This window comes from Chitinilyticum aquatile DSM 21506 (genome assembly GCF_000430805.1).
In the GTDB taxonomy this organism is placed as follows: domain Bacteria; phylum Pseudomonadota; class Gammaproteobacteria; order Burkholderiales; family Chitinibacteraceae; genus Chitinilyticum; species Chitinilyticum aquatile.
In genome coordinates this window covers 121,844-177,928 of sequence record NZ_KE387261.1, presented here as the reverse complement: position 1 = coordinate 177,928, position 56,085 = coordinate 121,844, and the positions used below count along the sequence as shown (strand labels likewise).

The window sequence follows — 56,085 nt, the reverse complement described above, 5'->3', positions numbered from 1 at the left end:
ACCAAACTGCTGGAAAAGGTAAGGCAGGAATTTTCCGAGCAGCACCGCACCAGCCTGCAGCAGCCGCTCGACGAGCGCCATGGCACCGGCCTCCTGCTGGCCATGCGCGAATGGGAGCCCTCGGCGTTCAGCGCACTGCGCCGCCGCGACGCGTAAAACCAGCTCCCATTCCGGCAGAGCCGACAGCGCGCACGGCACAAAAGGCCGCCACAGCGTACAATCGCCTTTTGCGTACACTACTGCGCCGGAATTTTCATGCAGCATGAACACCTGATCCAGGTTAACGACCTGAATGCTCCGCATCTGGAGCAACTGACCCGCAACCAGCTCTGGCAAGGCCTGGTGCTGCGCGCCTGCGAGCCGCAGCGCTTCATGGAGCAGCTCGATGAGGTCATCATCATCGAGCGCAGCGAACACGCCCTGAAGCGTGAAATGCACTTCGGCGCACTGGTCGTCGTCGACCACATCACGCTGAAGCACGAGCACGCCGTGCTCTATCACACCCAGCCCGGCGAACAGCATGGCGGCGGCACGCTGCGCATGCAGATCGAGGAGCCCGAGGCGGGCGCGCTATTCGTGCGCTTCAGCTACGATACACCGCACGAGGTCGCTCCCGATGAAACGCATCTGCTGGGCTACCTGCGCCAGGCCTGGCAGGACAGTGACCTTGCCACCGTCATGCTGATCCGCCAGCTCGCCACTGAAGGCCTGCTGGGCTGATGATACCCGGCCAGGCACCCGTTACCGCCCGGCCCTCCTGCATTCTTTCCTTTTCCGGACCTGCCCCATGACCACATCCCTAGGCGAACACCTCGCCGCAGCATTTGCTGCACGCACTGCGCTGCTGTCACAGCTGCACGCGGAGCACACCACCGCCTACCGCCTCTTTCACGGCAGCGTCGAGGGCGAACCCGGCCTCACCGTTGACCGCTATGGCGATCTGCTGCTGGTGCAGAGCTTTCATGCACCGCTCGATGCCGAACAGCTGACGACCATTCGTACCTTCTATGCCAAGCCCTATCCCGGCCTCGCCCTGATCTACAACGACCGCAGCGCCAGCAATTCACGCATCGGCAACCCGCTTGCTGCCGACGACGAAGCTGCCGCCCAGACACTGCACATCGCCGAAGAGCTGGGCGTGCGCTACCAGATCCAGGCGCGGCACAGCGGGCAGGACCCGTGGCTCTTTCTCGATCTGCGCGCCGCACGTCGCCGCGTGATGCAGGAATGCGCCGGCAAGTCGGTGCTCAACCTCTTTGCCTATACCTGCGGAGTCGGCATTGCCGCCGCCAAGGCCGGTGCCCGCTTTGTCGTGAACGTCGATTTTGCCGAATCAAGCCTCGCGGTCGGCAAGGACAACGCCAAGCTGAACGACCTGCCGATCCGTCCGCGCTTCATCCAGAGCGACGCGTTTGCCGCGCTGCGCCAGTACGCCGGCATCGGCCAGCCGAAAATGGTGCGCGGCAAGCGCATGCCGTCCTTCCCGCAACTGGAAAAGACCGAATTCGATCTGGTGTTCCTCGATCCGCCTCGCTACGCGAAAAGCCCCTTCGGCGTTGTCGACCTCGTCAACGACTACCAGGCCCTGTTCAAGCCGGCGCTGCTGTGCACGGCGCCAGGCGGCATGCTGATCTGCTGCAACAATGTCGCCGAAGTGGACGCGGAGGCCTGGCTGGCAGCGCTGGAGCGCGCCGCCGGCAAGGCGGGCCGCCCCATCGTATCGCACGAATGGATCACGCCGGAGGGCGACTTCCCCAGCCCGGACGGCAAGCACCCGCTGAAAATCGTTCTTCTGCACGTATAAACGCTTCGTATAGGGTATTGCTCCACAGCCCAATACTTTAAATGGCTGCATGGCAATACCCTTGCAAAATAAGGGACAGGTCGCTCGTTGGGCTCAGCTTTCCCGCGACAGCAGCAAGGCCAGCTCGTCCACCACTTCGGCCCATTCCGAGTCCTCCGCCAGCGCCTCGCGCAGAAAATCTGCCTGTGACGCACGCCAAAATGCTGCATCAGGCAGCGCGACACCCGGCGGCAATACATGCGAGGCAATGAAGGCCCGGATGGCTGCGGGTGTGGTTGGCAGGCCAAGCTGGGCAAACAGGGTGGGCAGATCGGCATGCAGCGTTTCCATGGCTCGCTCCGGTTTGACTGGTCTTTCGGTTCTGTTGGCGCTTTGTTTACGCTGCCCGTTTGTGCTGTTTTTGGCCTGAAACAAGGCGCGAAGCCCGTCGCATAGTCGTTCTATGCAAGGGCTTTGCAACGCCGTGTCAGGCCAAAAGCAGCCAAACCGGCTTTCTGACATGAACATCCGGCTGGGCGCTTTTTGCGCCGACTCCGCGTTGTTGCTTCGCTGACATAACCGGTTATGCTGCGCTCGCCACGCCTTGATTCGGCGCAAAAATCGCTCCAGCGGGCAGCGCAAACAAAACATCAACAGAACCTAAGCCTAGCCAGCCGCCTGGCGCATGAATATGCAGCCTGGCAAGTGGCTGACGAATGGCCCATCCTGCGACGAATTCAATGCGCCGGATGGCCGAAGTGGCTGATCACGCCCCCTGCTGCGCTTTTCTCCTGCTGCCTGCGTCCGCGGATACCTTCCCAGATTTTCTCGTGAAAATGGTAGGCCACGGTGTTGACCATGGGCTCGACTAGCGCCAGCAGGCTGGCAATGCCGAAGCTGCCGGTCAGAACATACGCCACCGCGAAGGCGACGGTGAAATGGGTAATGGCGAAGGTGATGGTCTTGAACATGGCTGGCTCCTGCCCGGTGATTGAGTGAATGATATGAATTCTCATTAAATCAATCTAATCAATTGCCACAAACCAAGCCATAGATAAAAACTAATCCGTGCAGTCACAGGCTTCGGCGCATTGCCATGCTTTCGCCTTGTTCCCAGCGGGCCCGCAGCCACACTGGCTCAGACTTCGGAGGACCGTATCACCAGTCCACCGCCCGGCAACCCGCCTCAATCACAGACTCGAATGGCGCCAGCCGTGCCTGTATGGCCTCATCTTTATGGTAGCGCGGCCAGGCGCCGGTCCGTGCCGCTGCAGTAAATATCGATGTTCTGCTGCGCATAAGCGCTGCGGGAACGTTGCTTGGCACGGTTTCCCTCGATGGGTTCTACGAGAAAATGCTCGCAGGCTTCGCGCTCGCTGATAAGGCGGCCACCTGGGCCGGCAGCGGTTTTGCCGGTTTGCTGGTGGCGGCCACGGCCTGCGTCCCCAGGCAGAACAGGCGCCATACCAGGCCATACTTCATGGCCCCATAAATTGAAGGGTATATAGCTATGACCTTTCAAATAAAAAGTCATCAAACCAATACCCATTAATGTATCAGGCTTTCAGCATATCCAGCGCCAGCGCCTCGGCTACCTTGATGCCGTCCACGCCGGCCGACAAAATCCCGCCCGCATACCCAGCCCCCTCGCCAGCCGGATACAGGCCGCGCACATTCAGGCTCTGGCAATCTTCACCGCGCGTAATGCGCAGCGGTGACGAGGTGCGCGTTTCCACGCCGGTGAGCACGGCGTCGTGCATGTCATAACCGCGGATTTTTTTCGCCATGGCGGGAATCGCCTCGCGCATGGCGGCAATGGCGAAATCGGGCAAGGCAGTGCTCAGGTCAGTCCAGGTCACGCCCGGCTTGTAGGACGGCTCAACCGCGCCAACCGCCGTCGACGGCCGGCCGGCCAGAAAATCGCCCACCAGCTGCGCCGGGGCATTGTAGTTGCTGCCCCCCAGCACATAGGCGTGGCTCTCCAGCGCGCGCTGGAATTCGATGCCCGCCATGGCGCCACCCGGGTAATCGCTCGGATCGATGCTGACGACCAGCCCAGAATTGGCGTTGCGCTCATTGCGCGAATACTGGCTCATGCCGTTGGTCACGACGCGACCCTCCTCACTGGTCGCGGCCACGACGGTTCCGCCCGGGCACATGCAAAAGCTGTACACCGCGCGGCCATTGCTGGCGTGATGCACCAGCTTGTAATCCGCCGCGCCGAGGATTTCATTGCCGGCATATTTGCCCCAGCGGGCTTTATCAATCAGTGACTGCGGGTGTTCGATGCGGAACCCGACCGAGAACGGCTTGGCTTCCATGAATACGCCGCGCTGATGCAGCATTTCGAAAGTATCGCGCGCGCTGTGCCCCAGGCCCAGCACCACATGATCGCTGCGGATTTCTTCGCCGTTGGCGAGCACCACGCCACGCAGCTGCTTGACCTCGCCCTTGTCTTCCAGAATCAGGTCCGTCACGCGCGACTCGAAGCGGATTTCACCGCCCAGCGCAATGATCTCGGCACGCATTTTCTCGACCATGCCGACCAGCTTGAACGTACCGATGTGCGGCTTGGCCAGCCACAGGATTTCTTCCGGGGCACCGGCCTTCACGAACTCTTCCAGCACCTTGCGGCCCAGATGGCGCGGGTCCTTGATCTGGCTATAGAGCTTGCCGTCCGAGAAGGTGCCGGCACCGCCTTCGCCGAACTGCACGTTCGATTCGGGATTCAGCACATTCTTGCGCCACAGCCCCCAGGTATCCTGCGTACGCTTGCGGACTTCCCGGCCACGTTCGAGCACGATGGGCTTGAAGCCCATCTGCGCCAGAATCAGCGCGGCAAAAATGCCACAGGGACCGAAGCCCACCACCACGGGGCGGTGCGGCAGATTTGCCGGTGCCTGGCCGACAAAGTGATAACTCATGTCCGGCGTGGCACTGATGTGCGGGTCGGCCTTGAAGCGGGCCAGAATTCTGGCCTCGCCGGCGACCTCGGCATCGATGATGTAGGTCAGCGCCATCACGCCACGCCGCGCGTCGAAACTACGCTTGTGAACCGTAAAGCCGGCAAGTTCGCCAGCCTTGATGCCAAGGCGCTCGAGAATGGCGGCGTGCAGTTCTTCGGGGGAATGTTCAAGCGGCAGCTTGAGTTCGGCAATACGTATCATGGCGGGTTCCAAGTGGTTGCTGGCTAGTCAACAGGGAGTGAAACAAAAGCAAAACCCGCCACAAGCGGCGGGTCAGTTTTCTGCGCAGAATTGAAACGAGCGAGACTTGCGAAGACAAGGAAAAAATCGGCGAAAAACCGGAGTTTACCGAGGGTAAATGAGGATTTTGAGCCGATTTTTGACGCAGTATTCGCGAGCCGCAGCCGTTTTACCTGCTTAGTGGTGGTGGCCGTGCGCACCGTGCACATGGCCGTGCGCGATTTCTTCGTCATTGGCAGCACGCACTTCGGTCACCTTGGCGACAAAGCGAATGGTCATGCCGGCGAACGGATGGTTGGCGTCAACCACCACCTTGTTGCCATCGATTTCGGTGACACGGAAAACGAGCAGATCGCCGCTTACCGGATCATCGGCCTCGAACATCATGCCGACTTCGACATCCTGCGGGAAAACATCCTTTTCTTCTTCGCGGATCAGGTCCGGGTCGAATTCGCCAAAGGCATCATCCGGCTGCATGGTCACTTCCACGCTGTCGCCCACGGTCTTGCCGTGCAGGGCTTCTTCCACCAGCGGCAGAATGTTGTCGTAGCCGCCATGCAGATATGCAATCGGCTCCTCGGTCTGGTCGATGAGGTTGTTTTCCGCGTCGTACATCTGGTAGTTGAGAGTCACGACGGAGTTTTTGGCGATCTGCATTGAGCTATCCTAATTGTTTGACGTAATCAAAGACTTCGGCTGCATGCCCTTTGGCCTGCACATGATACAGGGCATGACGGATTACACCACCCTTGTCGATGACGAAGGTGGAGCGTTCGATACCATATCTTACCACGCCATGCGATTCCCACTCGGTCAGCACATGATAAAGCCGGCTGACTTCGCCCTCGGTATCAGCCAGCAGGTCGAAATCCAGCCCCTCTTCCTCGCGGAAGGCCTCGTGCGCCAGGCAATCATCGAGGCTCACCCCCAGAATCACGGCATCGAGGCCGGCAAAGGCGGCCACGCGGTCATTGAATTCCACCGCTTCGGTAATTCCGCCCGGGGTGTGATCCTTGTTGAAAAAATACAGTACGACAGTGGAAACATCACGAAACGAAGACAGGCGCAGCAGCTCCATCTTCGCGTCGGGCAGTTCGAAATCGGGGGCCAGGTCACCGGCTTGCAGCATGGCTTCTCCAGTCGGGGCATAATGCCTGTTGTTATGACTCAGTTATAGAGTACGAAATGGGTTTGCAATTACTGGGGGGTCTGACCCCCGATGAATTCCTCAGCGAATACTGGCAGAAAAAACCGCTGCTGATCCGCCAGGCAGTCACCGACTTTCCCGGCATAATCGACCTTGCCGGCCTCAGCCGGCTGGCACAGCGCGATGACGTGGAAAGCCGGCTGGTCGAATTCCGCAACGGTCGCTGGAAGCTGGAGCACGGCCCGTTCAACAAGGCGCGTTTCAACCGCCTGCCGGAATCGGACTGGACGCTTCTGGTCAGCAACATGAACCACCTCGACCCGGCAATGGACGAACTGCTGCAGCAGTTCAACTTCCTGCCCTACACGCGACTGGATGACCTGATGATCTCGTGGGCACCACCGGGCGGCTCGGTCGGCCCGCACTACGACAGCTACGATGTGTTTTTGTTGCAGGTCGGCGGACAAAAACAGTGGCAGATCTCCAGCGACGACGAGGGAAACTTCATCGAGGACGCACCGATCCGCGTGCTGCGCGATTTCCACCCCGAGCAGGAATGGGTGCTGGAACATGGCGACATGCTCTACCTGCCGCCCAAATATGCGCACCACGGCATAGCCCTGACATCCGGCATGACCTGGTCCATCGGCTTCCGCGCCCCCAGGACGCAGGAAATCGCCGGCAAATTCCTCGAATTCCTGCAGGATGAAATCTGCCTTGAAGGCATGTACAGCGACCCGGGGCGCCGGGCAACGAGCGAACCCGGCCGCATTGATGATGACTTCGTCGCCAGCATCAGCGCGATGCTGCAGAAAGTACAATGGGACGAGAGCACGGTGCGCCGCTTTATCGGCCGCTACTTCACCGAGCCGAAACCGCACGTTTTTTTCCGTCCGCCTGCGCACGAACTTGAATTCGACGAATTTGTCGATGCCATCACCGCACGTGGCGTGATGCTCGACAGCAAAAGCCAGCTATTGTTCGAGGGCAAGAATTTCTATCTGAACGGTGAAGAGTTGCCGGCAGAAGAAGATTGCATCGCGGTGCTCAGGGCGCTTGCCCACCAGCGCCGCTTGCCGCCGGGTGAATTCTGCGACACGTTGCAGGAGCTTCTCTATGAACAGTACCAGCTCGGATACTTATACCCTGTATCCTGATGAGAGCCACGAACCCCAAAGGTTCGATGACTATACATCCTATAGAATTGCGTTTACCGCCACACTGTCCCTTGCCTCGCACAGCCTGCTGCTGTGCGAGCGCAATTTCAGCGAAAGCCCGCTGGGCAGTGTGGCCGTCGAGCAATTGCTGACGGCTTTTCTTACCAGGCCGGGCAAACCACAGCTGCAACTGCTGTGTTTCGAGGGCGATTACCTTGCCAGCCAGTGTCCGCGCTTCCTGCGTCTGTATCAGAGCTTCGGGCACTGCATGGCGCTGTTCCTGGTCAATGAGGATGCGCGTACACAATGGGACAAGGGCTTCATTGTCGCAGATAGGCAACACTATCTGCAGCGCCACCACTTTGACTGGCCACGCGGCGAAACAGGAACAAATCCGCAGACAATCATGGGCTTAGAGCAGGCATTCCAGCAACTTCGGGCTATTTCCGGCCCCAGTCTCGGCTGGCAAAGGCTGGAAATCTGAGCACCGGGAACAGGGCACCGGCATACCCGTCCAGTGTATACACGACGTTACACACCCGCCCCTGCATCGTACAGGCAAGTCTTGTAGTATTCGCTTCATCGGTCGTCCAGTGATGCCGTTAAGTTTTACGGGCAAATGACCACGGTCGATTGCTCAAGCAAAACACTCTGTGTATTCACATCTCTCAAAGGTAGATTAAAAATGAAGAAGTCCCTGCTCGTTGCTGCTCTGATCGCCCTGGGCCTGGTTGCTTGCTCCAAGCAAGAAGCTGCTCCGGAAGCTTCCGCTGTTGTTGAAGCCTCCGCTCCGGTTGCTTCCGCTGTTGAAGCTGCTCCGGTTGCTTCCGAAGCTGCTGCTGTTGCTTCCGACGCTTCCGCTGCTTCCGCTGCTCAGTAATTCGAGCACGGCAGTACAAAAAGCCGACCGCGAGGTCGGCTTTTTGCATTTCCGCGCCTCACTACAGGATTCCGCATGCCACGCCTGCAATGCCTGCTTCCCCGCTGGCTGATCCAGCCCGACACCCGCACCCTGCTCGAACACCACGCCCTTGTCATCGAAGGCGAGCGCATCCACGCCATCGTGCCGGCAGGCGAAGCTCGCCGGCAATGGCCGGATGCCGACGAAATCCACCTGCCCGACCATGCACTGCTCCCCGGATTGATCAACCTGCACTGCCACGCCGCCATGACCTTGTTGCGTGGTTACGCGGACGATCTGGCGCTGATGGACTGGCTGCAGAATCACATCTGGCCGGCGGAAAGCCGGCATGTCAGCGATGAATTTGTGTTCGACGGTACGCAACTCGCCATAACAGAACTGATTGCCGGCGGCGTGACCTGCACCAATGACATGTATTTCCATCATGATGCAGTGGCCCGTGCAGCACTGGATGCCAACTACCGCATGGTCGTTGGCTGCTCGATCCTCGAATTCCCCACCCCCTACGCCAGCAATGCCGATAGTTATCTGCGCCGCGCACTCGCCTGCCGCGACCAGTTCGCCGGCGAAAATCTGGTGTCATTCACCCTGGCGCCGCACGCCCCCTACACCGTGAGCGACGACACATTCCGTCGCGTCATCACGCTGGCCGACGAACTCGGCATGGGCATTCACTGCCACATCCATGAAACCCGGGATGAAATCGAGGGCAGCCTGAAAGAACACGGCGTACGCCCGCTGGAGCGGCTTTCGCGGCTTGGACTGCTCGGCAGCCAACTGGTCGCCGCGCACATGGTGCACGTGACTGATACAGAGATGGCACTGCTGGCGAAACAGGGCGTCCATGTCGCGCACAATCCGGCCTCCAACCTGAAGCTCGCCTCCGGTCTCGCGCCGGTGGCCGCGATGCAGCGCGCAGGCATCAATGTCGGCATCGGCACCGATGGCGCCGCCAGCAACAACAAGCTCGACCTGTTTGCCGACCTGCGCATGGCGGCACTGATTGCCAAGGTGGCGGACGCCAACCCGACCGCGCTGCCCGCCTGGGAAGCACTGCAGATGGCAACCTGCAATGGAGCGGCCGCGCTGGGAATGGGCGATCGGATCGGCAGCCTGCGCACTGGACTTCAGGCCGATGTGATCGCCGTCAACCTCACTGCAAGCGGCACGCAGCCGTGTTACGATCCGGTATCCCAGCTGGTGTACGCGGCAGACCGCAGCCAGGTCAGCGACGTCTGGATTGCCGGGCGCCACGTCTATGCCGATCACCAGCACACCGGGACCTTCGCCGGGCGCGCGATGCAGGCTGCGCAGCGCTGGCAGGCCCGCATTGCATCAAACAGGACTGCATGATGACCGAGCGTCAGATCAACGTCGACTCCGCCGAGATCGCGAAATTCTCCGCACTGGCCCACAAATGGTGGGACAAGACCAGTGAATTCAAACCGCTGCACGAAATCAACCCCTTGCGCCTTGACTACATCGACGAATTTGCCGGCATTCACGGCAAATCGTTTCTCGACGTGGGTTGTGGCGGCGGCATTCTATCGGAAGGGCTCGCCGAACGCGGCGCGACCGTCACCGGCATCGATCTGGCGGAAAAATCGCTGAAAGTGGCCAAGATGCACCAGATGGAATCCGGTCTGGCGGTCGAATACCGCTGCATCCCGGTGGAAGAGCTGGCCGAGAGCGCGCCGGAAAGTTTTGATGTGGTCACCTGCATGGAAATGCTGGAGCATGTTCCCGAGCCAGCCAGCGTCATTGCAGCCTGCATGCGGCTGGCCAAGCCGGGCGGCTGGGTGTTTTTCTCGACGCTCAACCGCAATGCCAAGGCCTACCTGCTGGCGGTGATCGGCGCCGAATACGTGCTCAACATGCTGCCGCGTGGCACGCATGACTACGCCAAGTTCATCAAACCGTCCGAGCTTGGCCGCATGGCCCGCCTGTCCGGCCTGGATACGGTCGATGTGCGCGGCATGCACTACAACCCGCTCACGCAGATTTATTCGCTGGGTGGCGACACCGATGTCAATTACCTGATGGCCTGCCGGAAGCCGCTATGATCAAAGCCGTTCTGTTCGACCTCGATGGCACACTGGCCGACACCGCTCCCGATCTGGGCGCGGCACTGAACCGTTTGCTGGCCGAGGAAGGACGCGAGCCGCAGGACATGGCAGCCATCCGTCCGGTAGCCAGCCACGGCGCCCGCGGCCTGCTGGAGCTGGGTTTCGGCATCGCCCCCGGGCATGAGCAGTTCGCCCATCTGCGCGAACGGCTGCTGCAGCATTACGAAAATGGCCTGTGCGATGAAACGCGGCTCTTTGACGGCGTGAACGAACTGATTGCCGCCCTGACCGAGCGCGGCCTGAAATGGGGCATCGTCACCAACAAGCCGATGCGCTATACCGACCCGCTGATCCAGATACTCCCCCTTCCCATTGCTCCACAGACCTGTGTTTCCGGGGATACGGTGGGCATACCCAAGCCCGACCCGAAGCCGATGCTGCACGCGGCCGCCGAACTGGGCATTGATCCCGCGCACTGCCTGTATGTGGGCGATGCCGAACGCGACATCGAAGCAGGCCGCCGCGTCGGCATGACGACGGTTCTCGCCAGTTATGGCTACATCAGCGCCACCGACCGCCCCGAAGAATGGGGGGCCGACCTGGCGATCAATCACCCGCTGGAACTGCTCGCCCACCTGCCAGGCTGATCGCACAACCTGTCCAGCCAGCAAAAGCCGGGTTCGCCCGGCTTTTTTGCGTCTGCAATCAACAACCCGGCAAACGGCAGGCAAAAAAAACCCGGCTGGACTTCGTCGGTGAGACGAGGCTGAGCCGGGCACAGGAGGATGAGGAGTCGATAACACAACGGCTTGCGCCGCGGGAAAACCAGTAGCTCGCGCTACCTGACAGCACGTGGCTTGCGCCACATAAAACTAAACAGCAAAACAGGTACTACAGAATTCGGTTTCCGGAGCGCTGCTCCGGCAGCGGCTTACAGGACGCGGGTCAACTGCCAGCCGTAGGCTTTAACTACCATTTGTTGAGCAAATTCAGCATTCTTTACAAGTTTCATCAGTGTACGCATTTTCATTTCTCCTTCTCCGTTCCCTTCTGGGGTCTGGAGTACTTCGTTCAGTGGTGTCGGTTTGTCGACAGAACGAACTTTATCAAAACTACCAAAACAGTGCAAGCGTTTTTGTAGGCAAACTACATATATAACAAGGTAACGTAATGTATTTTACTACACATCAAATGTAATTAATCTTTATTTTCATATACTTGCAATGTAGTCATTTTGAAATATTGAAACAGCATCGTCGTAGCATAACTACGGTTTTGTGCACTATGTCGCAATCATGGTGCATTACCGTGCACCGGAAACGCACACGGAGCACGCCATGAAAAACGCCGCCTCCGGTTCGCACCGGGGCGGCGTGTCAATCGGCTGGCAGCGGATTGTGCAATCAGTCGCTCACGTCGCCATCCACATAGAACCAGCGCCCGTCCTCGCAGACAAAACGGCTGTATTCTTCCAGCCGGTATGCCCGCCCACCCACCTTGTAGCGGGCAACAAAGGCCACCACGCCATGCCCGCCCTCAGAGTGGGCAAGGTTGACCTTGAGACCCAGCCACTTCACCCGCGGCTCATCAGCCAGACCCATCGATTCAGGCCGGGTTGATGCATGCCAGGTGGCCAGCAGATAGGGCTCCAGACCCAGCACATAGGCGCTGTAACGCGAGCGCATCAGGCGCTCGGGATCGGGTGCGGCGAGCCCCTCATGATAGCGGCCGCAACACTGGGCAAGGGATACGCCGGAGCCGCAGGGGCAGGAGTCAGGTGTCGTCATCGTGCGATTCGTCATCGGGAAAATTCATTGCGGCATGGCGGCCGAAGCTTGGTTAAACTGCGCGGGTCAGTCAGAACCCCGATTATAGACAGGAACCCGCATGACACACGCTGCCCCCGCCCGACTCCGCGCCGCCATTTTCGACATGGACGGGCTGATGCTGGACACCGAACGCATCGCCCTTGTGGCCTGGGAACACGCTTCGGCAGAGCTGGCAATCACCCTGCAGCAGGAGGCGATTCTGGGCATGGTCGGCATGCACTCCAGCAAGGTGGCCGATCATCTGGCGCAGTACCTGCCCGATACCGGCCTGATTGCGGAGCTGATTGCCTGCACGCACCGCCATTATCTGGCGCTGACCGAGGCACCGATCCCGCACAAGGCCGGCATCATCGCGATGCTGGAGTGGCTGGCTGAACAGCGCTTTCCCTGCGCCGTCGCCACCTCGACCCGCCGGCCGATTGCCGAACATCATCTGCAGGCTGCCGGCTTGTGGCCCTATTTCGAGGCTACCGTCTGCGGCAATGAAGTCACCCATCCCAAGCCGGCACCGGAAATCTACCTGAAGGCCGCTGCCGCACTTGGCGTTGCACCGCAGGAATGCCTCGCCTTCGAGGATTCCAATTTCGGCGCACAGGCCGCGCACGCAGCCGGGTGCCGCGTCATCATGATTCCGGATCTGCGCGAACCCGATGCAAGGACACTGGCTCTTGGCATTCCCGTGGTGCGGTCGCTGGACGAAGCACGGGCGCTGGCAAGGAACTGGCTGAGCGCAGCTGAATTACCCAGCAAGGTATAACTCCAAAGCCATTTCATATTAATGGCTAAGAGCATATACCCACCAATACCAATGTGACACTGACGGTCTACACTGTAATGGTCCGGCAACGGTAAGCCATCATGACCACAGACCTGCTGCAATGCCAGCTCTATGCGCTGCTGGCCAGCATCTCCCGCCAGCATCACCGCCTGCTGGGCACACACGACAGCGACAGCCTGCACGATCTGCGCATCGCACTGCGCAGCCTGCGCGCGCTGCTGCCGCTGCAGGGCAAGAAACCGCGCTGGACTGCATTGCGCGAGCGCTGGCACCGCGCGGCGGCCAGTACCAATCACCCGCGTGACCTTGATGTGCAGTGTGAATTGCTGGCTCGCCTGCTGCCCGGCCATCCGCTCGTCGCCCGCCTTGGCGAAGCCGCCATGCAGGCGCAGGCGCAACTGCAGGCCGATCTGGCAAGCCCCGAGTGGGAAGACTTGCTGCAGGACAGCAATCGGCTGTTTGCGCGCAGCGGCGCCATCTCGCAGGCGCAGTTGCTTGCCCGGCAGAAGAAGCTGCGGCGCCGGCTGGGCATCCACCTGGCAGCCATCCGCCCGGACAGCCCGGCTGCGCAATGGCATGCGCTCCGTCTCGATATCAAGCGCCTGCGCTACCTGCTCGATGCCGGCAGTACGGCGCTCCCCGATGACGATCTGGCACTGCTGCAGCCCCTCAAACGCGCGCAATCGCGTCTGGGTGACCTGCATGACCTGGACAACCTGCTGCTGCTCGGCCACTACACCGAAGCCGATGCACAACAGATCGAAGCAGCCCGCAAGCAGGCTCTGCTCGAAGTGATTTCCGTTCTGCCTGAACTTGCCCATGCCTTGGGCCTGCGCCTCCAACCTGTCCAACTGTCCGCATAGCTTTCGTTTCACGGCAAGAGCATGGTATCGGGCGGGCAGAACATCTGCCCACCAGCGCAAGACAACGCCATTCGTGAAATCGCCATTACAGAACAACAAACATATCCAATTGTTTTTATTGATTTTTCATAACCGAACACTTCCATTCGTGAATGCACTCCCGTCTCGCCCTAGGCAGACTTCCACCGCACTGCAATAGTGTCTCCCGCACCTGAAAAAGAGCCGGACCGGGCCAGCAGCACCGCCCTTGCACGGACAAAGCGCACAGGTGCATACAACAAAACCAGGAAGATGGAGACCCGACCGTGAACTATTACAACCTCAGCGCCGCACTGGGCGGTATGGCGATTGCCGCCAGCAGTTTTGCCGCCGCCCCAGCCTGGCAGGAAGGCGCAACTTATAACGCCGGAACACAGGTCAGCTACAACGGCCACACTTACCAGGCCCTCACAACGCACACCGCCTACGTTGGCGCAAACTGGAACCCGGCTTCCACGCCCACACTCTGGAAGGATCTGGGCACAGGCAGCAACCCGACCGCAACTCCGACTCCGACCGCGACTCCCACTGCCATACCAACCGCCACTCCAACACCAACGGCCACTCCAACGCCAACCAGCACGCCGACGGCCACGGCAACACCAACACCGACCGCCACCCCCACCATCACTCCGACACCTGTCGGCAGTGCTCCCGCCTGGGATGCCGCCAAACAGTACAACGGCGGGCAGCGCGTGAGCTTCAATGGCAAAATTTACGTAGCCAAGTGGTGGACCCAGGGCGATGACCCGAGCAAATCCGGGGCGTGGGGTGTATGGAAACTGATTGGCGATGCCGGGAATGCAACGCCGACACCGACGGTGACGCCAACCACCACACCGACTCCGACCGCTACGCCTACGGCAACACCGACTCCTACAGTCACACCGACGGCAACACCGACCCCGACACTAACCCCGACGGTGACGCCCACACCGGGCCCCGTCGTCGGCTATGTCAGCACCAGCAACTGGAAAAACGGCGCCAAGGCCGCCTATTCGCTGGTCCATGACGACCTTTGTGCCTACATCACCGACGGCCAGATCAACTATGCGATGCCGGAGCTGAAAGCCCGAGGTCTCGTTGCCGCCTTCGGCATCATTTCGAGCAAATGCGCCGAATACCACTGGACGGCAGCAAAGCAGATGATTGCCAACGGCAATGAAATCTACAGCCACACCCGCAATCACTACGATGCCAACACGGCAAACTGGGATAGCGCGGCTGAAATCAAGGGCGCCAGCGACGATATCGCCGCCAGGCTCGATGGTTATCGCGTCACGTATTTTGCCTGGCCTTCCGACATCGCCCCCGATGCACCGCTGGCCTATCTGCGCAGCGCCGCCGGTTATCTGGGCGGCCGGGCACCAAACCGCGTCAACGCCAGTGGCGGCATCGAATATGGCAACGCCGCCGGTGTGAACATGGCCGACTTTGCCGACCCCTATCAGATCAAATGGGATCTGTTCACCAACACCGGCATCTGGTCGCTCTACCCGCAGGGTAGTGAAATTCTCAACCTGCATGTGGATGCCGCCATCAGCAGTGGCGGCTGGGCTACCCGCACGGCGCACGGCGTTGCCGACAGCAGCTGGGAATCGATTCCGCTGGCGCGTTACACCGCACATCTGGACTACGTGAAAGCCAAGGTTGATGACGGGTTGCTCTGGATGGCCGGCCCGAGTGAAGTCATCCGTTACCGCTTTGCCCGCCAGTATTGCAAGCCGGTACTCGGCAGCGATCTGAAATCGGTGACCTTCGACACCAGCGCCCCGGAATGCGCCAAGTACGCCACCCCGATCACACTGCAGCTCAACCCGATCAATGCTGCAGCACCACTGGCCGCACGTCAGGCCGGCAAGGATCTGGTGGTCGTGAAGCGTGACAACCAGTATTTCGTGACCGCCGATCCGTTTGCCGGAGCCATCGAGCTGCGCTAAGCACACGCAATAGAAACAAACTTCAGCTTGAACGCTTTGCCCCGCCTGCTGGCGGGGCTTTTTCTGAGCGGCAGATGCAGCCACCAGCCGGCGCCTTCCGGAGAACGGCCTTGATACGCTCACGCTCCCGTACCAGAGCACACAAGCAGGCTATCAAGAACCTCAAGCGCCATATCATAATCGAAGTTCTCGACGGCCTCGGCCAGCTTTTTCAAGCCTGATGCAGAGAAATGCCCGGAATAGTCCGAGAGCAGCAGGTCCATGACGTCAGCCACCGCCGTATCGCTTGCCTCCAGCAAGGGTCTGAGTGCCAGCAGCTTTTCATGCAATGCCGCATCATCGGCGAGCGGGTTGGCCTGCAAAGCCTTCTCGCCGGACTCCAGTGCGGCAAGACCAGCCATGACAGGCTCGAGCTCGGCCAGCACCTTCTCCAGCGCGGCTCCGACCATCGCGGAGTCCCCTCCGTTCGCGCAGACCTGCTCAAGTCTGGCGGCGGCGGCCTGCAGGGCTCTGGCACCGATATTGCCGGCAGTGCCCTTGAGGGTGTGAGCCGCCCGGGCAGGAGCACTCGGGTCAGCCTCGGCGCTGGCGGCAGCAAACAGCTGGGCAAAGGCACCCTGGGTATCGCGGAACTTGAGCAGCAGACGGGAATATAGGTGGGTATTGTTCATGGTCGTCTCCAGCCCGGCGGCAACATCGATTCCGGGCAAATCCGGCAGCACTGTTTGGGGTGTCGCAAGCGAGGCTGCTCGGGCAGCAGCGGGAGCCACATCCGCTGCAGCGCCATGGGCAGGACGGACCCAGCGGACGATGGTGGCAAACATGCTGTCCACATTCAGTGGCTTGGCGATGTGATCCTGCATGCCGGCGTCGAGCACCTTTTCGCGGTCACCAGCCATGGCATTGGCCGTCATGGCGATGATGGGAAGGCCGGCAAACTGCGGCTGGGCCCGCAGTGCCCGGGTCGCCTCGTAACCGTCCATCACCGGCATCTGGCAATCCATCAGTACGCCATCGAAATGCGGGTCACGGGCAAGCACATCCAGCGCTTCCTGGCCATTAGCGGCAGTCACCACCGTGGCTCCCACCTGGGTCAGCAACTCGGCCGCCAGTTCCTGGTTGAGTTCATTATCCTCCACCAGCAACAATCGGGTTCCCTTCAGTCGTGCGGTCACTTCAGCCAGGCTGGACTGTTTCTCATGCTGCCGTGTTTCCAGAAGGACGCCCTTGCCCAGTGCCTCCCCGATGCTTTCCAGCAAAGTCGAAGGCGTCACCGGTTTTGCCAGCACCGACTTGATGACCACGCCGCGTTGCAGCGCACTGGCCTGTGCCTCTTCCCGGCCGAATGCCGTCACCATGATCACTTCCGGCCTGCTTTTCAGTGCGCTGGATTGCAGGCGCAGCATGGTTTCTATGCCATCCATCACCGGCATTTTCCAGTCCAGCAACACCAGCTGATACGGCGTTGCCGCCTGATCGGCCTCGACGATCCGCTGCAGGCCTGCCTGCCCATCCGCAGCCGCATCGGCCTCGATGCCGAAAGAGCGAGCCATGGCCACCAGAATTTCTCGTGCGGTGGCATTGTCATCAATGACGAGTACACGGCAGCCCTGCAGTTCGTCGGCACGGTACATGCGCCTGGGCATCGGCTCGGCCTGCAGGCCGAAACGGGCAAGAAAATGAAATGTCGAGCCCTGGCCTGGCTCGCTTTCCACCCAGATGCGGCCATGCATCATGCTGACCAGATTCTTGGAAATGGCCAGCCCGAGCCCTGTGCCACCATATTTCCGCGTGGTTGATGCATCGGCCTGGCTGAAGCTCTGGAACATCCTGCCACACTGCTCGGCGGTCATGCCGATGCCGGAATCCTTCACCCAGAAATGCAGCTCGACCGCATCTGCGGTCAGAGCCATCTTTTCGACACCGACGACAATTTCACCCTGGTCGGTGAACTTGACCGCATTGTTGCCGAGATTGACCAGCACCTGCCCCAGCCGCAGGGGATCGCCAACCAGTGCAGTCGGCACATCCGGCGCGGCGTTGAACAGCAGTTCAAGCCCCTTGTCTTCGGCTTTCAATCCGACCAGATTTGCCAGATTGTCCATCACGTCTTCGAGCCGGAAATCGATGTTTTCCATCGCCATCTTGCCGGCTTCGATTTTGGAGAAATCTAGAATGTCATTGATGATGCCCAGCAGATTCTGCCCGGAGCGGTAGACTTTCTCGATGTAGTTGCGCTGCTTCTTGTCCAGATCGGTCTGCAGCGCCAGGTGCGACATGCCGATGATTGCGTTCATTGGCGTGCGGATTTCATGGCTCATATTGGCGAGGAACTCGCTCTTCGCGCGTGTCGCATCTTCGGCGACCTCTTTCGCCTTCAGTACCGCAATTTCTGCCTCCCTGATTTCGGTCACATCCTGGGTTACACCATACATATAACGCGGCGCACCATTCTCGTCGCGCTCGATATTGCCGATTGCCCGAATCCAGGCAATGCGCCCGTCAACAGGTCGCTTGTAGCAATAGGTGGCATCGTAGCGGGGAATCTTGCCCGCGACGGCATCGGCATAGATCGCTCCAGTCGCCTCGGCCACAGCCGGGTCTGCGGCGGCAATCCGGCTATACCATTCATCCGTCAGGTGATAGCGGAAATCCGGTTTCGGGTATTCACCAAAAATCGCGGCGGCACGCTCGGAGCTGATGTAGTAATCGGGGTCGCTGTAATCGATCAGCCAGTAACCCGATCTGGTCAGATCCAGCGCCGAATCGCTCATCATATTGGCATGCGCGATCGCCTTTTCGGCGTTCTTGCGCTCGGTAATGTCCATGAGCCAGCCAAGTGCTCCGTCCTGCCCGTCGTAGCTCATGGGCAGATAGCTGACCAGCATGTCGCGGACATGCCGGTCACGATCGTACATCTGCATTTCACGGTTACTGACCATTTCCCCAGCACTGATTGCATCGGCAATGGCCAGGCGCTCTTCCTGATTCACATACAGATCGACCGGCGTATCTCCGATGCGGGCATTGAACATCTCGACGAATTTCGGATTGGCAAAGTGGATATGGCCCTCGCTCGAAAAGGCAATGCCCAGTGGCGCCGAATCGAGGATGTACTGCAAGCGGGCACGTTCCTCCAGAATGGCCTTTTCAGCCGCCCGACGTTCGGTGATGTCCCGGAAAACCACCACGGTACCCACCAGTTCACCGTTCTTGCGAATTGCCGTTGTTGCATACTCGACCGGCAGTGCGCCGCCACTCCTGCACCAGAGCACCTCGTCATCCACGGTACGGGCCAGCCCGTCACAGGCCGAGCGGTACATCGGGCATTTTTCCTGCGGGAAAGGGCGGCCATCAGGATAGGTGTGATGCAGCAGCGCATGCATCTCCCGGCCAACCAGCTCTTCTTCCGCGTACCCCAGCATCTGCGATACAGCAGGATTGACAAAGGCAATCTTTCCGTCCGTATCCAGCCCGACAATGCCATCTCCGACCGCACCGAGCAGTAGACGGCTGCGTTCTTCGAGCGAGGCCAGATGGTCTTCGGCCGCCTTGCGCTCGCTGATGTCGCGCACGGAAGCACAAACACAGACCCCCCTGCCATCGAGGGCCGGCAGCCGTGACAGGCCAACCTCGACCGGAAACTCGCTGCCATCCTTGCGCGCGCCCCTGAGTTCGCGCCCCAGCGCCATCATCTGCCTCGGCTCACCAGTCTGCGTATAGTTGTCACTCAGCGACCGGTGCCTGCCCCGGGCCGCTTCCGGCACCAGCATTTCGATCATGCAGCCGGTCAGCTCGGCATTCCCATAACCGAACATGAGTTCGATCTGCGGATTGGCCAGAATGATCTTCCCATGCTCATCCGTCACGATCATGCCATCCGGAGCCGATTCGATGATGCTGTGATACCAGGTTTCGGTCGCCTGCAGTGCAGCCTGTTGCGCTTCCAGTTCTTCGGTCTGTTCTTCCAGCTGCGCAGCCTGCCGCTGCGTTTCTTCCAGCAGGGTGCGGGTTTTCATGTTGCGCTCGAGGATTTCAATGCTCATCGCCAGAATCGGCATCAGGCCATCCAGCAAGGCCTGCTCGCGCACACCGAATGCATCGAAGGTAGCAAGCTCGATCACCGCCTGCAGGCGCCCCTTGTGCTGCACCGGCAGGACAGCGATGGCACGCGGTGGCGCTTCACCCAGCGCCGAGCCGATGCGGATGTAGTCTGCCGGCGGCTGGCTCAGGATGATCGGCGTGCGCTCCATCGCACATTGTCCGACCAGCCCTTGCCCCAGCCTGAAATACTGGGCCAGTGTCTTGCGCTCGCGGTAGGCATAGCTGCTGAGCAGGCGCAGCTGGCGCTCGTCTTCCTCATAAATGTAAAAAACGCCATGCCCGAGCCGGATCAGCGGCGCGATGCCTGACAGTACTTTCTGGGCAAGCTCGCTGAAGGACGCAGCTCCTTGCAGCTCGGCAGATATCTCGGCCAGATGCGTCTTGACCCAGCGCTGCTCCTCCATTTTCCGAGCTTCGCCACGCAACACATCAATGGCACGGGCAAGGTGACCGACTTCATTCGGATAATCCGTATGCGGCACCGACTCAGCCAGCTGACCGGCAGCCATCTTATCGACCGCCGCGCGGATACGCTCGGTTGGCCGCCGGATTGACAGCAACAATGGTGTACCGAACAGGACACTGAGTAAGATCACCCCCAGCAAGGAGGCGAGAGTAATCTGCAAACTCTCCCGCACTTTCTGGTTCACTGCATCTGCAGCAGTTTGTGCACCCGCCCCCTTAATCCTAACCATGGCGTCCAGAGCATCAGCAGTCCTACGCACCGGCTTGCCAAACTCCGGGGATGCCAGGTAAGCCGCAGCAGCAGCACGATCCCGCTCCGTAAGCTGCATGAGCTGCTCGATATTGTGCCGGTATTCAGCGTAACTGCTTTCGAATTGCGCAAGTCGCGCCCGTGCTTCGGCCCGAAAAATGCGCTGGCGAAAATCATCGACGGCCAATTGCAGACTGCGATCAGCTTCAAGCACTTGCTGCCGGGCATTGCCTTCCCTGCCCGGCTCACCTGGCCGGACCATCTGGTCGACAGCACGCCCCATGCGGACATAGCTGATCTGCGCCTCCTTGATGCTGATGATGCCGCGCAGGTCCTTTTCGTAAATCTGCTGGAATTCGGCATTCAACGTCTGCTGGATGTAGAGGCTGTACATGCCTAATCCCAGTACAAACAGCAGCAGCACAGCAAAGCCTGTAAATAATCGCGACGATAGCGCACGGCGCTCAAGCATGGCGGAGAGTGAAGGAAACATCATGATTCTGACTCCCGTTGTGCGGGGGATGATGCCGAGGCAAGCTGCAGGTTCAGGGCAAGGACAGCAGCAAGTTGCCGGAAATGCTCCTGGAACTGTGCATCCGGTACATGCAGCAAGGCCACTTCAAGCACGCCAAGCAGACTGTCATTACGCATGAGCGGTGTGATCAGCAACGCTGCCGCAGGATTCTCCCCAAGGCCGGAGCGGATCAGCACAAAGGCGTCTTGACTATCCAGCAGCATCTCGCGCCGCTCTCTGGCGCACTGCCCAAGCAAGCCTTCGCCGAGAGCCAGACGGGATTCCGGCAGCGGATCACAGGCAAAGCTGCCGGCAAGCCGCAGAAATTGCTCGCCGCACTCCTGCACCTGCAGATAGATCACTCCTTGCAGCACGCCCAGCTGCTGATGGACTTCCCTGAAAAAGGTGGCCACCAGCCCGGATATATTGCCGGCTTTCTGCAGATTCATGGTAAGGGCAGCAAGCTGTGCCTTGCGCTCTGTCGCCAGCTCCTGCTCTTTTGCATAGACACGAAGTTTTTCGGCCGCCTGAATGCGGGCATGCTGGCTTTGCAGCAGCTTCAGAAGCAGTATTCCGGCCAGCAGAATCAGCGCCCCCGCCAGAATCGCCACACCCAGCCGGTCGCGCAGGGGAATGGTCCGTCCCATGTCGTCCATCAGAAGCAGGTGCCAGTCACCCTGCGGATCATTCCAGGGCACTGCCGCAAGCGCGACGGCGTAGCGCCGGCCATCGATCACCTGCATGCCGGGTGTCACGGCGAGCGGCAATACCACAGGCTGCTGGTGTTCGAACTGCTTGCCGAACTGTTTCAGCTCGCGGATGGCCTGCAGGCGTTCAGGGCTTATTTCGCCGGCCAGACGGGCTATCCATTCCTGGCGGGTACTGGCAAAAACCACCCCTTGGGGCGAGAGCAGCAGGGCCACATCCGCCCTGTCACGCAGATCATTGTCGAGCTTGACCATACCAACGCGTGCGACCATGGCACCAATGGGTTCGCTACCATTGCTGCTGTCGAAATAGACGGGCGCGGCAAAATACAGCGCGCGATCACCCCGCGCGATGCTGACTGCCGCATAGACATTAGCCATTCCCTGCATGGCCATCTGAAAATAGGGACGGAAACGCACATCAAGCCCTGTCGATGGCCTTCCGCTGTTATCCCAGGACGAGGCGATCAGCCCGCTTTCGCTCACCAGGAAAACACCGTCGGCATCCAGTGCTCGCCCCACACTCTCGAACAGCGCAGTCAGCTCCGGAGAGCCCAGGCCCAGCCCCGCGCGGGCTTCCTGCTTGATGGCGTGATCGGTGAGGCCCATCATCGCCACTGCCCCAATCAGATTGCTGTTGAGCGTTTGCGCCATCAGCTCAATGCCACCACGCTGCGCCGCGGTTTCGAGCTGCTGCAACTGGCGCTGCTCGCGCAGATCACGCACCAGCTGCTCGGCGAGCAGCCCTCCCAGTACCGCCAGCAGAAGGCAGAATAGCCATGCCAGATGGCTGTGTACTGCGGCAAACGCGGCAATCCGTTTCATCATTGGCTCTACCCCGGAACACAGCACCAGCCGGCAACTGCGAGCGCAGGCCGGCTGCGGTCAATGCCCGGAAAAGGTTTCAAGCTGCCGGGCTTTTTCGGCCATATCGGCATCGCTGTCGCCAAAGCGGATGGCAATCTGCCGGAATTCATCCGCAATTTCGACAAACGCATCGACCATATCCGGATCGAAGTGCGTACCCCGGCCTTCAACGATGATGGCAACGGCATTTTCGTGCGGCATGCCGCTCTTGTAGACGCGCCGGCTGATCAGTGCGTCGTAGACATCCGCTACCGCCATCAGTCGCGCCGAAACCGGAATCGCATCGCCCTGCAAGCCCTCCGGATACCCGCTGCCGTCCCATTTTTCCTGGTGGTAATAGGCAATTTCCTTGGCATGCCGCAGGAAAGGCACATTCATGCCCAGCTGGCTTTCCGCATGCTCGATGGCCGAACGCCCCAGCTCGGTATGGTGTTTCATGATGGCGAATTCCTCGTCATCGAAATGCCCGGGTTTGAGCAGGATGCGGTCGGGAATGCCTACCTTGCCGATATCGTGCAGCGGCGCCGACTTGAACAGCATGTCGATCGTGTAATCGTCCAGATACGCCCTGAAGCGCGGATGATCCTGCAGTTTTTTCGCCAGCGCTCTCACATAATGCTGCGTGCGACGGATATGACCGCCAGTATCGCTGTCCCGCGTTTCCGCCAGCGAGGCCATCGCCAGAATCGTCACATCCTGGATGGCCGCCAGCTCGCGCGTGCGCTTGGCAACTTCGTTTTCCAGATACACGTTCTGGTCTTTCAGAAAATCGGCCGCAGCCTTGATGCGCAGATGCGTGGCTACGCGCGCCAGCACCACGGGCGGATTGACCGGCTTGGTGATGAAGTCCCCCGCTCCCATCGCCAGCCCCTTGGTTTCTTCCTCGGTCGCCGTCATGGCCGTCAGGAAGATGACCGGAATATCGCGGGTGGCCGGGTCGGCCTTGAGTTCCTGGCAAACGTCGTAGCCAGACAGGCCCGGCATCATGATGTCGAGCAGGATCAGGTCTGGCGGCGGATCTGAGCGGGCGATTTTCAGCGCCTTCTCGCCATTGTTCGCCGCCTTGACGCGATACAGGTCCTTCAGCAGCCCCGTCATCAGCGAGAGATTGTCCGGCGTGTCGTCCACCACCAGAATGGTGGGGCGCTCGCCTGCTGCGTGAGTCTCCATCGCCATCGTCCCGTTTGCGCAGATGGCTTAACTATAGGCAGCGTTCACCGTTGCATTACAGCGCGAATCAGGATGCACTGACCTGCGGCACACAACGGGGCCTCGGCCATGACAGCACTGCGGGCGAGGTCGCCAGTTGCCAGCATGACTGCCCACTGCTTGGGCATTTGAATACCCAGTAATGTATTGCCTTGCAGCCATTGAATTCAAATGGCTATATTCACATACCAGGCAACAATCGAAATACGAAACGCAGGTAATGGTCAGGAATACCTGTCCCGCCAAACCGGCCGGAATCAGTCCGGCTCAATGCATGGTTTTCTCCGCTTCCTGCGGGTATGGCTCGCCAGCCTTGCCGGCCGTAGCGTCCTCGGTCAGCACCGGCCTGCCGCGCATCACCCAGCCAAGATGGCCAAGCAGCAGAAGCAGCACAAGCGCCAGAAGCACGATCATGAATGCCAGCCCGATGCCGGACCAGGACAGCAGCCGGATCGTCTGCGGCCAGCCCTCACGCACAATCGCGGCACCTGCGCACAGCAGTAAGCCAACCCCCGGCGCAGCGGGCAGAAAACGGGATTGCTCCGTTCCCAGCGTCAGCAGGCACAGCAGGCCGCCCACTACGAGCAACAGCGCGAGGGTGCTCATATTCCAGGCAGGCAAGAACGCCAGCGCCCCCGCCACCAGCAGCAAGGCCAGCCAGAACAGGAATTGCAGCAAGGTACGCCAGGTTTCGTCAGGCGTGACGGCCTGCCAGCCTTCTCCGCGCAAAGCCGCCGCGCATTGCCGTGCCCACAGCGGCAGCAGCAGCCAGAACGGGCTCAGCAGCACAATCGCCGTACCGCCCTGCACTGGCCCCGGAACCAGCCCCAGCCAGTCCGGCGCCGGAATCGCGCCGCTCAGGCGATCCCAGAGGTAAAAACATGACAAGCCACTGCCCGCCAGCAGACACCAGCTGATCGTCTGCAGCCCCTCTTTCCGCCAGTAATACCCGGCCAGCGCCAGCAGCCAGAACCCGGCCAGTACCGCCAGGCCGGCAGGCCAGGCCAACAGAACACCCGCTGAAAAGAGGAAAAAACCGGCAAGCGCCGCCAGCAGGGCGCCGGCCAGCACCAGCAAACCCTGCAGAAAACCCTTCATCACCACCACTCGTGGAAATGATGCACCGGCCCGATGCCGTGGCCTACCTGCAGGCGTTCGGCATTGGCAATCGCCTGCAAGAGCCACGCCTTGGCATGCGCCACTGCTCCCACCCAGTCCGCGCACTGCGGACGCAGCGCAGCCAGCGCAGCCGACAGGGTGCAACCGGTACCGTGCGTATGCCGCGTCGGAATGCGCCGCGCCGGGAAACACACCGGCTCTTCGCCCGCCACCAGCAGCCAGTCCGGGCAATCGTCACCGGGTAGATGGCCGCCCTTCATCAGCACGGCTTTCGCCCCCAAATCCAGCAAGGCCTCGCCCTGGCGCAGCATGTCGTTTTCCGTCTGCGCCTCAGCACAATCGAGCAGGGCTGCCGCTTCCGGCAAATTCGGCGTGATCAGGCTCGCAAGTGGTAAAAGTTGTGCACGGATTCCCGCCACCGCGTCCGGCAGCAACAGCGCATGCCCGCCCTTGGCGATCATCACCGTATCGACCACCACGAAACGCGGCTGCCAGCGCTGCAGGCTTTCGGCCACGGCGGCGACAATCTCGGCATTCGCCAGCATGCCCAGCTTCACGCTGTCGACACGGATGTCACTGAACACCGCATCCAGCTGCGCATGGACGAATTCCGGCGGCACCGGATGCACGGCCGACACCCCGCGCGTATTCTGCGCCGTCAGCGCCGTAATCACGCTCATGCCGTAAGCGCCGAGCGCGGAAAAGGTTTTCAGATCAGCCTGAATGCCGGCGCCACCGCCGGAATCGGAGCCGGCGATGGTCAGAGCGTGGGGGATGAGGCGGTCGGGGGCGTTCATGGGTTGGGGGTCCTGTATTGTTTCAGCGCCTAAAGCCTGATGGATTCAGGGCAGTGTTTACGCCTCAGCGGTCTCGTTTAGATTTTGAAATTTTCAGGCCACAAAAAATAAGGGCCAAATTTCGGACTCATTCTGAATTCCCCACCCGCATCTTTGCCTTGTTGAGTCAGGTAATTTCTACCATCTTTGCATTCCAAATAACCAGCAGCGATGAGTGATTCGATAAAGTCAGCAGTTTTAACACCTATTTTCTGAGCCACTTTGGATGAAGTCAGTTTTCCAGGCAGGTCGTCATCTGACTTATCATCGGCACCAGCAGCAACTCGTTCCAGAGAAATTCTGACTTCTTCGCTAATCCGTATTATCCGCTGAGCCTCTTCATAAGCATCTTTGTAGAGTTCAGCATCCTCCGATCTACGAATCAGAACACCCATCTCGTTATTATTCACCTGGCTAAATTCGTAGAGGTTCAGACTAGTTACAATACAAACCTCTTCATTCAAATAGCATTTCGCATGCAAATTCTTACAAAAGCTAGTCCGGATGTATGACAACTCATTCAGCCAAGAAATTTCCTCTGGCTGCAGCTCACTTTTTCCGTAAATGATACGAACATCAATCTTCAATCAGTTTTTGTCAGCTAGCAATTCCTTCATTCTGTCGTTCAGCTTTAGGAAAGGACTGATCAATATGAGGCGATCCTTAGCCTCCTTAATCAACTCTTCCAGAAAATAATTCGTGGCGCTGGTATTCAGGAATTTAGCCATAAAGAGTTCTCATATTTGGTGCTATCGAGTGTGTCCATCTGGAGCAAATCCAGCGGCCAGTGCTTTTCACAAACACTTTACCACCAGCTGACGCCAGTTAGAACAAATTGCCCTTGCAGCCGCCGAGAAGCGCAGCTGCGGCCAGGGTTTCGGCGCGACGAGTGTTTGAGCCCGCAGGGCGAGTGCGGCGCGCCGCTGGACGGAGCGAGCATCGCAGGGCAGCCCGAAGGGCCGGCGGAACGGGCTCGGCTTTGGGGTGGAGGGGGATTTGCCGAGACAAATCCCCCTCCCCGTTGGCGCGGCGGAAACGCGTTCCAAATCACCGCGCCGCAAGGCGCTAAAACGCCTCATCCGGCGGGTTACGCTGCTATTGCAGCTAACCCGCCCTACATCAAACATCATGCTTCGCCATTGCAGAACACGTCGAGAAACTGACCTGTATCCAGGCGATAGCGGACATTGATGACACTGCAACCACCATCATAAAAGCCCGGCATCCTGGCCGGAGCCAGAAAAACCCGCGAGCCTTTCAAGACGGAATCTCCCCAGCCAAGGACGTAAACGGCAATCAGGACCTCATGCCCGGCGATCGACTCCACCGAGTACAGCCGTGTATAGCGCTTCAATGGCTCAGCACCAGGAGGAAGCTGGATTTTGGCTTCCATTGTCGCGGCGGCAGCGTCCAGAGAATCGATGCTCTTGCCAAGATTGCCTGCCCATGCCGAGTCAATCAGCAACAGACAAAACAGCGATGCCATGATTCGGGCCATTGCTCTTTCCTCATTCGGGGATGATTGACGATGTTTCTATCGCTACCATTCTCAACGCACGGCAGCGATTTCTTTCTTCAGCGCTGCTGTGGCCGCTTTAACATCCCCCTGCCCGCAAATCGCCGACACCACCGCCACACCATCGGCGCCAGCCGCGATCAGCGGTGCGCACAGGCCGGCCTTGATGCCGCCAATCGCTACCGCCGGCAGTGGCTTGGTTTGCATCAGGCGTGCGAATTCATCCAGCCCCAGCGATGGCGCTGCGTCTTTCTTGGTGCCTGTCGGGTATACGGGCCCAACCCCTATGTAATCGACGATAGCGGCTGATACCCCCTGCTGGTGCGCCAGATTATTGGTCGAGAGCCCCAGAATCTTGTCCGGCCCGATCAAGGTGCGCACCACGTCGGCAGGGATATCGCTCTGGCCTACATGCACGCCGTCGGCATCCACGGCGAGCGCGATGTCGACGTGATCGTTGATGATCAGCGGCACGCCGCTACCGGCCAGCACAGCCTTCAGCTCGCGGGCGCAGAGCAACCAGTCAAGCTTTTTCCACTGCGGCGCACGCAGCTGCACCACCGTCACACCGCCGGCGACCGCTTGCTCGGTGGTGCTGACCATGCCGGCCAGACCGCCGCACAGCTCGGGGTCGAGCACCAGATACAGCGACAGATCAATCGGATTCAGCGGGCGCATCAGGCATTGTCCTCGGCAGTACGCAGCTGTGCCGGCGCAATCACCGTCAGCGCATCGAGGAAGGACATCTTGAACGAGCCGGTACCTTCCGAACAATCAAACGCGCGCTCGCCGCACACGCCCATGATGCCGCAGGCGGCGGCCACGGCCAGCAGGCGATCCGGCGCATCGGCGAGAAAGGCAGCCACAACGGCGGACAAGGAGCAGCCTGTGCCCACCACGCGCGTCATGCGCACATGGCCCCAGCCGGTGGAGAGCACGCGCTGGCCGTCGGTGATGTAATCCACCTCGCCAGTCACGGCGACAATCGCGCCAGTATCGCGGGCCAGCTGTTTCGCGGCCGCCACGGCGCTGTGCGAACCGGCAGTGCTGTCCACGCCACGGCCACCGCCCGCCAGCCCCGCCAGCGCCAGAATTTCCGAGGCATTGCCGCGAATGGCGGCGGGCTGGAACGCCAGCAGCTCGCGCGCGGCATCCGAGCGGTACTTGAGCACGCCGACCGCCACCGGGTCGAGCACCCAGGGCGTGCCTGCCTTCTGCGCAGCGGCAGCCGCAATCTTCATCGCGGCCAAACGCGCCGGATAGAGTGTACCGACGTTGATCAGCAGCGCGGAGGCGATGGCGGCGAACTCGCCCGCCTCTTCTTCCGCAACGATCATTGCCGGTGCCGCGCCGATGGCGAGCAGCACATTGGCGGTGAACTCCTGCACCACCTCGTTGGTCATCACATGAACAAGGGGGGTATTGTCACGCAGCCTTTGCAATTCAAGGGCCAGCTGTTGATAGGTAACGGGAGTATGGTCAAAGGCAGTCATGGCGCTCTCTGTGATAGCCGACGGGAAAGCCGGCCGCGCCGTGACTTTCCTACGCCGGCATGATCCGGATCAGGTGTACGGGTGTTTCTCAGCCGCTGCCAATGCCAGCAGGCGGCACCCCGAGTCAGAATGGCATTGTCCGGCGCACTGCGCGGCAGGGTCAAGGCAGTCGCCCGCGAATCTGCAGGAGATTTGATCTGCTGCGACCTGTGCAATGACCGGACGGATGGCCGGCCGGAGGGTTGGCTTTCCGTGGGCAGGGGTTCTAGGCTCAGAAAACCGGCTGGCACGGGCCTGCCGGCAACGATGCAACAGGAGCCCGCAATGACCGGATTGAATCTCGACCTGAATATCGACAAGCACAATAACGCCACGCTGGTCGTGGAATGCCCGGATTGCGGGCATGAAGTCACCCATCACCTGAAAACGCTGACCACCGATTCAATGCTGCCCTGCCCGTGCGGGACGCAGATCGGCCTGAGCCAGCAGGATCTGAACCGCGCCAGCGCCATGCATCAGCTCAGCATCGCCCGTTGATCCGGTCGCCGGAACGGCTGGCGGCCACACCCAACCTTTTGTCTGTCTTACACCATGCAAAACAAGGACATAATTTATTCTTGGGGTCAGGCGGGGCTGAGGCCCCGCGCCAAACCGGGAGAACCTCGATGCGCGCCCCTCTGTTCGGAAATGCCCCTCATGACTGGCTCAACGAGCTGTCCACCGCCGACCTGAAGCGGCTGGAGCATGGTCTGGCCCGCCTGCAAATCAACCAGCCCAGTGCCTTTATCATTTTCAAGGCCAAAAGCATGCACGACGCCATCCAGTGCATTCTGATTGAGCGCGGCAAGGACATCAGCAATGCGGCCTGATTCAGACTGCCTGCCTGTCGCAAGGGCGCCGCCGGCGCCCTTTTTCCTGCCGGCGTTGCCTGTTTCAGTGGCAGAGCAGCGTACGCAGCCGCCCGGCCAGCCGCGCCACGCCGGCGTCGATCTGCCCGGCATCCGCGTGACTGAAATTGAGCCGGATACAGCTGCGGGCATCCGGCACGGCAAAGAATGGTTCGCCCGGCATGATGGCAACCCGGTCCTCCTTGAGCAAATCGCGCATCAGCGCCATGGTGTCGCAGCGCTCGGCCAGCGTCAGCCAGAAGAAAAGCCCGCCGGCCGGTAATTGCCAGCGCGCCAGATCGCCCAGATGACGCTGCAGGCTATCCGCCATGGCATCGCGGCGCGCACGGTAGACTGGCAGGATGCGCGCCAGGTGCGCCGGCAGCTTGCCGGTCTGCAGTGCATCGCAAACCAGAATTTGCGACAGGCGGTTACTGTGCAGATCAGCCGCCTGCTTGAGCCGCAGCAGGTGCGGAAACAGTGCCGGATGCGCGACCAGATAGCCCAGCCGCAAACCCGGAGCGAGAATCTTCGAAAATGACCCCTGATAGACCCACGGTGCCTGCTGCAGATGGCTAACCAGCGGCGGCGGTGCCGGCGTGTCATAGGCCAGATCGCGATAGGGATCATCCTCGAATACGATCAGGGAATGGCAATCCAGCTCCGCTGCCAGCGCCTGGCGCTCGCTGTGGCTGTAGCAGGCTCCCGACGGATTCTGGAAAGTAGGATTGAGATAAGTCAGTCGGGTATCAGTACGCAAGCCCTTTTCCAGTCTTCCCGCTGGCGGCATACCCTCATCACTGCCCCAGCCATCCAGCTCGGCGCCAAACAGCCGGAACGACTGCAGCGCTGCCAGATAGGTCGGCGATTCGACCAGCACGCGCCGACCCGGCTCGATAGCCAGCTTGGCAACCAGATCAATCCCCTGCTGCGAGCCGTTCAGGATCAGCACCTGCCCGGCCGTGCACGGCAATCCTTGCGCGCTCAGCATGGCAGCCACCTGCTCGCGCAGCGCCGGTTCGCCTTCCGACGGCCCATATTGCAAGGCGCCAGCCAGGGCTCCGGCCGGCAATGCCGCCAGATCGGGAACAAAGAGTGCGTGCTCGGCGGGCAAGCCACCGGCAAAGGAAGTGACGCCCGGGCTGCTGGCCGCAGCCAGAATGTCGCGTACCAGGGATGAGGTCAGGCGGTTGATGCGTTCGGCCAGCATGCATTTGCTCCACGGAGAGTTTTGGTCAACAATATTGACCAATATCCCGTAAAGAGCCAACTAAGTCAATATGATTGACCAATCTTCCCACGCAGCCATCCCCGAGGCCGAGCTCAATCGAGCTCTCGAACTGATCTTCCACGCGCAAAAAGCCATCACCGCCCCGCCCGATGCCATCCTGGCCGAGTTCGGCTGGAACCGGGTACACCATCGCATCCTGTATTTTGTCGCCCGCCAGCCCGGCATCAGCCAGCAAGCGCTACTGGGCATTCTCGGCGTGAGCAAACAGGCACTGCACGGCCCCATGCGGCAGCTCATCGAGGCCAGGCTGGTTGAAAATAGCCCCTCAGCCGCGGATCGCCGCGTGCGCTGCCTGTCACTGACGGCCAGCGGGCTTGATCTTGAACAAAGGCTGAGCAATCCGCAGCGAGAACTCCTTGCACGCGCCTTTCAAAGCGCCGGCAATTCGGCTACGGTAAGCTGGGTTGCCACCATGCAGGCCATCTGCAGCGCGGCCAGTTCGCCGCAAAACGGGTGAATCAAACAATATGCGGGCTTTTTGACCCTGCTCACGATACCCGCAGCAGTGGCTTCGTATGATGCTCGTAACAGTCAGCACATCGATATACAAGGCCGGTTTTCAGGCTCCCATCCGGCACCGGGCCAGCCCGGCGCAAACAGGCGATTTGAAAACCGGTGACTTGCTGAATTTGCTTTTCACCATATTTTTGACCAGCCTTGCCGCTGAAAACACAGCGCAGGCTGTTTTCAGCAGCCTGACCAAGGCCAGAGGGAGCTTGCCATGCCCGATTTAAGCACTGAATTTCTTGATCTGCCGCTCGCCAATCCGCTGATGAATGCATCGGGGGTGTGGTGCAGTGTTGCTTCGCAGCTCGAAGCACTCTCCGAGAGCGTCGCCGGTGCCATGGTGACCAAAAGCTGCACGCTGACGCAGCGCGACGGCAACCCCGAGCCACGCTACCGCGCCACGCCCTGGGGCAGCATCAACTCGATGGGCCTGCCCAACGAAGGCTTCCCCTATTACCTGAACTACGCGCGCTGCCACGATTACGAACGCAAACCGCTGTTCATGTCACTGGCCGGCCTCACGCTCGATGACAACCTCACCATGGTAGCCGAGCTGCGCGAAGCCGTGACGCCGGTAATGATGGAGCTGAACCTGTCGTGCCCGAACGTGCCCGGCAAGGCACAGGTTGGCTACGATTTCGAAGCGATGGATACCTTCATCCACGAAATCGCCGATGCCTATGACCGGCCGTTCGGCGTGAAACTGCCGCCCTACTTCGACATTGCCCATTTCGACGAAGCTGCCGCGATTCTTAATACCTACCCGCAGATTGCCTTTGTCACCTGCATCAATTCGATCGGCAATGGTCTGGTCATCGACCCGCAGACCGAAACGGTGGTGATCCGCCCGAAAGACGGCTTCGGCGGCATTGGCGGCGATTTCGTGCTGCCGACGGCGCTGGCCAATGTGAATGCCTTCTATCGTCGCTGCCCGAACAAGAAGGTAATCGGCTGCGGCGGCGTGCGCAGCGGCGAGCAGGTGTTCCTGCATCTGCTGGCGGGCGCCAGCATCGTGCAGGTCGGCACACAGCTCTTCGAAGAAGGCCCGCTGATCTTCCCGCGCCTGATCGAGGAGCTGAAAGCCATCATGCTGGCCAAGGGTTACGAGCGCATCAGCGATTTCCAGGGCAAGCTGAAAACACTCTGAGCGCATCATCGCCCCGACAGAAACCGGCTATATGCCGGTTTCTGCATTTCTGACAGCTGGTCTTGCATTTTCGTCCTGCAGGCTGAATTCTGTAAGGATGGAAACCGCAATTACCACGGCAAGGCCCGCTCCGCGCCATGCTCCTGCCCTGCAACGGCCACGCTTCGCGCGCATCCGCCGCTGGCTTGTGGCCTGCGCATTGCTGCTGCCATTCCCGCTGGCTGCCAGCAACCTGCAGGCATTTACCGAAGAGTTCCCTCCTTTCAACTACATGCTGCGCGGCCAGCACCGCGGGCTCGCCAACGAGATTCTCGACGCCGTCATTGCCCGCTCCGGCTTACAGATCGAGCGGCAGAGCTACCCCTGGACGCGCTCGGTTTACATGACTGGCGAAACACCGGACAGCCTGCTCTACACCATTGTGCGTACCCCCGAGCGCGAGAAGCTTTACCGCTGGGTCGGCCCCTTCGACGACTGCGACGTACAGCTGATCCGCCTCAGGCACCGCAAGGATGTGCACGTCGCCAGCCTTGACGATGCGCGGCACTACCGCATCGGCGCCGCACGCAATAGCGCCGGCACGCAGATCCTCCAGGCCAAGGGGTTTCCAGTGCAGCAGATCGACACCAGCGCAAGCGAGGAAAAATCGGTGCGCATGCTGTATGCCGAGCGCTTCGAATTGTCGGTCGGCTTGCTCATTGCCCACCGTTTCGAGGCAAAACGCCAGGGGCTGGACCCGGATGCGATGGAGGTGCTCTATACCCTGCAGAAGGGCAGCGGCTGCTACTTCGCCTTCAACACCCGGGTCAATGAACAATTCTTCACACGCTTCGAGAAAGCCTTCGAGGAACTGAAGCATAGCGGCGAGCTGCAGCGCATCCGCGAGCGCTATCAGGGCAAGTGAACCCTGCCCGCAGCAGCTGTCACACACCCACCATCAATATTCGACCGGCACTGGATCAAGACTGCGCCAGAGATACCATGTGGCTACCGAGCACCAGGGCTGCCATTGCGCGGCCAGCTCGCGAACGACTTTCCTCGGCAGGCGCTCGCCGCCGTGATAGTGCAGGGCCACCGCACGCAGCAGGCCGATGTCGTCCAGTGGCAGCACGTTCGGGCGCAGGAGATGAAAAATCAGGAACATCTCGGCCGTCCAGCGGCCAATACCGCGGATACCGGTCAGCTCCGCAATGATGGTTTCGTCATCCCAATCCTGCCAGTCGGCCGGATTCAAGCGCCCAGCGGCGTGGTGACGGGCCAGATCGCTGAGGTATTCAACCTTGCGGGCGGACAGGCCGCAGGCGCGCAATTGCTCGACGCTGCTGGCCAGAATGCGGCTACTTTCGATCCACTCAAGATGGGCAAGCAGACGCCCCCAGACGGCGTCGGCCGCTTTCACCGAAATCTGCTGGCCGACAATCGAGCGCGCCAGCGTCACGAAGGCGTCGCCCCGCCCCTGCAGGCTCATTTCCGGATAGGCGGCAATCAGCCCAGCCAGCACCGCATCGCGCCGGGCCAATTCAGCGCAGGCATTCTCCCAGTAAGCAGGCTTGCCGATCAAGATACATACACCCCCATCAACCTATAGCCATCGCAGATATTAGGTTGCAGTTACATACCCTATCACACGCCAGCGACGGTCATGCTTTCGATCAGGATGGAACCCACGCGACGCGAGCTGCCGGGCAGCACGTCGTCACCGATGGCGACAATCTGGCGATACATGTCGCGCAGATTGCCGGCGATGGTGATTTCCTCGACCGGATACTGGATCTGGCCATTTTCCACCCAGAAGCCGGCGGCGCCGCGCGAGTAGTCGCCGGTGACCAGATTGATGCCATGGCCGAGCAATTCGGTCACATAGAGGCCAGTGCCCAGTTCGCGCAACAGCGCATCGGCCTTGTGTGTGGCCGGTACGATCAGATTATGCGCGCCGCCGGCATTGCCGGTGGTCTGCATGCCGAGCTTGCGGGCCGAATAGCTGCCGAGGAAATAGCCACGCTGCATACCGGCCTCAACGACGTTGCGGCGGCGGGTTGCCACGCCTTCGCTGTCGAAAGCCCCGCTGGCCATGCCGCGCGGCAGGAAAGGGTCTTCGATGATGGAAACGCAGGGCGAAAACACCTGCGTATCCAGACTGTCGAGCAGAAAGCTCGACTGGCGGTAGAGGCTGCTGCCACTGACCGCGCTCACCCACTGCCCGATCAGCGAACCGGCCTGCGTTGCTTCGAACAGCACCGGATAGCTGCCGGTTTTCAGCCGGCGTGCGCCCAGTCGGCGCACGGTACGTTCACCGGCACGGCGGCCGACCCATTCGGGCGAGCCAAGATCCGCACGGGCACGGGCAACGTCATACCAGTAATCACGCTGCATGCTGCCGCTCTCCTCGGCAATCACGGCGGCCGAGAGGCTGTAGCGTGTACTCATGCCACCACCGATGAAGCCGAGCGAATTGGCATACACCCAGTTGGCGGCATTGCCGGCAACACTGGCGCCTTCCGAATTGCTGATGCGCGGATCGACCGCACGCGCGGCGGCTTCGCAGGCCTGGGCCTGGCGGATGGCTTCTTCGACCGGCAGCGTTTCCGGGTGATACAGATCGTAATCACCAAACTCGCGTGCAAACAGCGCCGGGTCGGCCAGACCGGCACACGGATCGGCAGCGGTAAAACGGGCGATGGCCAGAGCAGCGGCGACCGTATCGCGCAGGGCATCCGGTGTGAAATCGGAGCTGCTGGCATGGCCTTTCTGCTGGCCCAGATATACGGTGACGCCAACACCCTTGTCGCGGTTGTATTCCAGCGTTTCCACTTCACCCAGCCGAACCGATACATTCAGGCCGCAGCCCTCCGAGATGTCGACATCACAGGCCGACGCGCCCTGGCGGCGCGCCTCGTCCAGAATCAGGAGGGACAAATCTTGCAATTGCTGCTGGCTATGGCTGAATTCGGACACGCGGTTCATTCCGTGGAAACATGAGGGATCGGGAGCGATGGCTCAAGGTTTGCTATGATAACGCTTTTGCAACCCTGCGCCTGCCATGAACCAGCAATTTGACCACGACAACGACATCGAACCCGCCAGCAAAACCCAGCTGAAACGCGAAAGCGAGGAATTGCAGGCGCTCGGCGAAAAGCTGATTCCTCTGGACCGCAAGCTGCTGGCCACACTGAATCTGCCGGAAAAGCTGTTCGATGCGCTGCTGGAAGGCAAGCGCCTGAAAGCACATGGCGCCATCGCCCGCCACAAGCAGTTCATCGGCAAGCTGATGCGCAATGTTGATACTGCCCCCATCCATGCACTGCTCGACAAGATCGCCGGCCAGTCGGACACGCACAATGCCTGGCTGCACGGGCTGGAGCGTCGTCGCGAAAAGCTGCTGACCGATCCGAAGGCGCTGGAAGCGCTGATCAGCGAACAGCCGCAGATCGACATCCAGCAACTGCGCCAGCTGATCCGCAATGCGCAGAAGGAAAAAGCCAGCCTCGATACGCCCAAACCGCTGCCGATGAAGGCCTACCGGGAACTCTTCAAGCTGCTGAAATCCTTCACGCCCGAGCCGCCGCTGGCCGGCATCGCCCTTCCTGATATCGAAGACGAAGAAAACGACGATGCCTGATGCCACGCTGCTTGCCAGTGCCCTGCTGTTCGACATGGACGGCACGCTGGTCGATTCGACGCCTTGCATCGAAGGGCTCTGGACCCGCTGGTCGGTGCGCCACGGCCTTGACCCCGCCAGCGTGATGCAGGAAGTCCACGGAAGGCGCGGCGTGGAAACCATCCGGATCGTCGCCCCCCACCTTGATGCCGAACATGAAGTTCGCCTGCTGCTGGAAGAGGAAGCTCGCACACTGGATGGCACCATCGCCATGCCCGGCGCCCTTTCCTTCCTGCAACAGCTCGATGGACTGAACTGGACTGTCGTGACCTCGGCTCCGCGCGACATTGCGGCGGCCAAACTGCGCTGGGCCGGTTTGCCGGTGCCCGAGAGGATGATCGCCGCCGAAGATGTCAGCGACGGCAAGCCGCACCCGGCGCCCTATCTGGCCGGCGCGGCGCTCTGCGGCGTGACGCCCGACTCCTGCATCGCCTTTGAAGATGCGGCCAGTGGTATTGCTTCGGCAGGAGCTGCCGGCATGCCGGTTGTCGTCATGCAGCATGCGCACAGCCCGGCTACGGGCGGCACTTATCGCGTTTCGACGTTTGACCAGATCAGGATTACGCACCGTGATGGCGCGTTTCATCTCAGTATTCAGGAATGACCGGCATGAGCGAACAAGAACTCCTTCCCTGCGTTGAAACAGAGACCGGCGCCAATCCGCAGCATGCGGTGATCTGGCTGCATGGCCTCGGAGCGGACGGCAATGATTTTGTTCCTGTCGTGCCGGAACTGGGACTGCCGGACAATCTGCCCGTGCGCTTCCTTTTCCCGCACGCGCCCTACCAGCCCATCACCTGCAACAATGGCTATGTGATGCGGGCCTGGTACGACATCGTGTTTTTCGAGGACATCAAGCGTCACGCCGACATTGCAGGCGTCCAGGCATCCGTCGCTGCGATACGCGCCTTGATTGCCCGCGAAAATGCACGCGGCATACCGACAGCCAATATCGTGCTGGCCGGCTTCTCGCAAGGCGGTGCGATTGCCTACACGGCTGGCCTGCTGCATCCGGAAAAACTGGCCGGTATTGTTGCCCTGTCCACCTACCTGCCGGCACCGGAACTGCTGACTGACGCAGCCATGCGCCGCGCCAACACAGCAACACCGGTCATGGCCTGCCACGGCAGCCACGACCCGGTTGTTCCCGTTCAGCTCGGCCAGGCCGCGCATGATGCAGTACGCGATTTCGGCAATCCGGTGAGCTGGCACACCTGGCCCATCCAGCACTCGGTGTGCTTACCCGAAATTCAGCTGATCGGCCAATACTTGACCAGGGTATTCTCCTGAAGCCATTGTAAAACAAAAGCCCGGGACCTATACCCGGGCTTTTTTATGAACACGCATGCAAGGCACTGCTTACGTTTCCTGCCGCAGCACGTTGACGGACACCCAGAACCAGTCGGTGCCTTTTTCCAGCAAGGTACCAAGGCTGACCGAAAACACCTTTTCGCGCGCCTGTACCTTGTAGATCCGCTCCTGGGCATAGTCGGCCGAATGCATCAGCAGGGTATTCACATTCGCGCCATCAATCTGATGAGGGATGTACATTGCGGTGCGCAGGTTTTTAAGATCAATGGCACCTGTGTAGCCTATCTCGTCGACGGTGATGTTTTCCAGGCGATCCAGCTTGTCGGAATACAGATTGACAGCGACCGGAGTGGTGCTCAGGCGCTGGATGCCGGCGTAGACCTCGTCATCATTGATGCGCTGCAAGCGGCGCACAATGCCGATCTGCCAGTTGGCATCGGTATCGAAGCGCACGCCAAGCAGCAAGCCGGGGCGAATCCACTCGCATTCGGAAAGCCGCAGATGCGCACCATAGCCGCCCTCGCTCTCGTTTTCGATCAGCCAGGTCACCCAGTCAGGCAGCTTGTTCTGGAACATCTGCGGCGCCGCGCCATGTGGGGCACTTTGCTTGCTGCGGGTCCGCGATGACACGAAGCCGTACAGCCTCATGTCCATGATCTCGTCGTAGTCGACCTGACTCTTGCTCTCGACAGGCTGGCGAGTGTGTTTTTCGTTGTCGGCACGCACATGCCGGCAAACCTTGTCGAGACCGTAAATCACGTCAGCGGCCTTGGAAACCTTGACCCGCTCGCTGCGCTTGATTTCGCTATTGCGCATGTGCATGGTCCAGAACACTTCCAGATGCTTCAGCAATTCGATGCTGCCCGGGCCGCGAGCTTCAGGCCCCAGACCCAGTGTTGCGGGTGCCGCTCCCTGTTCGAGCTTCTGGATAGTCTCGGTGATCGTGCGAACCAGTTCGTGCAGACTGAGATAGCGGTAGGTTTCTGTTGCTTCGGCAGGATTGATCTTCTGCGAACCGTTCGTATCCTGCAGATTGATGCAGAGGTGATGGACATCAGGCTGATACTTGCGGGAAAGCTGCAGCAGTTTGGACCATTGCTCCAGCCACAGGTCAACCGTGTGTATCTGTCGCACCGTGAGGTTGTTGTTGGCAACAGTATTGAGCAGAATCAGCTGTAGATACTCATCCGCGCAGGAAGTCACTTCCGCGCTGACACTTTCATACAGTTTGAAAGGATTGCTGTCGGCCCCTGAAATCTCGGAGAGGCGATAAAGCTGGTGAGCCAGCGTCCAGATGCGCGCCGGGGACTTCTCAAAGCGGAAATAATGCCATTTGGCTTCGACGGCCAGATAATGCAGGCTGCGGGCCCAGATCAGTGGCATCAGCGGTTCGATCTGCGCCGCAAAGGATTCCCCCTGATCGACCTGGATAAAGCGCTGGTATGTCTCGGCCATGTCGCGGGCGAAATGGACAATCTCCTTCCAGAGCTTCTGCTCCAGTTCCTTGGGCATGCGCGGATTGCTGATGTACTGGTAGCACAGTGCATCAAACCCTTCCTGGGCAAAATCGTCGATCAGAAGCAGCGCATCCAGCCCTTCCTTGCTCGGTCTGCCCGTACTGACCAGAAAATCGCTGATGACATCATGCACCTTGGCACAACGGGATGACGCATCCAGCAGTTCAAGCTGCTTGAGCCACTGCTGGGTTGTCTTCAGCGAGTAAAGCGGTGATTTTTCTTTTGCAAACAGGGATGAAAGGCGCTCTAGCATTGAAATATGCCCTAATTGATTGGCGTTCTGAGCCGCATTATTCGCTGATTATCCACGATCGTGCGTCGGCAACGTCATCAAAAACCTCAATTTCCGATTCGGTCATCATTCTGTTCAGCCACACCGACCAGGTAACCCATTGATCATCCGAGACAATGGCCACCCGCTCGAACTGCTGGCGGTGCTGTTTCAGGAAGCGGATTTCCTCGACAGCCATGTCGATGGTGTAGGCTGCCATTCCGGTCAGGTCCATAATCATCCTGGCCTTGCCTTGCTGCCGGATATCATAGAGTGCCTCTTCTTCGAACTGGCGAAAATCCTGGACAGTAAATTCACCCAGCACTACCGCCAGAATGTGGCCATCTTCGTGCGAAACGGTAATCATGCGAGCCTCCTGCCGGCAAATGCTTAAACATCACCTTCAACAATGCTCAGGATAGCGTCAAGGACGTTCATTTACCAGTGTGGCCCGGGCAATCAGGCAAGGGGTTGCACCATGCGCTGGATTTCCTGCATCAGATTCCGGGTTTGCAGAGGTTGCGAATCCAGCAAGGTGGCACTCAACACCTGACGCATCAAGCGCTTCATTTCCTGCATCTGCCAGCCCTGCACGGCCTGGCCATCGGCGAACGCCAGAAGTGCCTGCCCACGAGCACCTTCAGAAGGTGTCTCATGCAAACCACGATCCACCGAAAAAGCATAGAAACAATCCGGCGAAACCGGAGCACCTTCCGCAGTGTTGCGCCAGTCAATGGCAACCCCCTGACTGGCCAGCAACTGCCCCTCGAATTGCCGCAAGGCAAACTCAAGCATTGCCGGATTACCAGCATTGCGGGCAAGGCATTTCACAAGCTGGAAATATTCGGCAAAGAGCAGCGATGCCTGGATTTCGCGCGGCAATATCCGCTGCAACAGTTCATTGGCATACAGACCGCACAGTAATGCCACTTCGCGTAATTGCGGAATCCCGGGCTGCCAATGAGCGGCATGCAGTGTTTTTACCTCGCCCCCTCCAAACCAGTCCAGCAACAAGGGCTGATGTCCGAGCAGGACACCGCGCAATTGAGAACCGTGCCTTTGCACACCACGGGCGACGAGAGTAATCCGGCCATGGTCCCGCGAAAACACATCCAGCAACCTGCTGGTTTCCCGGTATGGGTACTGGTGAAGAATAAAGGCAGGCTGCTGATTGACGCGGGGAGTGCCGCGAGGAACTTTCATGTCGGAAATACAGCGGACTTATTCAAAACCAAACTGCCGCAACAGGCGTGTATCGTCAGCCCAGCCACTTTTTACCTTGACCCATACTTCGAGGTACACCTTGGCATCGAACATCAGCTCCATATCCTTGCGAGCCTCAGACGCAATACGCTTGAGCTTTTCCCCGCTCTTGCCGATCAGGATGGCTTTCTGGCTTTCCCGATCAACCCAGACTGCGGCATAGATGCGTCGCAACTCCTGCCCGCGCGTCGTGACTTCCTCGTCGAATTTTTCAATTTCAACAGTCATGGCATAAGGCAACTCGTCACCAAGCATGCGGAAGATTTTCTCGCGTACGATTTCGGCAGCCAGAAAGCGCTCATTCCGGTCAGTAATCTGATCTTCAGCATAAAACGGCTCGGACTGGGGCAGCAAGGGCTCGACTGCTTGCTGTAATACATCCAGCTTCAGCCCGCGCAGGGCAGAAAGGGGGACGACCGCAGTAAATTCACGTTTTTGCGCCATGCTCTCGATAAAAGGCAGCAAGGCTGATTTGTCTACCAGGGTATCAATCTTGTTGATGACCAGCACAACCGGACGATCTGCCGGCAGCAGTTTCAGAACAGCATCATCATCGGGACCAAAGCGGCCGGCCTCAACAACAAACAGGATGACATCAACATCGGCCAGCGTACTGGTGACATTGCGGTTCATGGCCTGATTCAGAGCATTCCGATGCCGATTCTGAAAGCCTGGTGTGTCGACAAACACAAACTGTGCACTATCCGTGGTCAGCACGCCCGTGATGCGGTGGCGCGTGGTCTGCGCCTTGCGCGATGTAATGCTTAACTTCATCCCGATAAGATGATTGAGCAGGGTGGATTTTCCGACATTGGGCCGACCAACAATAGCGACAAAGCCGCAACGATAATCCGGCAATTTTTGATCATGTTCAGTCATTTTCGAACCAGCTTTTTTCCGGGATAGGTTTGTCGCAGTAATTGCAAGGCATTGGCGGCAGCCTCCTGTTCGGCGGCACGCTTGCTGCCGGCAATCCCGCGAGTTGTAGTCTTCAGCTCGGTGACAGTGCAGCTGACCTCAAACACCTGCTCTGGCGAATCACCGTCCTGCCGTTCAATCACATAAGTCGGCAGCGGCAGCTTGCGTGCCTGCAACCATTCCTGCAGCGAGGTTTTGGCATCCTTGCCAGCCGTTGCCGGATCGATGGCCGCAATGCGGGACGCGAAAAGACGCTCAATCACAGGCTCAAGCGCAGCAAGCCCTCCATCCAGCCAGATTGCGCCCAAAATAGCCTCGAGAGCATCAGCCAAGATCGAAGGTCGGCGGTAACCACCGCTCTTCAACTCTCCTTCGCCAAGTCGGATGTAGTCACCCAAACCCAACTCCAGTGCAATATCTGCCAGGCCCTCCTGGCACACAAGCCTGGCTCTTATGCGAGACAAATCGCCTTCACTTTGCTGGGGAAACGCTCGAAACAATGCTCTTGCCACCAGGGCATTGAGAATGCCATCCCCAACGAACTCAAGTCGCTCGTTATGAGTAGCAGAAAAGCTACGATGGGTAACCGCCTGCAGCAGAAGCTGGCGATCGGAAAAAACATAGCCGAGCACCCTTTCAAGGCGCTCGGCGGAAAGATTGGCTGACAAGAATTAACCTAGTTTCAAAAGATATTAATCTACGTTCTTCGCATTTGAAGAAGCATCAAAAGAAAAAAGAAGGCTCATATTACCGACGACAGGCACCACCTTCTCATAACTCACGGAAATAGCCACATTGCCACTAGAACCAGTAACCATCAGATCATCAGGCTTAACCGATGTTATGTACTCAATGTCCGCATGTTTCGCAAAGGAATTGCGAATATCCTGAGGAGAACTGCCAGCCCCCTCCTTTGCCAATGTGTTAATTATTTTCTTTACAGAGAAAAACTCCATATATGCTGGAACGGTTTTGATGGCCAAAATCCCAAGCAGAGCAACCAAGATACCAACAACTAAAAAACCAATAAATGAAAGGCCGGCTTGCCGATACATACATCACTCCTTTTAGTCAATCCAAGTACCAATACGATTTAAGTCCTTGAAGTTCAGCCATACCAAAGACGCCTTGCCCACCACATTTCTGTCAGGAACGAAGCCCCAGTAACGGCTATCGGCACTGTTGTCACGATTGTCACCCATCATGAAATAATGCCCATCAGGCACCTTGCATGTAAATCCTAAATCATCATAGCGGCAATTTTCTTCACGATAGGGAAAATCTGCAACATTGCGCAGCACCAGCGTCGGAGCATCGGACTCCCTCAGCGCCTGGAAAAAGTGCGTCCCCATTTTCTCACGGTACATCTGGGCAACACGCACGCGCTCATCGATATAGCTATGATCGCCAACCGCTTCGCTTGGCACAGCCCTGCCATTGACGGTCAATTGCTTGTTGCGGTATTCAACCGTATCACCCGGGAGACCGATCACGCGCTTGATGTAATTGTCTTTTGGGTTCTCCGGATAGAGGAACACCATCACATCGCCATGTGCAGGCTTCCCGACCGGAATGAACACATTGTTCAATACCGGCACCCGCAAGCCATAGGCGAACTTGTTCACGAGGATAAAGTCTCCCACCACCAACCCCGGCCGCATCGAGGAAGACGGGATCTGGTAAGGCTCGGCCACAAAAGCTCGCAGAAGGAACACAACCAGAAAGACCGGAAAAAAACCACGCCCGATTTCCGCCCACGCAGGCGCATAGTCCTCAGGAGCTCGCCGCTTCTCGAGCACATACTTGTCATAAGCCCAGACGACTCCGAAAAGCAGCACAAAAATGAGAAATGCCGCAGCGATGGTCGTGTACTGAACCGCGAGCACAAACAGCCCGGCAAGACCAGCCAGATAGCCGTACTGGACAAGCTGCGGAGGTTCATTCTTCACTCGTTCCTGCTTATGCCCGATACTTATCAGGACAGGCGCCACCACCAACAGTACGGCACCAATCAACAACCAGTTCATTGCAGCTCCCTAGGCTTACTTGTCCGATACCTGCAGAATGGCAAGGAACGCCTCCTGCGGAATTTCTACATTGCCAACCTGCTTCATGCGTTTTTTACCTGCTTTCTGCTTTTCCAGCAGCTTTTTCTTGCGGGTAATATCGCCACCATAGCACTTGGCCAGCACATCCTTGCGCATGGCCTTCACCGTTTCGCGCGCGATGATCTGACTGCCAATCGCAGCCTGTACCGCAATATCGAACATCTGCCGCGGAATCAGTGAGCGCATTTTGCTGATCAGCTCGCGGCCACGATAAATGCTCGTTGCCCGGTGGACGATGAGGCTCAAGGCATCCACCCGCTCGCCATTCACCAAGACATCCAGCTTGACCAGATCACCGGTACGGAATTCCTTGAACTCGTAATCCAGCGAAGCATAACCACGGCTGACTGATTTCAGCTTGTCAAAGAAATCCATGACCACTTCGGCCATCGGCATGTCATAGGTCAGCAAAACCTGCCGGCCCATGTACTGCATGTTGACCTGCATTCCGCGCTTCTGGTTGCACAGCGTCATTACCGGTCCGACATAATCCTGCGGAACCAGAATTGTCGCGGTGATGATGGGCTCACGGACTTCCTCGTACTTGCTGGGATCTGGCAGCTTGGACGGATTTTCGATCTGTACGACCGAGCCATCCTTCATCACCAGTTCGTACACCACGGTTGGCGCCGTAGTGATGAGATCCATATCGAATTCGCGCTCAAGACGTTCCTGCACGATTTCAAGATGCAGCAGTCCGAGAAAGCCGCAACGGAAACCGAAACCCAGCGCTTGGGAGACCTCTGGCTCATACTGGAGAGCAGCATCATTGAGCTTGAGTTTCTCAAGACTGTCGCGCAGCGCTTCGTAGTCATGGCTCTCAACGGGATACAGGCCGGCAAACACCTGAGACTTCACTTCCTTGAAGCCAGGCAAAGCTTCGCTGGCCGGATTTTTGGCCAAGGTGATCGTATCGCCAACCTTGGCGCTGACAATTTCTTTCACACCGGCAATAACAAAGCCCACCTCGCCAGCCTTCAGTGACTCACGTTGGACCGACTTGGGCGTAAAGACGCCAACCTGTTCACAGAGAAACTCGGCCTTGGTCGCCATGAACTTGATCTTGTCCTTCACGCGCAATTCGCCATCAACCACGCGCACCAGCATGACGACACCAACATAATTGTCAAACCAGGAATCAACAATCAGCGCCTTCAGCGGGCCATCCGGATTGCCTTTGGGCGGAGGAATCTTGTTGACCACCTCTTCCAGGATGTCTTCGATGCCGATGCCGCTCTTGGCCGATGCACGCACCGCCTCGATCGCCTCGATACCGATAATGTCCTCGATTTCCTGCGCAACCCGCTCGGGCTCGGCGGCCGGCAAATCGATCTTGTTCAGCACCGGACGAACCTCGACTCCCTGTTCGATAGCGGTATAGCAGTTGGCAACCGTCTGCGCCTCCACCCCCTGCGACGCATCGACGACCAGCAGGGCGCCTTCGCAGGCCGCCAGCGAACGGCTCACTTCGTAGCTGAAATCCACATGCCCCGGAGTGTCAATCAGGTTCAGGTTATAAACCTTGCCGTCACGCGCCTTGTACTGCAGCGCGGCAGTCTGCGCCTTGATGGTAATGCCGCGCTCTTTTTCGATATCCATCGAATCGAGCACCTGCTCGCTCATTTCACGCAGCTCGAGGCCGCCGCAGAACTGGATGAACCGGTCGGCAAGGGTAGATTTGCCGTGGTCAATGTGGGCAATAATGGAGAAGTTGCGAATGTGATCCATGAAACCTGTCAACGCTTACGAAAAAAGGGCACGCCAAGCGTGCCCCAGGCAAAATCGGTCGCCGCGATTCTAACGGAAATCGGCCAGATAGGCATCAAGCGCAAGCGAATCAAGGTGATAATGGCAGATAGTCACCCCGTCTTCGCCACACAGCACTGGAACCAGCTCGCCAAAGCGGGATTCGAGATCATTGTGGCCTTCGATGTCGACCCACTCGACCTGCAGGGGCTCCGGCCATTGCCGCAATGCAGCAAGCATTTCCTTGCAGAGACTGCAATAGGCATGCCCGTACACGCGCAGCAAAGGCCGGCACGCATCAGTCATCCTTTTTTTCCGGAGCGACGATTGAGGCAAAGAACGGGCGTCCGTCACGCAAGACGCGCAAAGGCGCGGCCTCGCCTGGCTTGAGAGCCTGCAGTGCCTGCCGCAGCTGGATCACACTCTGCAAATCCTGGCCGCCAACTCCGGTCAGCACATCACCTGCCTGCAAGCCAGCTTTTGCAGCCTGTCCGCTTACACCACGAACACCGATTCCATATTTGATACCCAGCTGCTGCAACTGGCGGGCATTGAGTTCGACCAGGGAGAGGCCGAAACGCTCGGCATCGCCCTGCTGCTTGCCGCGATATTCGCGCGGATTCCCCTTGTCAGCGCCTTCCATCGCGCCGACGGTCACAACGGCCTCGCGGGCACTCTTGTCGCGCCAGATGCCTAGCACGGCCTTGCTGCCCGGCTTCAGCGCCGTAATCATCCGCGAGAGATCAGCCGAACGCGTCACAGCCTGGCCATTGACCTTGAGAATGATATCTCCCACCCGCAAGTCAGCCTTGTCAGCCGGGCCATCCTTGTCGATCGCAATCAGCAGGGCACCACCCTCTTTGGCAAGCCCGAAACTGCGGGCAAGCTCCTCGTTCATATCCTGGATACCGACCCCGATCCGGCCACGAGTTATTTTGCCAGTCGACTTGAGTTCATCGGAGATCTTGATGGCAACATCGATGGGAATCGCAAAGCTCAGACCCATATAGCCGCCGGACCGGCTGAATATCTGGGAGTTGATGCCAATAACCTCACCCGCCATATTGAACAGCGGACCACCGGAATTCCCGGGATTGATCGCCACATCCGTCTGGATGAAAGGTACAAAATTCTCGTTGGGCAGATCACGTCCCTTGGCCGAAATAATCCCCGCCGTCACCGTGTTATCGAGACCGAAAGGCTGCCCGATTGCAAGCACCCACTCCCCGACGCGCGCCTTGGCCGGGTCGCCAATGCTGACCTTGGGCAGATTGCTGGCATCCACTTTCAGCAGCGCCACATCGGTACGCGCATCCGAGCCAACGACCCTGGCCTTGAAGGTGCGCTTGTCGGTCAACTTGACCGTGATTTCGTCCGCATCGGCAATCACATGCGCATTGGTCAGGATGTAGCCATTAGCATCAATGATGAAACCGGAGCCGATTCCCTGCACGGGGCGCTCCTGCATCTGACCACCTCGCGGCAAAGGCAAACCGAAGCGCCGGAACAGCTCGAAAGCATCGTCATTGTCGCCAAAGGCATCATTGACCTTGCGGGTACCGCTGACCGCGATATTAACAACGGCGCGCCCCTCTTTCTCTGCCAGCTGGGCAAAATCGGGCAAGGACGCTGCAGATGCAGCCTGAGCAGTTCCTAACAGGCCAGCCAGCAGCAGCCCGGAAAAAAACGTTTTCAGCATCGTTATCCTCTTAATGTTTTGCGCAACCCGAATCGCCACCACAGCGCACAGCACAGCCGCCTGGCGACGCATCGCAGGAACCTGCCCTGCTGACGATATGCGGCTCAAGCCCGGACTGCGCATGTCGCAGGAGCCGCAAAACCAGAAAACCCGCCATCAGCCCAAGCCCGGCCCCCAGCATGGCCATCCACTCCTGACCACCAAGCCTTCCGAGCATCGCGCCAAGCAGCAGCAACAAGAGGGGCACGCCGTAAGCCCACAAGGCACTGCGCAGCAAGGTCTGCTCCGGCACGGCCACATGCACCAGATCGCCAGCCTGCGCGTGCACGCTGTTTCGCACACGGAATTCTTGCTGAGCGCTACCGAACATCCGACTGATGGCCACTGACTTGCACCCGGTTACCGGGTCGCAATGCCCGCACGGGGAATGAGGGCGAATGACAACCCATGCGTAATCCTGCTCGGCACGGCTGACCTGGGCTTCTGTTTCGATCATGAATGAAGAACTCGCTAGCGGGGGGTAAAGGCGGCAGCAAATGCCTTCACGGTTTCAGCCGGCACCTCGCCGAGTACAGTTACCGTTTGCCGCGGCAATGGCCGCACGAAAAAGTGCAGGGAGCCCTGCCTTGCCAACCCAGGAGCAAGCTGAACCACAGAAGGGTCAAGGAATACGGAAACAGTCACCAGGCCATCGCTGTAGACCAGATGCTGAACCTTGCGCCCCTTGTCGCCTTGCGGCGTTCGCACAATCTGTTTCTGCAGAACAAAACCGGGCGGCAAATCACGGATCTGCCACTGGCTTTCCAGTCCGCCCTGCAGGGGCTTGCCCACGCTGGAGTCGAGCAGGACCGGATGAACCGGATTCACAGGCTTCAGCAGTTTCTTGTCAAAGCCGCCACCGAGGCGCAATTGCACGAATGTATAGGTTTCAACCGGCTCACGCTGAGCGCCAAGCATCATGCTCTTCAGCAGCAGTCCGCTGGCCTCATTGATCCACAAGCGATGGGGATAGCGAAGTCCGTCGCGGGGCTCAAGCTGATAGACGTCGGCCTCCAGCCCTGCAACCCGATCCCGCCCCAGTTTGCGCAGCTGGTAGCTAGCAAGCACATCGCCGACCCGGTGGGTCAGTCGAGGAAAAAAGCGCGATGTAGCTGCACGATCAAGAACCAGATTCAGTGGGGTATCTTCATGGAACATATGGTACTGAGCGCCCGTACGCACATACTCCCGGGTCGGACCATCCAGTGACTCGCAGCGTTCCTGCTCGGAGCCGCCTTCGACCAGCTGGATGATCCGGAAACTTTCAACCATGTCGTCATGCTGGTGCATGAACACGCCCTGGTAGGACGTCTGCTGCGCGGCCTGGTTGGCGCGCTCGATCAGGCGGGTCGCCTCGGCTGGCGATAGAAAGTCGGCAGCATGCAACGAGGTTGCCAGCAGCAACTGGACGCCCAACAGATATAAGGGGTTACGAATCATCATCACGCTTTACGGCAATTACTTCGATTCAGGCTGCAGGGCGACCTGCAGCGGCTCGCCACCATTGAGCGGATTGTTTGCCGCCTCGCGGTGGGCGGCGAGATACGCGCGCACCGCGTCGACATCGACCTGGGCGACCACAGTGGCGGGAGCTGGCTGCGATACGGCAGCCAGCGGCGCCTGCACCGGCACAGCACTGCGATAAAGACCCTGCCACAGCGCGACCCCCAGAAAGGCAACCGAGGCGGCCGCAGTCAGGGGCACCAGAAGACGACGACCGGTTCGTGCAGGACGCAGACGCTGAGGGGCCACCACGACCGGCTCAGCACTCAGCCGCGCTGAAAACCCGCTCATGAAACCGGGTGAAAGCAGGGGATGGCCATGCTGACTATCCTGCTGCATATGCCATTCATACCAGGATACCTGCAGGGCGGGCGACGCCTGCAGCTCCGCCAGCACGCGGCGGGCTTCGGCTTCAGCCAGCTCGCCATCCATCAACGCGGAAAGTTGTTCTTCAGCAGTCAGCTTGGCACTCATTTTTACCATCCTTGTTCACCAGCGCTTGTCACGGCCAACCACACTCAGCAGCGGGCGCAAGCGTGTCGCAATCGCCTCGCGCGCACGGAAAATCCGCGAGCGCACGGTGCCGATCGGACAATCCATCATTGCGGCGATTTCTTCATACGACAGCCCTTCCATCTCGCGCAGGGTAATCGCAGTTCGCAACTCTTCAGGCAGAGCCGACACGGCCTCATTCACCGTTGTGACAATCTGCCGGTTGGCGAGTTCCGTTTCCGGCGTGTGGTGGTCAGGTACTAATGCCGCAGCGTCGAGTGTCTCGCCATCTTCATCGGCCACATCACCGATCAGGCTGGGGCGGCGCCCCTGTGCAGCCAGATAGTTCTTGGCCGTATTGAGCGCGATACGGTAAAGCCAGGTATAGAACGCACTCTCGCCACGGAAATTTCCCAAAGCACGGTAAGCCTTGATGAACGCTTCCTGCGTTACATCTTCGATTTCTGCCGGATCGCGGATCAGACGGGATAACAGACGCGCGATTCTACGCTGGTATTTGACAACCAGCAGCTCGAACGCGCGCTTGTCCCCGGACTGTGCACGCTCGACAAGCAGCTGGTCCGTTTCTCTGGGTGACGGGGCGGAGGGATTGAGGGGCTCCATCGAATTCTGCTGAATACCATCAGGTTGCAAACAATAGATGACTAGATAAGGCTGGCAAGCTCATTTTGCAAGAGGTGCCGGGCAATTGTCAGCCGGCCGCCGCGCGGCCGCCCGGCAAGTGCTAGAATCGCCCTCCTCCGCACCATACCGGACCAACGCCCATGCGCAGTTCTGACATCCTGATTATCGGCTCCGGCCTTGCCGGAATGACCATGGCCCTGCAGCTGGCCGAGCGCCATCAGGTTGCGCTCGTCACCAAGCGGGCGCTGCGCGATGGCGGCAGCGGCTGGGCACAGGGCGGGATTGCTGCCGTGCTGGACAACGCCGACAGCATCGAATCCCATATCCGCGACACCCAGATTGCCGGTGCCGGCCTGTGCGACGAAGCCGCCACCCGCTTCATCGTCGAAAACTCCCGCGCCGCCATTGACTGGCTGATCGCGATGGGAGTCCCCTTCACCCGCGACAACCATGGCGAAACCAGCTATCAGGGCTACCACCTCACCCGCGAAGGGGGGCATAGCCACCGCCGCATCATACATGCCGCAGACGCGACCGGCGCAGCCGTCATCGATACCCTGGCCGGCAAGGTGGCAGCGCACCCGAACATCACGGTACTGGAAGAACATATCGCGATCGATCTGATCACCAGCGAGAAGCTCGGCCGCGCCGAGGAAAACCGCTGCTATGGCGCCTACATCTACGACAAGAATGCCGATCGCGTCGAAACCATGCTTGCCCAGCACACCGTGCTGGCCACCGGAGGCGCCGGCAAGGTGTATCTCTACACCACCAATCCGGATGTTTCCACCGGGGACGGCATTGCCATGGGCTGGCGCGCGGGCTGCCGCGTTGCGAACATGGAATTCATCCAGTTCCACCCCACCTGTCTGTATCACCCGCACGCCAAATCATTCCTCATTTCCGAAGCGGTACGCGGCGAAGGCGGCATCCTGCGCCTGCCGGATGGCACACGCTTCATGCCACAGCACGATGAACGCGCCGAACTGGCACCGCGCGATATTGTCGCCCGGGCCATCGATTTTGAAATGAAGAAAGGCGGTTACGACTGCGTTTATCTGGATATTTCCTACAAGCCTGCCGCATTCGTGAAGGAACACTTTCCAACCATCTACCAGCGCTGTCTCGAACTCGGCATCGACATCACCAAGCAGGGTATTCCGGTTGTCCCTGCCGCGCACTACACCTGCGGCGGACTGGTCACCGACATGGACGGTCGTACTGATCTGGCCGGACTTTACGGCATCGGCGAAGTGGCCTACACCGGCCTGCATGGCGCCAACCGTCTGGCATCCAACTCCCTGCTGGAATGCATGGTACTTGGCAAAGCGGCAGCAGCACACATCATGAAGCAAGCCCCAGTCACCCTACCCTGTGCACCGGAATGGGATGAAAGCCGTGTCAGCGACGCCGACGAGGAAGTGGTGATTTCACACAACTGGGACGAGCTGCGGCGCTTCATGTGGGATTATGTCGGCATTGTCCGCACCAACAAGCGACTGGAACGCGCACTGCACCGCATCGACCTGCTGCAGCGTGAAATCAACGAGTTCTACAGCCATTTCCGCGTCAGCAACGACCTGATCGAACTGCGCAATCTGGTGCAGACCGCCGAACTGATCGTGCACTGCGCGCTGGCACGCAAGGAAAGCCGCGGCCTGCATTTCAGCCGTGATTATCCGGACAGCAACGCCGAGGCACGACCAACGCTGCTTTCTCCCCCGTTACTTGCCCGCAAAACCGGAAATAGGTAGATATGTATAGCCCTGCAGCCCTTTTATAAAAATGGCTTCAGGGCTATACCCATAGATTATCGAGAACGGTCTGCACACCAGAGCAGCCAGATGCGCCACTGACGCAGCGCATCGGGCGAGGCAGAATCAGCCCAGAGCACAACCCGCTGCTGGCCACCGGCATCATGCAACACCAGCACGGTCAGCATGGCCGTCACCCTGGTAGCAGGGTTCAGCTGCATGATGCGGCTGTTGCCCTGTTCGTCACACAGCGCAATGCCATCCGGCGTGACACGCAGGCAGCGCAACGCGGGCGCCCCCGGACGACGCCAGAACGCATGTACAGCCAGCACGGCCGCCCCGGTCAGTGCCGCCGGCCACGGCAAGACCGCACAGCACAACACGGCCAGTGCATGCGTCCCGCCCCACCAGCAGACTGCCAGCCGGGAAGGACGCAGCAACAGATCAGGCGGCGTCACGCGAGCACGGAATTACTCGACCTGAATCGCGCCCGACACCTGCACGGTCATGCGCGACTCCCCGGATTCCATCGGCGGCGGAGCGGCCTCGGCCGCCATTGCAGCAGCCTTGTACATGGCACGCACCGGCATTGGTGGCGCCATGCCGCCGGTATTCACATTGACGTTCAGCAGCTTCCAGTCCTTGCCCTGCAGGCTGCGCTGCATCAGTGCGGCACGCTGGCGGAACTGCCGCAGGCCTTCTTCGATCAGTATGTCTTCGGTCTTGCGGCGCACTTCGTCCGACACACCATACGTTACCGAATCAAGCTGCAGCGACAGGCCGGTGGCCTGCGGTTTCTGCAGTTCGCCCACCAGCCGTGACAGGGCGGCAAAATCGCTCGACGCGATGCGCAGTTCGCCACGGCTGCGCCAGCCTTCCTGCTTGCCAGTTTTGTTGTTGTAGAGCGGGTAAGTGCTGTAACCCGTGCCGCGCGACTGCACCTGCGACACTGTTTTCACTCGCTCCAGCGCCTGGGCGAGCGTCTTGTTGATGCGCTCAGCCAGCTTGCCCGGATCGGTGTCGCTGCTCTCCACAAAAAGCGTTGCCAGCGCCTGGTCGTTTTCGACCGACTGCGCCACTGTGGTTTCAAAATTCACGACATTGAAAAGCGGCGCTTCAGCTGCTGCAGCACCGGCAGCCAGCGCCAGCAGCAGTACGCCGCCAGTGCAAGAACGAATCAGTCGCACAAGCCTTCTCCTTTTCTAGTGATACGCGTGATCGGACGGGGTGTTGTGAATTTCATCGGAAACCGCATCCATCACACCAAGATGGATTTCCACATCGAACCATTCCCAGAACAGCTTCAGATTACGCTTGGGCGGCCAGAGCTCTTCATCGCTCACCCACGATGCCAGCTCCATCTCGAACAATTTTTCGGCAATGTCGTCGATGAAGGCAATCCCGTCTTCCGGCTCGCGTGCCTCCGGGATCATGACCACCGTGCAATCGCTGCGGATTTCGTCCAGAGTCAGCACCACATCATTGCCGGGCAACTGGTTCAGCCAGTCCAGAAAGGCCTGCTTCGGACGCAGGATGGCGGCGGAACGGTCAACAATAAACATGTCATTAATCTCCGGTAAAATCAGCACCAGATAGTAACCCAGCACGGCACACCCTGTCTGGCCACAAGGCCGCACCGATCCAATGATGAGTAATAACCCTTCCCCGCAGAGCCGGCCAGTCAACTGGCGGGCAGCCATCGTGCCGCAAGATTCGCAACAGCCCATCCATGGCCGCATCAGTGACATCAGCGAAAAACATGCCGTCGCACTGTTTCCGCAGAGCATTGCCGCCAGAACCGCCCGCCTTTACATTGATATGCCGGATCCTGACCGCAAGGGACGCTGCTATCTGGACTGCAAGATCCAGATCAGCAGTCAGACCCTTGTCGGTAACATCAGCGAATTCCGCCTGTTCATCCAGATCACCGAGCTTGACGAGATACAACGCAATCTCTTGCGCCGCACACTCAAGCTCGACCGAGCCTAGCGCCTACCAGAGCTGCGCTTCTTGCGGGCAACTGCCGTTTCACGCTGAGCCGGGGCGGCAGTTTTCCTGCCTTCACGCACCACGGCCGGACGCCTGCCCTGCCCGGTGTCAGCCTTGGCTGAGGCCCGCTCTTCAAGAAGCGTAAAATCGATTTTGCTGGTTTCCAGATCGACACGCACCACCTTGACCTTCAGGCGGTCGGTCATGCGGTAGACCTGCCCGCTGCGTTCACCGCGCAACTCTCGGCGTGCTTCGTCGTAATGGAAATAATCCGATCCCAGCTCGGATACGTGCACCAGTCCCTCGACATAGACATTGTCGAGCAGTACAAACATGCCGAAGCTGGTCACAGCGGACACCACTCCCTCGAAGACCTCGCCCACCTTGTCCTGCATGTAGTAGCACTTCAACCAGGCCGCCACATCACGGCTGGCGTCATCCGCACGGCGTTCGGTCATCGAGCACTGGATACCCAGCGCCTCCCATTTCATGGCTGGCTTGTACTTCTTGCCGGCAAGCACGGCCTTGATGGCACGATGCACCAGCAGATCGGGATAACGGCGAATCGGCGAGGTGAAATGGGCGTAGGCCTCGTAACTCAGACCGAAGTGGCCGGCATTCGCCGGCGTATAGACGGCCTGCTGCAGACTGCGCAGCAGCATGGTCTGCAGCAGCTCGGCATCGGGCCGCAGCTTGATTTTTTGCAGCAGCTCGGCGTAATCACCTGCCTGCGGGTCTTCATCGCCACCCAGCGTCAACCCGCAGGTACGCAGGTATTCGCGCAGATAGGCGAGCTTTTCCGGGGTCGGACCTTCATGCACACGGAACAGCACGGTATGTTCGTTCTTGATCAGATAGTCCGCCGCCGACACGTTGGCCGCCAGCATGCATTCTTCGATGAGCTTGTGGGCATCGTTACGCACCACCGGTACGATTTCGCGGATCTTGCCGTTGTCATCGAAGCGCATCTCGGTTTCGGTTGTCTCGAAATCGATGGCGCCACGGATGGTACGAGCCTTGGCAAAGGACTGGAACAGTGCATACAGGTCCTGCAGATGCGGCAGCAGCTTCTTCTCGGCCTTGCTGGCGTCAGCAGCATCCTGCAGCAGCGACCAGACGCGCGTATAGGTAAAGCGCATTTTCGACTGCATCACCGCCGGATAGAAGCGGTACTTTTTGATCTCCCCCTTGGCAGACACCTTCATGTCGCAGACCATGCACAGGCGCTCGACATCCGGATTGAGCGAGCAGATGCCGTTGGACAGCTGTTCGGGCAGCATCGGAATCACGCGACGCGGAAAATACACCGAATTGCCGCGCTCGATCGAAGTGTGATCCAGCGCATCGCCGGGCTGAACGTAATGACTGACGTCGGCAATCGCCACAACCAGCCGCCAGCCCTTGCCGGATTTTTCCGCATACACGGCATCGTCAAAATCGCGTGCCGTCTCGCCATCGATGGTCACCAGCGGCAGCTCGCGCAGATCCTCGCGCTCGACCGTACCATGCACAGCCTTCCAGTCCTTTTTCATGACCTTGGCCGGCGTTTTTTCAGCCTGAGCCAGCGCTTCGTCGCTGAAGACATGCGGCAGATTGTGCTTTCTGAGGGCGATTTCGATTTCCATGCCCGGATCGGCATAGTTACCCAGAATTTCGATTACCTTGCCGACCGGCTGTGTATAGCGCGCCGGCTGCGTAAGCAACTCGACCATCACGACCTGGCCAACGGTAGCCCCCATCGAGCCTTTCGGCTCGATCAGGATTTCCTGGCTGATACGCTTGTCTTCGGCAGTCACATAGAAAATGCCGCGCTCGGCACGGAAACGGCCAACCAGCTTCGAATTGACGTGCTCAAGCACTTCGACAATCGTGCCCTCGCGGCGTCCGCGGCGATCAACACCGATCTGGCGTACCAGCGCGCGATCGCCATGCAGCACCTTGGCCATTTCCTTGGGACCAAGGAACAGGTCTTCCGACGCATCATCGGGCACCAGAAAACCAAACCCGTCTGCATGCCCCTGCACGCGTCCGGCAATCAGGTCGATCTTGGCCGGGATGCACAGCGCCCCCTTGCGATTGATCATCAGCTGCCCTTCACGCTCCATCGCCCGCAGGCGGCGCTCGAAGGGCAGGCTTTCTTCTTCGTTGATGCCCAGCTGGCGGGCCAGGTCTTCGACAAACAGCGGCGCCCCTGCTTCTTCCAGCAGTTGCAGCACATATTCACGGGATGGCAGCGGATTTTCATACCGCTCGCGCTCGCGGGCGAGGAAAGGATCCTGTGCACGCAAGGCATTGATTTTTCTGGCCCTGCGACGCGGCGCCGGGACGGCGGTTTTTTCTTCGGTAAATTTCTTTTCTTTTTTGATTGACATTGTCTCTGCTTTTCTCAATAATTCGCGTCCTCTAAGCAATGCACTGCAGGACGCGCAAGCGAATTGTAGCTTAGTTGAAGAGCCCAGGTGGCGGAATTGGTAGACGCACTAGGTTCAGGTCCTAGCGCTCGCAAGGGCGTGGAAGTTCGAGTCTTCTC

General features: G+C 59.4%; 60 protein-coding genes and 1 riboswitch (1 of these 61 running past the window's edge). Of the genes, 23 read left to right on the top strand and 37 right to left on the bottom strand.

Features of this window, described 5'->3' with window-relative positions; translation table 11 throughout:
* The 3 genes from H559_RS0117900 to H559_RS0117890 all read left to right on the top strand — a co-directional run.
* On the top strand, positions 1-156 hold the 3' end of the coding sequence (locus H559_RS0117900; protein ID WP_245579405.1) for a helix-turn-helix domain-containing protein. It extends 561 nt beyond the left edge of the window; the window shows 156 of its 717 coding nt (coding positions 562-717); its start codon lies off the left edge, out of view; the stop codon is at positions 154-156.
* Between the two features lie 99 nt (positions 157-255).
* Positions 256-720 carry an AtaL-like protein gene (locus tag H559_RS0117895; protein ID WP_028453810.1) on the top strand — a complete coding sequence of 155 codons (465 nt, stop codon included), beginning with the start codon at positions 256-258 and terminating at the stop codon, positions 718-720.
* A gap of 67 nt (positions 721-787) precedes the next feature.
* Complete coding sequence (locus H559_RS0117890; RefSeq protein WP_028453809.1) at positions 788-1,804, top strand: class I SAM-dependent rRNA methyltransferase; 1,017 nt, start codon at positions 788-790, stop codon at positions 1,802-1,804.
* A 93-nt stretch (positions 1,805-1,897) separates the two neighbouring features.
* Here the strand turns inward: H559_RS0117890 and H559_RS0117885 are convergent, their stop codons facing one another.
* The 6 genes from H559_RS0117885 to H559_RS0117860 all read right to left on the bottom strand — a co-directional run bounded on the left by H559_RS0117885 (position 1,898) and on the right by H559_RS0117860 (position 6,118).
* Positions 1,898-2,134: a DUF2789 domain-containing protein gene (locus H559_RS0117885; protein ID WP_028453808.1), complete on the bottom strand. Its 237-nt coding sequence runs from the start codon at positions 2,132-2,134 to the stop codon at positions 1,898-1,900.
* Between the two features lie 386 nt (positions 2,135-2,520).
* Entirely contained in the window at positions 2,521-2,754 is a 234-nt protein-coding gene (locus H559_RS0117880) for a DUF2061 domain-containing protein (RefSeq protein ID WP_028453807.1), read from the bottom strand.
* A gap of 263 nt (positions 2,755-3,017) precedes the next feature.
* Complete coding sequence (locus tag H559_RS0117875; RefSeq protein ID WP_155845482.1) at positions 3,018-3,332, bottom strand: hypothetical protein; 315 nt, start codon at positions 3,330-3,332, stop codon at positions 3,018-3,020.
* A 7-nt stretch (positions 3,333-3,339) separates the two neighbouring features.
* On the bottom strand, positions 3,340-4,950 hold the full coding sequence (locus H559_RS0117870; protein ID WP_028453805.1) for an NAD(P)/FAD-dependent oxidoreductase: 1,611 nt from the start codon (positions 4,948-4,950) through the stop codon (positions 3,340-3,342).
* A gap of 216 nt (positions 4,951-5,166) precedes the next feature.
* Positions 5,167-5,646 (bottom strand): FKBP-type peptidyl-prolyl cis-trans isomerase, encoded by a 480-nt coding sequence (locus H559_RS0117865; protein WP_028453804.1) that lies wholly within the window; start codon positions 5,644-5,646, stop codon positions 5,167-5,169.
* Positions 5,647-5,650: 4 nt separating this feature from the next.
* The gene (locus H559_RS0117860) at positions 5,651-6,118 is read right to left on the bottom strand and encodes a peroxiredoxin (RefSeq protein WP_028453803.1); all 468 of its coding nucleotides are present in this window, start codon (positions 6,116-6,118) and stop codon (positions 5,651-5,653) included.
* 56 nt (positions 6,119-6,174) lie between these two features.
* Here H559_RS0117860 and H559_RS0117855 point away from each other — a divergent pair, with 56 nt between their 5' ends.
* From H559_RS0117855 to H559_RS0117830, 6 genes are all read left to right on the top strand, one after another.
* Positions 6,175-7,293, top strand: coding sequence for a cupin domain-containing protein (locus tag H559_RS0117855; protein WP_028453802.1), 1,119 nt, complete (start codon positions 6,175-6,177; stop codon positions 7,291-7,293).
* Positions 7,253-7,777: a DUF7931 domain-containing protein gene (locus H559_RS0117850; RefSeq protein ID WP_028453801.1), complete on the top strand. Its 525-nt coding sequence runs from the start codon at positions 7,253-7,255 to the stop codon at positions 7,775-7,777. Before H559_RS0117855 ends, H559_RS0117850 begins: the two co-directional genes overlap by 41 nt.
* Before the next feature lie 201 nt (positions 7,778-7,978).
* On the top strand, positions 7,979-8,173 hold the full coding sequence (locus H559_RS22455) for a hypothetical protein (RefSeq protein WP_081413143.1): 195 nt from the start codon (positions 7,979-7,981) through the stop codon (positions 8,171-8,173).
* A gap of 75 nt (positions 8,174-8,248) precedes the next feature.
* The gene (locus tag H559_RS0117840) at positions 8,249-9,568 is read left to right on the top strand and encodes a TRZ/ATZ family hydrolase (protein ID WP_028453799.1); all 1,320 of its coding nucleotides are present in this window, start codon (positions 8,249-8,251) and stop codon (positions 9,566-9,568) included.
* Positions 9,568-10,278: a bifunctional 2-polyprenyl-6-hydroxyphenol methylase/3-demethylubiquinol 3-O-methyltransferase UbiG gene (ubiG, locus tag H559_RS0117835; protein ID WP_028453798.1), complete on the top strand. Its 711-nt coding sequence runs from the start codon at positions 9,568-9,570 to the stop codon at positions 10,276-10,278. The genes H559_RS0117840 and ubiG overlap by 1 nt, the downstream gene beginning before the upstream one ends.
* Entirely contained in the window at positions 10,275-10,928 is a 654-nt protein-coding gene (locus H559_RS0117830; RefSeq protein WP_028453797.1) for an HAD family hydrolase, read from the top strand. The genes ubiG and H559_RS0117830 overlap by 4 nt, the downstream gene beginning before the upstream one ends.
* 756 nt (positions 10,929-11,684) lie before the next feature.
* On the opposite strand, the gene H559_RS0117820 is transcribed toward H559_RS0117830, so the two are convergent.
* Positions 11,685-12,083, bottom strand: coding sequence for a YchJ family protein (locus H559_RS0117820; protein ID WP_211230974.1), 399 nt, complete (start codon positions 12,081-12,083; stop codon positions 11,685-11,687).
* An 85-nt stretch (positions 12,084-12,168) separates the two neighbouring features.
* Here H559_RS0117820 and H559_RS0117815 point away from each other — a divergent pair, with 85 nt between their 5' ends.
* From H559_RS0117815 to H559_RS22450, 3 genes are all read left to right on the top strand, one after another.
* Entirely contained in the window at positions 12,169-12,867 is a 699-nt protein-coding gene (locus tag H559_RS0117815) for an HAD family hydrolase (RefSeq protein WP_028453795.1), read from the top strand.
* A 101-nt stretch (positions 12,868-12,968) separates the two neighbouring features.
* Positions 12,969-13,751, top strand: a complete 783-nt coding sequence (locus H559_RS21130) for a CHAD domain-containing protein (protein ID WP_051279781.1) — start codon at positions 12,969-12,971, stop codon at positions 13,749-13,751.
* 341 nt (positions 13,752-14,092) lie between these two features.
* Complete coding sequence (locus H559_RS22450) at positions 14,093-15,730, top strand: carbohydrate-binding protein (RefSeq protein ID WP_245579406.1); 1,638 nt, start codon at positions 14,093-14,095, stop codon at positions 15,728-15,730.
* A gap of 119 nt (positions 15,731-15,849) precedes the next feature.
* Here H559_RS22450 and H559_RS22050 read toward each other — a convergent pair whose 3' ends face one another.
* The 9 genes from H559_RS22050 to thiM all read right to left on the bottom strand — a co-directional run bounded on the left by H559_RS22050 (position 15,850) and on the right by thiM (position 28,810).
* Positions 15,850-21,045 carry a PAS domain S-box protein gene (locus H559_RS22050; RefSeq protein ID WP_081413141.1) on the bottom strand — a complete coding sequence of 1,732 codons (5,196 nt, stop codon included), beginning with the start codon at positions 21,043-21,045 and terminating at the stop codon, positions 15,850-15,852.
* A complete protein-coding gene (locus H559_RS21115; RefSeq protein WP_051279777.1) occupies positions 21,042-22,598 on the bottom strand; it encodes a GAF domain-containing protein in 1,557 nt (518 codons plus the stop codon). Before H559_RS21115 ends, H559_RS22050 begins: the two co-directional genes overlap by 4 nt.
* 57 nt (positions 22,599-22,655) lie before the next feature.
* Positions 22,656-23,807, bottom strand: coding sequence for a response regulator (locus H559_RS0117785; RefSeq protein ID WP_028453793.1), 1,152 nt, complete (start codon positions 23,805-23,807; stop codon positions 22,656-22,658).
* A gap of 306 nt (positions 23,808-24,113) precedes the next feature.
* Positions 24,114-24,944 carry a hypothetical protein gene (locus tag H559_RS0117775; RefSeq protein WP_028453792.1) on the bottom strand — a complete coding sequence of 277 codons (831 nt, stop codon included), beginning with the start codon at positions 24,942-24,944 and terminating at the stop codon, positions 24,114-24,116.
* Positions 24,944-25,762: a bifunctional hydroxymethylpyrimidine kinase/phosphomethylpyrimidine kinase gene (gene thiD / locus H559_RS0117770; RefSeq protein ID WP_028453791.1), complete on the bottom strand. Its 819-nt coding sequence runs from the start codon at positions 25,760-25,762 to the stop codon at positions 24,944-24,946. Before thiD ends, H559_RS0117775 begins: the two co-directional genes overlap by 1 nt.
* Before the next feature lie 77 nt (positions 25,763-25,839).
* Positions 25,840-26,388: a phospholipase D-like domain-containing protein gene (locus H559_RS21110; protein WP_211230973.1), complete on the bottom strand. Its 549-nt coding sequence runs from the start codon at positions 26,386-26,388 to the stop codon at positions 25,840-25,842.
* A 539-nt stretch (positions 26,389-26,927) separates the two neighbouring features.
* Positions 26,928-27,299: a hypothetical protein gene (locus H559_RS0117760; RefSeq protein ID WP_028453790.1), complete on the bottom strand. Its 372-nt coding sequence runs from the start codon at positions 27,297-27,299 to the stop codon at positions 26,928-26,930.
* Between the two features lie 51 nt (positions 27,300-27,350).
* Complete coding sequence (thiE, locus tag H559_RS0117755; protein ID WP_028453789.1) at positions 27,351-27,995, bottom strand: thiamine phosphate synthase; 645 nt, start codon at positions 27,993-27,995, stop codon at positions 27,351-27,353.
* Positions 27,995-28,810: a hydroxyethylthiazole kinase gene (gene thiM, locus H559_RS0117750; protein ID WP_034642070.1), complete on the bottom strand. Its 816-nt coding sequence runs from the start codon at positions 28,808-28,810 to the stop codon at positions 27,995-27,997. The genes thiE and thiM overlap by 1 nt, the downstream gene beginning before the upstream one ends.
* Positions 28,811-28,839: 29 nt before the next feature.
* A riboswitch (TPP riboswitch) is annotated at positions 28,840-28,942 on the bottom strand.
* Between the two features lie 192 nt (positions 28,943-29,134).
* On the opposite strand from thiM, the gene H559_RS0117745 reads away from it, so the two are divergent.
* Positions 29,135-29,347, top strand: coding sequence for a hypothetical protein (locus H559_RS0117745; protein WP_051279775.1), 213 nt, complete (start codon positions 29,135-29,137; stop codon positions 29,345-29,347).
* 128 nt (positions 29,348-29,475) lie between these two features.
* Complete coding sequence (locus tag H559_RS0117740) at positions 29,476-29,679, top strand: hypothetical protein (protein WP_028453786.1); 204 nt, start codon at positions 29,476-29,478, stop codon at positions 29,677-29,679.
* Between the two features lie 64 nt (positions 29,680-29,743).
* On the opposite strand, the gene H559_RS0117735 is transcribed toward H559_RS0117740, so the two are convergent.
* Entirely contained in the window at positions 29,744-30,907 is a 1,164-nt protein-coding gene (locus H559_RS0117735) for an aminotransferase-like domain-containing protein (RefSeq protein ID WP_028453785.1), read from the bottom strand.
* A 70-nt stretch (positions 30,908-30,977) separates the two neighbouring features.
* On the opposite strand from H559_RS0117735, the gene H559_RS0117730 reads away from it, so the two are divergent.
* The 4 genes from H559_RS0117730 to H559_RS22045 all read left to right on the top strand — a co-directional run bounded on the left by H559_RS0117730 (position 30,978) and on the right by H559_RS22045 (position 33,546).
* Positions 30,978-31,445 (top strand): MarR family winged helix-turn-helix transcriptional regulator, encoded by a 468-nt coding sequence (locus H559_RS0117730; protein ID WP_028453784.1) that lies wholly within the window; start codon positions 30,978-30,980, stop codon positions 31,443-31,445.
* 58 nt (positions 31,446-31,503) lie between these two features.
* On the top strand, positions 31,504-31,722 hold the full coding sequence (locus H559_RS0117725; protein ID WP_028453783.1) for a hypothetical protein: 219 nt from the start codon (positions 31,504-31,506) through the stop codon (positions 31,720-31,722).
* On the top strand, positions 31,710-32,642 hold the full coding sequence (locus H559_RS0117720; protein ID WP_028453782.1) for a dihydroorotate oxidase: 933 nt from the start codon (positions 31,710-31,712) through the stop codon (positions 32,640-32,642). Before H559_RS0117725 ends, H559_RS0117720 begins: the two co-directional genes overlap by 13 nt.
* A 97-nt stretch (positions 32,643-32,739) precedes the next feature.
* Positions 32,740-33,546 (top strand): substrate-binding periplasmic protein, encoded by an 807-nt coding sequence (locus H559_RS22045; protein WP_051279773.1) that lies wholly within the window; start codon positions 32,740-32,742, stop codon positions 33,544-33,546.
* Positions 33,547-33,579: 33 nt separating this feature from the next.
* Here the strand turns inward: H559_RS22045 and H559_RS0117710 are convergent, their stop codons facing one another.
* Positions 33,580-34,203, bottom strand: a complete 624-nt coding sequence (locus H559_RS0117710; RefSeq protein WP_028453781.1) for a DNA-3-methyladenine glycosylase family protein — start codon at positions 34,201-34,203, stop codon at positions 33,580-33,582.
* A 62-nt stretch (positions 34,204-34,265) separates the two neighbouring features.
* The gene (gene pmbA / locus H559_RS0117705; RefSeq protein ID WP_028453780.1) at positions 34,266-35,597 is read right to left on the bottom strand and encodes a metalloprotease PmbA; all 1,332 of its coding nucleotides are present in this window, start codon (positions 35,595-35,597) and stop codon (positions 34,266-34,268) included.
* 85 nt (positions 35,598-35,682) lie between these two features.
* On the opposite strand from pmbA, the gene yjgA reads away from it, so the two are divergent.
* The 3 genes from yjgA to H559_RS0117690 are packed head-to-tail and all read left to right on the top strand — an operon-like array spanning position 35,683 to position 37,590.
* Positions 35,683-36,261, top strand: a complete 579-nt coding sequence (gene yjgA, locus H559_RS0117700; RefSeq protein WP_028453779.1) for a ribosome biogenesis factor YjgA — start codon at positions 35,683-35,685, stop codon at positions 36,259-36,261.
* Complete coding sequence (locus H559_RS0117695) at positions 36,254-36,904, top strand: HAD-IA family hydrolase (protein ID WP_028453778.1); 651 nt, start codon at positions 36,254-36,256, stop codon at positions 36,902-36,904. The genes yjgA and H559_RS0117695 overlap by 8 nt, the downstream gene beginning before the upstream one ends.
* Before the next feature lie 5 nt (positions 36,905-36,909).
* Positions 36,910-37,590 (top strand): alpha/beta hydrolase, encoded by a 681-nt coding sequence (locus H559_RS0117690; protein ID WP_028453777.1) that lies wholly within the window; start codon positions 36,910-36,912, stop codon positions 37,588-37,590.
* Positions 37,591-37,659: 69 nt separating this feature from the next.
* On the opposite strand, the gene H559_RS0117685 is transcribed toward H559_RS0117690, so the two are convergent.
* The 14 genes from H559_RS0117685 to rpoE form a co-directional block, all read right to left on the bottom strand.
* Entirely contained in the window at positions 37,660-39,381 is a 1,722-nt protein-coding gene (locus tag H559_RS0117685) for a cyclic-di-GMP receptor FimW-related protein (RefSeq protein ID WP_028453776.1), read from the bottom strand.
* 37 nt (positions 39,382-39,418) lie between these two features.
* Positions 39,419-39,766, bottom strand: a complete 348-nt coding sequence (locus H559_RS0117680; protein WP_028453775.1) for a SpoIIAA family protein — start codon at positions 39,764-39,766, stop codon at positions 39,419-39,421.
* A 92-nt stretch (positions 39,767-39,858) separates the two neighbouring features.
* Positions 39,859-40,602, bottom strand: a complete 744-nt coding sequence (gene recO, locus H559_RS0117675; protein ID WP_034642066.1) for a DNA repair protein RecO — start codon at positions 40,600-40,602, stop codon at positions 39,859-39,861.
* 18 nt (positions 40,603-40,620) lie between these two features.
* Positions 40,621-41,541 carry a GTPase Era gene (gene era, locus H559_RS0117670; RefSeq protein ID WP_028453773.1) on the bottom strand — a complete coding sequence of 307 codons (921 nt, stop codon included), beginning with the start codon at positions 41,539-41,541 and terminating at the stop codon, positions 40,621-40,623.
* Positions 41,538-42,248 carry a ribonuclease III gene (rnc, locus tag H559_RS0117665; RefSeq protein ID WP_028453772.1) on the bottom strand — a complete coding sequence of 237 codons (711 nt, stop codon included), beginning with the start codon at positions 42,246-42,248 and terminating at the stop codon, positions 41,538-41,540. The genes era and rnc overlap by 4 nt, the downstream gene beginning before the upstream one ends.
* Before the next feature lie 24 nt (positions 42,249-42,272).
* Positions 42,273-42,635, bottom strand: a complete 363-nt coding sequence (locus tag H559_RS0117660; RefSeq protein WP_028453771.1) for a DUF4845 domain-containing protein — start codon at positions 42,633-42,635, stop codon at positions 42,273-42,275.
* Positions 42,636-42,647: 12 nt separating this feature from the next.
* Positions 42,648-43,607: a signal peptidase I gene (lepB, locus tag H559_RS0117655; protein ID WP_028453770.1), complete on the bottom strand. Its 960-nt coding sequence runs from the start codon at positions 43,605-43,607 to the stop codon at positions 42,648-42,650.
* A gap of 15 nt (positions 43,608-43,622) precedes the next feature.
* Positions 43,623-45,416, bottom strand: coding sequence for a translation elongation factor 4 (lepA, locus tag H559_RS0117650; RefSeq protein WP_028453769.1), 1,794 nt, complete (start codon positions 45,414-45,416; stop codon positions 43,623-43,625).
* Between the two features lie 69 nt (positions 45,417-45,485).
* Positions 45,486-45,740: a glutaredoxin family protein gene (locus H559_RS0117645; RefSeq protein ID WP_028453768.1), complete on the bottom strand. Its 255-nt coding sequence runs from the start codon at positions 45,738-45,740 to the stop codon at positions 45,486-45,488.
* On the bottom strand, positions 45,733-47,133 hold the full coding sequence (locus H559_RS21100) for a DegQ family serine endoprotease (RefSeq protein ID WP_245579403.1): 1,401 nt from the start codon (positions 47,131-47,133) through the stop codon (positions 45,733-45,735). Before H559_RS21100 ends, H559_RS0117645 begins: the two co-directional genes overlap by 8 nt.
* Positions 47,134-47,143: 10 nt before the next feature.
* On the bottom strand, positions 47,144-47,629 hold the full coding sequence (locus tag H559_RS22445) for a SoxR reducing system RseC family protein (protein WP_081413139.1): 486 nt from the start codon (positions 47,627-47,629) through the stop codon (positions 47,144-47,146).
* A gap of 14 nt (positions 47,630-47,643) precedes the next feature.
* Positions 47,644-48,615: a MucB/RseB C-terminal domain-containing protein gene (locus H559_RS0117630; RefSeq protein ID WP_028453766.1), complete on the bottom strand. Its 972-nt coding sequence runs from the start codon at positions 48,613-48,615 to the stop codon at positions 47,644-47,646.
* A 15-nt stretch (positions 48,616-48,630) separates the two neighbouring features.
* Positions 48,631-49,149: a sigma-E factor negative regulatory protein gene (locus H559_RS22040; protein WP_028453765.1), complete on the bottom strand. Its 519-nt coding sequence runs from the start codon at positions 49,147-49,149 to the stop codon at positions 48,631-48,633.
* Between the two features lie 15 nt (positions 49,150-49,164).
* On the bottom strand, positions 49,165-49,791 hold the full coding sequence (rpoE, locus tag H559_RS0117620; RefSeq protein WP_028453764.1) for an RNA polymerase sigma factor RpoE: 627 nt from the start codon (positions 49,789-49,791) through the stop codon (positions 49,165-49,167).
* Positions 49,792-49,952: 161 nt separating this feature from the next.
* Here rpoE and nadB point away from each other — a divergent pair, with 161 nt between their 5' ends.
* The gene (gene nadB, locus H559_RS0117615; RefSeq protein WP_028453763.1) at positions 49,953-51,566 is read left to right on the top strand and encodes an L-aspartate oxidase; all 1,614 of its coding nucleotides are present in this window, start codon (positions 49,953-49,955) and stop codon (positions 51,564-51,566) included.
* A gap of 56 nt (positions 51,567-51,622) precedes the next feature.
* Here the strand turns inward: nadB and H559_RS0117610 are convergent, their stop codons facing one another.
* Genes H559_RS0117610 through H559_RS0117600 form a run of 3 tightly spaced genes read right to left on the bottom strand, consistent with a single transcriptional unit; the run spans position 51,623 to position 53,128 of the window.
* Positions 51,623-52,024: a protein YgfX gene (locus tag H559_RS0117610; protein WP_028453762.1), complete on the bottom strand. Its 402-nt coding sequence runs from the start codon at positions 52,022-52,024 to the stop codon at positions 51,623-51,625.
* Between the two features lie 12 nt (positions 52,025-52,036).
* Positions 52,037-52,753: an SIMPL domain-containing protein gene (locus tag H559_RS0117605; protein ID WP_028453761.1), complete on the bottom strand. Its 717-nt coding sequence runs from the start codon at positions 52,751-52,753 to the stop codon at positions 52,037-52,039.
* A gap of 15 nt (positions 52,754-52,768) precedes the next feature.
* Positions 52,769-53,128 carry a hypothetical protein gene (locus H559_RS0117600; RefSeq protein ID WP_028453760.1) on the bottom strand — a complete coding sequence of 120 codons (360 nt, stop codon included), beginning with the start codon at positions 53,126-53,128 and terminating at the stop codon, positions 52,769-52,771.
* Between the two features lie 85 nt (positions 53,129-53,213).
* Here H559_RS0117600 and H559_RS0117595 point away from each other — a divergent pair, with 85 nt between their 5' ends.
* Positions 53,214-53,555, top strand: a complete 342-nt coding sequence (locus H559_RS0117595; RefSeq protein ID WP_162143349.1) for a hypothetical protein — start codon at positions 53,214-53,216, stop codon at positions 53,553-53,555.
* On the opposite strand, the gene rnr is transcribed toward H559_RS0117595, so the two are convergent.
* Positions 53,552-55,927 carry a ribonuclease R gene (gene rnr / locus H559_RS21090; RefSeq protein ID WP_081413137.1) on the bottom strand — a complete coding sequence of 792 codons (2,376 nt, stop codon included), beginning with the start codon at positions 55,925-55,927 and terminating at the stop codon, positions 53,552-53,554. The genes H559_RS0117595 and rnr overlap by 4 nt on opposite strands.
* Positions 55,928-56,085 lie beyond the last annotated feature (158 nt).

Bases quoted from the DNA above. Each gene is read 5' to 3' on its own strand.
- H559_RS0117895 (WP_028453810.1), top strand. From the start codon at position 256: ATGCAGCATGAACACCTGATCCAGGTTAACGACCTGAATGCTCCGCAT.
- H559_RS0117890 (WP_028453809.1), top strand. From the start codon at position 788: ATGACCACATCCCTAGGCGAACACCTCGCCGCAGCATTTGCTGCACGC.
- H559_RS0117885 (WP_028453808.1), bottom strand. From the start codon at position 2,134: ATGGAAACGCTGCATGCCGATCTGCCCACCCTGTTTGCCCAGCTTGGC.
- H559_RS0117880 (WP_028453807.1), bottom strand. From the start codon at position 2,754: ATGTTCAAGACCATCACCTTCGCCATTACCCATTTCACCGTCGCCTTC.
- H559_RS0117875 (WP_155845482.1), bottom strand. From the start codon at position 3,332: ATGGGTATTGGTTTGATGACTTTTTATTTGAAAGGTCATAGCTATATA.
- H559_RS0117870 (WP_028453805.1), bottom strand. From the start codon at position 4,950: ATGATACGTATTGCCGAACTCAAGCTGCCGCTTGAACATTCCCCCGAA.
- H559_RS0117865 (WP_028453804.1), bottom strand. From the start codon at position 5,646: ATGCAGATCGCCAAAAACTCCGTCGTGACTCTCAACTACCAGATGTAC.
- H559_RS0117860 (WP_028453803.1), bottom strand. From the start codon at position 6,118: ATGCTGCAAGCCGGTGACCTGGCCCCCGATTTCGAACTGCCCGACGCG.
- H559_RS0117855 (WP_028453802.1), top strand. From the start codon at position 6,175: ATGGGTTTGCAATTACTGGGGGGTCTGACCCCCGATGAATTCCTCAGC.
- H559_RS0117850 (WP_028453801.1), top strand. From the start codon at position 7,253: ATGAACAGTACCAGCTCGGATACTTATACCCTGTATCCTGATGAGAGC.
- H559_RS22455 (WP_081413143.1), top strand. From the start codon at position 7,979: ATGAAGAAGTCCCTGCTCGTTGCTGCTCTGATCGCCCTGGGCCTGGTT.
- H559_RS0117840 (WP_028453799.1), top strand. From the start codon at position 8,249: ATGCCACGCCTGCAATGCCTGCTTCCCCGCTGGCTGATCCAGCCCGAC.
- ubiG (WP_028453798.1), top strand. From the start codon at position 9,568: ATGACCGAGCGTCAGATCAACGTCGACTCCGCCGAGATCGCGAAATTC.
- H559_RS0117830 (WP_028453797.1), top strand. From the start codon at position 10,275: ATGATCAAAGCCGTTCTGTTCGACCTCGATGGCACACTGGCCGACACC.
- H559_RS0117820 (WP_211230974.1), bottom strand. From the start codon at position 12,083: ATGACGAATCGCACGATGACGACACCTGACTCCTGCCCCTGCGGCTCC.
- H559_RS0117815 (WP_028453795.1), top strand. From the start codon at position 12,169: ATGACACACGCTGCCCCCGCCCGACTCCGCGCCGCCATTTTCGACATG.
- H559_RS21130 (WP_051279781.1), top strand. From the start codon at position 12,969: ATGACCACAGACCTGCTGCAATGCCAGCTCTATGCGCTGCTGGCCAGC.
- H559_RS22450 (WP_245579406.1), top strand. From the start codon at position 14,093: ATGGCGATTGCCGCCAGCAGTTTTGCCGCCGCCCCAGCCTGGCAGGAA.
- H559_RS22050 (WP_081413141.1), bottom strand. From the start codon at position 21,045: ATGATGTTTCCTTCACTCTCCGCCATGCTTGAGCGCCGTGCGCTATCG.
- H559_RS21115 (WP_051279777.1), bottom strand. From the start codon at position 22,598: ATGATGAAACGGATTGCCGCGTTTGCCGCAGTACACAGCCATCTGGCA.
- H559_RS0117785 (WP_028453793.1), bottom strand. From the start codon at position 23,807: ATGGAGACTCACGCAGCAGGCGAGCGCCCCACCATTCTGGTGGTGGAC.
- H559_RS0117775 (WP_028453792.1), bottom strand. From the start codon at position 24,944: ATGAAGGGTTTTCTGCAGGGTTTGCTGGTGCTGGCCGGCGCCCTGCTG.
- thiD (WP_028453791.1), bottom strand. From the start codon at position 25,762: ATGAACGCCCCCGACCGCCTCATCCCCCACGCTCTGACCATCGCCGGC.
- H559_RS0117760 (WP_028453790.1), bottom strand. From the start codon at position 27,299: ATGGCCCGAATCATGGCATCGCTGTTTTGTCTGTTGCTGATTGACTCG.
- thiE (WP_028453789.1), bottom strand. From the start codon at position 27,995: ATGCGCCCGCTGAATCCGATTGATCTGTCGCTGTATCTGGTGCTCGAC.
- thiM (WP_034642070.1), bottom strand. From the start codon at position 28,810: ATGACTGCCTTTGACCATACTCCCGTTACCTATCAACAGCTGGCCCTT.
- H559_RS0117745 (WP_051279775.1), top strand. From the start codon at position 29,135: ATGACCGGATTGAATCTCGACCTGAATATCGACAAGCACAATAACGCC.
- H559_RS0117740 (WP_028453786.1), top strand. From the start codon at position 29,476: ATGCGCGCCCCTCTGTTCGGAAATGCCCCTCATGACTGGCTCAACGAG.
- H559_RS0117735 (WP_028453785.1), bottom strand. From the start codon at position 30,907: ATGCTGGCCGAACGCATCAACCGCCTGACCTCATCCCTGGTACGCGAC.
- H559_RS0117730 (WP_028453784.1), top strand. From the start codon at position 30,978: ATGATTGACCAATCTTCCCACGCAGCCATCCCCGAGGCCGAGCTCAAT.
- H559_RS0117725 (WP_028453783.1), top strand. From the start codon at position 31,504: ATGATGCTCGTAACAGTCAGCACATCGATATACAAGGCCGGTTTTCAG.
- H559_RS0117720 (WP_028453782.1), top strand. From the start codon at position 31,710: ATGCCCGATTTAAGCACTGAATTTCTTGATCTGCCGCTCGCCAATCCG.
- H559_RS22045 (WP_051279773.1), top strand. From the start codon at position 32,740: ATGGAAACCGCAATTACCACGGCAAGGCCCGCTCCGCGCCATGCTCCT.
- yjgA (WP_028453779.1), top strand. From the start codon at position 35,683: ATGAACCAGCAATTTGACCACGACAACGACATCGAACCCGCCAGCAAA.
- H559_RS0117695 (WP_028453778.1), top strand. From the start codon at position 36,254: ATGCCTGATGCCACGCTGCTTGCCAGTGCCCTGCTGTTCGACATGGAC.
- H559_RS0117690 (WP_028453777.1), top strand. From the start codon at position 36,910: ATGAGCGAACAAGAACTCCTTCCCTGCGTTGAAACAGAGACCGGCGCC.
- H559_RS0117685 (WP_028453776.1), bottom strand. From the start codon at position 39,381: ATGCTAGAGCGCCTTTCATCCCTGTTTGCAAAAGAAAAATCACCGCTT.
- H559_RS0117680 (WP_028453775.1), bottom strand. From the start codon at position 39,766: ATGATTACCGTTTCGCACGAAGATGGCCACATTCTGGCGGTAGTGCTG.
- recO (WP_034642066.1), bottom strand. From the start codon at position 40,602: ATGAAAGTTCCTCGCGGCACTCCCCGCGTCAATCAGCAGCCTGCCTTT.
- era (WP_028453773.1), bottom strand. From the start codon at position 41,541: ATGACTGAACATGATCAAAAATTGCCGGATTATCGTTGCGGCTTTGTC.
- H559_RS0117660 (WP_028453771.1), bottom strand. From the start codon at position 42,635: ATGTATCGGCAAGCCGGCCTTTCATTTATTGGTTTTTTAGTTGTTGGT.
- lepB (WP_028453770.1), bottom strand. From the start codon at position 43,607: ATGAACTGGTTGTTGATTGGTGCCGTACTGTTGGTGGTGGCGCCTGTC.
- lepA (WP_028453769.1), bottom strand. From the start codon at position 45,416: ATGGATCACATTCGCAACTTCTCCATTATTGCCCACATTGACCACGGC.
- H559_RS0117645 (WP_028453768.1), bottom strand. From the start codon at position 45,740: ATGACTGATGCGTGCCGGCCTTTGCTGCGCGTGTACGGGCATGCCTAT.
- H559_RS21100 (WP_245579403.1), bottom strand. From the start codon at position 47,133: ATGCTGAAAACGTTTTTTTCCGGGCTGCTGCTGGCTGGCCTGTTAGGA.
- H559_RS22445 (WP_081413139.1), bottom strand. From the start codon at position 47,629: ATGATCGAAACAGAAGCCCAGGTCAGCCGTGCCGAGCAGGATTACGCA.
- H559_RS0117630 (WP_028453766.1), bottom strand. From the start codon at position 48,615: ATGATGATTCGTAACCCCTTATATCTGTTGGGCGTCCAGTTGCTGCTG.
- H559_RS22040 (WP_028453765.1), bottom strand. From the start codon at position 49,149: ATGAGTGCCAAGCTGACTGCTGAAGAACAACTTTCCGCGTTGATGGAT.
- rpoE (WP_028453764.1), bottom strand. From the start codon at position 49,791: ATGGAGCCCCTCAATCCCTCCGCCCCGTCACCCAGAGAAACGGACCAG.
- nadB (WP_028453763.1), top strand. From the start codon at position 49,953: ATGCGCAGTTCTGACATCCTGATTATCGGCTCCGGCCTTGCCGGAATG.
- H559_RS0117600 (WP_028453760.1), bottom strand. From the start codon at position 53,128: ATGTTTATTGTTGACCGTTCCGCCGCCATCCTGCGTCCGAAGCAGGCC.
- H559_RS0117595 (WP_162143349.1), top strand. From the start codon at position 53,214: ATGAGTAATAACCCTTCCCCGCAGAGCCGGCCAGTCAACTGGCGGGCA.
- rnr (WP_081413137.1), bottom strand. From the start codon at position 55,927: ATGTCAATCAAAAAAGAAAAGAAATTTACCGAAGAAAAAACCGCCGTC.